Below are 57,671 nucleotides of genomic sequence, written 5' to 3' on the forward strand. Positions count from 1 at the left end.
GCAGTCTGGACAATCGCTTTAGCGGAAAACTTTAAGAGGAATTCAAATGCATCGCTACCAGTTGAGGGGGATATTGTCCTTTATAAGGCAGAAATGGCAGAAAATCAGCCGATAACATTGAAAATAGAGAAATAGAATGGGGTGCACTTTAGTGATAGAGTGCACCTTTTAGCTTCATTTCTCTCTCCCCATATGCTTTTTCCGATAATTCAACGGCGAAATGCCATAAGTCTTTTTAAAAGCACTGGAGAAATAAGGGCCAAAGCTGAAGCCGCATTGTTCTGCGACAGTTTGAATCGGGTTATCTGTTTTTAATAATAGAATACGGGCTTGCTCTAACCGGTACGTGTTTAAATATTCTAGTGCTGTTACCTTGTAGAATTTTTTCATATACTTAGCGATTGTGTTTTCATGAACGTTGAATTCTCTCGCTAGTATCGTGCTTGTTATTGGCTGGTAATAATGATCTCTTATATATTGGGCAACCTTTTCAGAAATGATATAGCCGCTGTCCTTAGCCATGCCTTGCGATTCTAAAAGATTAATAAGAGAAAAGAAGCTTATCTGGATGTCCCAAAAGGATAAATCCTTATTTTCCTTCGTTGTGGCCGCTAACAGCTGGTCTATTTTTTTATAAATTTCATCATAATCAACGAGTCTGCACTGCTTTTGTAGGTGCAGTGTATAGCTGTGATTATGAAAATGCAATGCTGGAATAGGAATTGTCGATTCTAGCTTCCGCGGTTCACTCTCCTCTGTATAATAGCTGTTCGTATAGAAATGCAGCCAATAAAACTCTGTGTCTGTCTCTGTCGGGCTTGTGGAAAAATGATGTTTGAAAGGCAGCAGGATAAACATTTCATTTTTATTGATAATAAACTCCTTATTGTCCTCTGTTAAGCAAAGACGGCCTTTCCGCACAAGAATAATATCGAAGTACTCTAAATCGCTTCGATCTGGATGGCTTGTTCCTTTCTCATATGTAGTGATATTTCCTTCGATAAATATTGGAAAAGGAGGCACTGCTATTGAAACGATTTCCACCATTATCACCTCAGTAATTCAATTAATTCCCATATAAAAGGGAGTGAAATATCTTAAAAATTGATTAGAATCCTTTATGTTCATCTTAAAATTGTTTTGTTATATTTTAAGAGCACTAACAAAAGCAAGCGTTTACAATTAATTATACCTTCAAAATCTTCATTTTGCTTCAGTTAAATTATTAAAAAAGGAGGTATTTCCTTGGAGAATAAAAGATTCACCTTACAAGTTTCACCGAGTGGAAATTTAACAAATTTAATCTTAAAAGAAGATACACATAAAATGAACTGGGTTATTGATGCTAGCTATCTCAAGCAAAGCGGATATGAAGAACAAGATAAGCTATTTGGAAATTTTTCTGTTATCGTTGATGGAAAAAGACTAACTAATGCTGATACAACACCAATGGTAAGGAAAGACGAGGCTATTATTACAGTCACATACACCTTTGAACAAGTAGAAGTGATTATGACATACGATTTAAAGCAGGCTGAGGATAATCTGACTTGGAATATAACGATGAAAAACCATCAAGAGAAGGAAGTGACTATCACAGACTTTGCGATCTGGTCGTCCTTTTCCTATGTTATGTACAAGATGAATGATCTGGATATGCAAACAAATCATTCTGCTGCTGTATATCCCTCTATTTCTACTGATTATACGAAGCTGGCATGTGTGCGCAGAAGCAACGAGGCACCGCATTTAGGGATGTACCAAACGAAAGGGCAAACATTATCTGTCGGAACATATTGCGCATATAATAATCTCTTTTTTGAGAGCGTTTCCCCTTCCTTGGATGGTCTGTTATTCCACCAGCTCATTTTAGCAGGTGGCTATCCAGAGGGCTTTGAAAATGGCGATTGGTTATACAACAAAACTGGATTTACGCTTGCTGGTTTAAGTGAGAAGGAATGGGAATACAAGCTGGAGCCATTTAAAGATCAGCAGGACTTCTACGAAATTGGCAAAACAAAATACGATCATCCTGTCTTTGAATTCCAGCCCCTTGCCATAGCAGGCAAGTATTACGATTTTGCGGTGCAGCTACCAGCAACTAAATATTTAACAGATGCGTTTGTTGAGTATTTGGATAAAAACGGAAACCGAAAAAAGATCAATATTGTCGGTAAAATGAAAAAAACGAAACAGGGGTACAGTGCTAAGCTTCTTTTTTCTGCAGCTGGTGAACATAAAATTACGATTGAAGTAGATGATCAGTATTTGGACAGCATTATCCTGAATGTAATGGAGCCAATCAAAACAATCATCGAAAATCGGTCCCGCTTTATCAGTGACAAGTTATTTAATGGTGCTGACAGTGAAAATCCATACAGCTATTCGCCCATTTCCAATCAAGGTGAGTCTTTAGGCAAATTGAGCTTGGTGCTGAAGAATAACTTGCTTAACAGTTTAAATGCCAAGGAAGTTCAGCAGGTGGAGGAAAGCTGTGTCCATTATATTCGCCAAAAATGGTTTGAAAATGGCGATTTCACAAAGCCGGTTAATTTATATGGCGACTTCTACCGCTGTATGGATTTTGAGTATATTGCCCATGTGTTTTACCTTCTTTCCCAGTTCGATGAGGACATATTGCAGCTGCATAAGCCAGATACGTATTTAGCTTGGGCTGCAGATGTATTTTCGTTACGAGTTAACCCAGAGCTTCACGATACACCAAGAGGAAAAGAAGAGGCCCAAATGCTAGGTGTATTTTTCTTATACATCGACGAATTATTAGAACAGCTTAAAAGTCGCGGGTTAACAATGAAATACGAAGAAATTAATTCTCTTTGGTCGAAAATCGCCCAGACGGTGGCGCAGGACAGTTCGACCTATAAAGCGGCAGTAACGGAGCATTTTTACGATAATGCTGGCTATGGTCCGGCAACAGGCGCTTTAGCAAGCACACATCATCAGGAGGCTGCCAACAGATACGGCGAGCTAGTTCTTGCCAACATAGGCTTTTCCAATGATTTTCGCGCCCAAAGCCCTGATCGCTGGTGGGAGGCATTATCTTATATGATTCATTCCCTTTGGGGTGGGGTAACAGCGGCTGCTTGTCTTAAGGCATACGAGGAGCTGCATGATACGAGATACTTAAAAGCTGCTTATCGGGCGACGATTGGGATTTTGTATTGCTATGACACAAATGCAAAAGCAACAGATACGAAACTGAAGAGCGGGGAAGCTGCTTCTACTTACAGCATCGCTGGTCCACATTTGAACAGGCCAGATTTATCGCGCAACCGCTTTGGTCAATCAACCTTCTTCCGAGACGGCGGTATATTTACCCGTCTATTTACAAAGGAAGAGGAAACAGCTGATTGGGATATGGGCGAAGAGCTTGTTGCTTATTTAGATGGCTTTGGCAAAAAGACGTTTTTATATGAGGAAAATGGCAAAATCGCTGTTGTGAATGGCTCAATCGAAGAAACAGCAGCGGGGCTGTTAATTACTAGCTATGCTCCAATTCCAACAGAATATCATTTTTTTGACAAAGATATACACTTCATTTCAGAAAAAGGGCAACTAGTTCCACAGGTTTTGTTTACAGATGGCAAGTTCAGGCCGAAAGAACAATTACTGACTAGGGAGTGAGAGAAATGGTAGAAAGCAGCACTGCTAAACAGCTACAAGACAACAAGGTAGAGGATAATAACGCAAAATTGCCATTAAAACGAGTTTTGGCATATGCAAGTACGGATACTGCCGGAAATTTGCTATATTGTACACTTACTAGCTTTATCATGTACTTTTATACAGATGTTTTTGGGATTTCAATTGCTGCAACAGGTACTATTTTGCTTGTTGCCCGGATTTTTGATGCCCTTGATGCGCCGATTTGGGGATTAATTATTGACCATACTAACACAAAATGGGGGAAAAACCGCCCATACTGGCTCTGGCTGGCAATCCCATTTGGAGTTGTATTCTTTTTAACATTTTTAGCTCCAGACTTATCAGCAAGTGCAAAAGTCATTTATGCATTAGTCACATACATTTTAATGGGGATTGTTTACACAGGAATTGCCACACCAATTACGGCAATCCTGCCGAATTTAACGAATAACTCTAATGAGCGTGTTCGTTTAAATTCATGGCGCAGCAATGGCGGAATGATTGGGTATTTAATCACCGCATCCTTCACATTGCCGCTTGTAGCATTTTTCGGGAACGGCAACGATAAATTAGGCTTTCAAGTGACTGTTGCCATCTATGCGGTTGTCGGCATTATACTTATGCTGTTTGCCTTCTCTGGAACGAGAGAAATCAATACGAAAAGCATTAAATCAATTCCAATTCGCCAAAGCTTTAGAGCAGTTAAAGGGAATTGGCCGTGGATTACTTTAGTTCTTGCGTTCATCTTTTATTGGTTAGGCAATACTTCAAGAACATCAACGTTAATCTATTATTCGCAATATAATTTAGATCATAAAAACTTGGCGTCTATCTTAAACGGCCTTGTTGTGTTCCAAATGATTTCTATTACGATTATTCCATTTATCGTGAAGAAATTTTTGAAAACGCACACACAAATACTTGGCTTCGCCATCGCTGCAATTGGCCAAATTATCATTGCCTTTGCAGGGGCAAGCACGTCAATGATTATCTTCGGGTGGGTAATTGCTTCACTTGGAACAGGAATTGCTGTCACATTACCATTTGCGATGCTGTCAGACACTGTTGACTATGGTGAGTGGAAAACAGGCATCCGCGCCAGCGGCTTCCTCACAGCGATCGGCAGCTCCTTTTGTATCAAAATCGGAGCGGGACTTGGCAGCTTCATCCCGTCCATCATTATGGATAAAGCAGGCTATGTTGCAAACGCAACACAAACAGCAAGCTCGCTCGCAGCAATCAAATTCTGCTTCACATGGCTGCCAGCAATCTTCTTTATTGTCGGCGCAATTATCATGATGAATTATAAAAAGTATGAAAAGAATGAAGAGAGAGTTCGAAATGAGCTGTTGTTGAAGCGGTAATAAATAAATAAGTAAGAGCTTAGGTGAACTAGCCTAAGCTCTTTTTTGTTTTTTATAATAAATGCTGAAATAACCCAGTTATATAGGATAGTGCCCTCACACTATATGTTTTAATCCAGCTTACCTTGCCTGGTTTTAAGTCAGGATTCTCCTCGTACGATTTGTCTCGTGCTACCTTCAAGCTATGCTTGAAATAGTGGTTCATTTCTGTTTTGAGCTTTTCGGTAAACTCTGGACTGTCAATTATAACCATGGACTCGGTATTTAAGAATGTCGACCGTGAATCCATATTAAAGGCACCAATCGCACTCACTTGATCGTCAAAGATAAATGTTTTGGCATGAATAGAGTCAGTCCCTTGGTATTCATAAACGTTCACATTCTTTGTTACCATTGCGTTAATATGTTTAATATGCCCTGAATAGGCCATAACATTGGCTGTTGATGCTAACGAGTTTGTTAACACTGTTATCTTGTCTGCAGGTACCTGCAAATCATTGAGATAAGGAAGCATCGGTTTTGTCGGAATAACATATGGGCTTTGAATAACTAACGAGTTTTTCGTCTTTTTCATGAGATTTGTTAAATCATACCATACCCAAGGCTCCTTATTAAATCTTTGGATCGGATTATGAATAAAGGTGATTTTTTTTGTAGGCAGAGACATACTCACCCAATCATAATAGTTATTGAATATTTTTTTATCTGTATTACGCAAATCATCGAGCTTCTGTTTTAATTGCTTGTCAGCCTCCTTGGCCTTGGTTTGTTGGCGTGATGACAGCTTGTTATAAGGAGGCTTTACAATAGGATTATTCCAAACCTCATCAAAATAGGATTCCATTTGCTTCAAAACACTGCCTTCGGCTGTTTCTGGCTCCGTATTAATGATTAGCACATCTCGGTCATTCGTCGGGTTTTTCTCACCCTCCTGAACAAAATAACGATTGCCGATATTTCTGCCGCCAATAACCGCATACTTATGATCAATAATCAGTAATTTATCATGAAACCGATTATTCCACGTCCACGGCTTCAACACATTTAATGGTTCGTAAAATTTCAGCTCCACATTTGGATGATTGATAAGCGCATATTGATCATCCTTTAAACTAAAGCGAAGACCATGAGAAAACCCATCCAAAAGAATTCTGACCTTAACCCCGCGGTCTGCCGCATCCAAGATCATCCCTAATATTAAATCGGTAATATAGCCCTTATGAATTGCATAATAAGCAACATCAATAGACTCTTGAGCATTTTCCATTAAATTGACACGGGCATAACCGGCAAAGGTTTTTTCCTCTAATAAAATCACCCGATCCTGTGACTCTTCCTTGCTATAAAATCTTTCTACTTTATGCTGTTCCTTATAGTCGTTACTAACCTGTGGGTGATTAAATTTAAAAATAACAATAGCGAATATAACGCTATACAATAAATAAAAAATAACAATTATCATAACCCATCTACTCACCTTTTTTATCGGAATTCTCTCCCTTCGTACCTGGAAAGCAATAATAATTGTTAATAGTTTGTTCAATACTGTTAAGAATATGAAAGGATGAGGTGAAAAAAGATTTGGGTTTGATTTTGCTAAACAAGCCATTTTATTTTGAAAGATTATCGAATAGTATGGTATGTTTTTGGGAATACAAGGGTTTTGGGATAAGGAGGACTGTTAAAAATGGAGGTTAAAGGAATTCGTAATTTTTCATTTATCCTAGCTATAATCTTCTTATTAATGGATGTAATCGCACTTGCAGCAAAGCTTGAAATTAGTAGAACTACACTTATCATGTCAATTGTATTAGGAATATTACTTTTCATAAATGGAATGCTGTATCGGAAAAAAGGCATACTTAAAAACGGAGACAGCACTTAGCAGGCTATCTTCCATGCGAGTGTGTTTATTTTGGCATTACAAAAAGGGTGATTAATGCAACCACCCAATAATTTGCTCTGCTTACCGAAGTATATTACTCGTTTATCACCTTCATCTGATCAAAAGGAAAAAACCCGAAGTGCTGCTTTACCGACAACATCCTCTTTTGAAATAACCCCGAACAGGCGGCTGTCATTGCTTTTAAGGCGGTTATCTCCCATCACATACAAGTATCCTTCCGGAACAGTTTCTTTTAAATCGGCAGTTAAATGGCTCTCTGCGAGAATCTCTTTATTTGCCTGCAAATACGGCTCATCATATTTTTTCCCGTTTACATATAAGGAATCGTCTTTGACTTCAATATTGTCTCCTGATAATCCAATGACTCTTTTGATATAGTAAGCACTTGAAACAGGAGAATGGAAAACAATCACATCAAAGCGGTCGATGCTGGTTATTTTGTTCACGAGAATGCGGTTATTGTTTTCTAATGTCGGCATCATTGCTTTTCCGTCGACGATGATCGGTGCATAAACAAACTGGCGACAAATGAAAACTAGTAAAAAGCAAAATACGATTGTTTTTGCCCATGAGTAAATCTCTTTTTTTGTTTGTTTGCTCATTTTTAAACCCAACCTTTATATTTATAAACTTTCTGCTAGTTTCGTTTCATTCTTTTTAATCATTAATCCATATGTAGGGCATGATACAGCCTCTTAATAATTTTAAAGCAGTAATAGTAATATAGGATTTCAAAAATGAAACAGACTCTTTCAAATATAAATAATTTACCAATAAATCAAAGGTTATAATAGTTTCAGAAGTATAAACAACGAATATATTTATCTTAACTTTTGCTTGGTTAATTAGGTGTTTCCTTCTATTTTACTAGATTACAAGCAGTTTCCCACTCCAACTTTTCCACTCCCCACATCGCACACCGGAAAAAATAAACAGGCATATTCCAAACCACTGGCACATAGCAATATTATTGGGCTTTCGTCGGGGAGATAAGCTCCATTTTTAAGGATTAGAATGTAAGCGTATTCTATTTTCGGTAGTCTTTAAAAAAGACAAGTATGGCACCAAAACGAACGGTCCAGGAAATAGACAAATGGGAAGGGGTTCAAGGATGAAGAAGCTTTTGTCTGCAATTTTAGCTGCTGTTTTATTATTTGCGTTGGCTGCCTGTTCGGGAGGCGGCGGTAGTGATGAGGATGATAAGGGCTATGTTGGTGTCAGCATGCCTACGAAATCGTCTGAGCGCTGGATTAGTGACGGTAAGTATATGAAGGAAGAGTTTGAGAAAAAGGGTTATAAAGTAGACCTTCAATATGCAGAGGATGTTGTGGAAAACCAGGTTTCTCAAATCGAGAACATGATTACAAAAGGTGTTAACGTCCTTGTTATTGCGGCAATTGACGGTGAGGCACTGACAAACGTGCTTGAAAAGGCAAATAAGCAGGACATTAAAGTAATTGCCTATGACCGTCTTATTAAAAAGAGTGAGTATGTCGATTATTACGCAACATTTGATAACTTCCAGGTTGGAGTGCTGCAAGGCAGCTATATTGAACAGAAGCTTGGCTTGAAGGATGGCGAAGGACCGTTTAATGTCGAGCTGTTCGGCGGATCACCGGATGATAATAATGCGTATTTCTTCTTTGATGGAGCAATGTCGGTGCTTCAGCCTTATATTGATTCAGGCAAATTAGTTGTGCAAAGCGAACAGACGAAGTTTGAGCAAGGCGCAACATTAAGATGGGATGGAGCGACAGCTCAAGCCCGTATGGATAACTTGTTGAGTGCTCATTATACGAAGGAAAATGTTGATGCGGTTCTGTCTCCATATGATGGTATTAGTATTGGGATTATCGCTTCCTTGAAAGGTGTTGGCTATGGAACAGCAGATAAGCCGCTGCCAGTCGTAACTGGACAGGACGCAGAATTAGCATCTGTTAAGTCCATCATTGCCGGCGAGCAAACGCAAACTGTTTTTAAGGATACACGAGAGCTTGCCAAGAAAGCAGTTGATATGTCAGAGGCTGTTTTGAACGGGGAAGAAGCAGAGGTTAATGATACAGAAACATATGACAACGGTGTGAAGGTTGTTCCTGCTTACCTATTACAGCCAGTGTCTGTTGATAAGGAAAACTACCAAGAGATTGTCATCGACAGCGGCTATTATGATGAATCTGAACTAGACAACTAACATAAAACGGCAGTTTCTCTTTTATTAAAGAGGAACTGCTGTAGATAAGAAAGGGGGCTGGCAGCATGGGGAATATTCTCGAAATGAAGAATATCACAAAGGAATTTCCAGGTGTTAAGGCACTCGATGATGTGAACCTGCAAGTCGCAGCAGGCGAAATTCACGCATTATGCGGTGAAAATGGTGCGGGAAAATCAACGCTGATGAAGGTGCTGAGCGGTGTGTATCCACACGGAACCTATTCAGGGGATATTCTCTTTCAGGACGAGGTCTGCATGTTCAAGGATATAAAGGGCAGTGAAAGCTTAGGGATTGTCATTATCCATCAGGAGCTTGCGCTTATACCAGAGCTGTCGATTGCAGAAAATATCTTCCTTGGCAATGAACAGGCTAAAGCTGGTGTTATCAACTGGAACGAAACAGTTGTGAAGGCAAGAGAGCTTTTGCAAAAGGTCGGCTTATCGGAAAATCCGAATACGCTTATATCCAAAATTGGTGTCGGCAAGCAGCAGCTTGTGGAAATCGCCAAAGCACTTTCCAAGGATGTGAAGCTGCTGATTTTGGACGAACCTACAGCAGCATTAAATGAAGAAGAAAGTGAAAACCTGTTAGAGCTGCTTCATTCCTTCAAAAAAGAAGGAATGACAAGCATCATGATTTCCCATAAATTGAACGAAGTCTCAAAAGTTGCCGACAGTATTACGATTATCCGTGATGGCAGAACAATCGAAACGCTGAAATGGGACGAAGTTTCGGAGGATAGAATCATTAAAGGCATGGTCGGCAGGGAGCTGACAAACCGTTATCCAGACAGAATCCCGCAAATCGGTGAAACGATATTGGAAGTGAAGGACTGGGAAGTGCTGCAAGGGGACAGAAAAGTGATCGACAATATCAGCATGCATATAAAAAGAGGCGAAATTGTCGGGATTGCTGGCGTAATGGGCTCAGGAAGAACGGAATTTGCGATGAGCGTGTTCGGACGATCCTATGGAACAAAAATATCTGGTCAGCTTTATAAGGATGGCAAGGAAATTTCGGTAAAGAATGTGCCGGAAGCAATCGAAAATGGACTTGCATACGTAACAGAGGACCGGAAAAACTATGGGCTTATTTTGATTGAGGATATTAAACGAAATATTTCCTTGCCGAACTTACGCAAGCTTTCCAAGTTCAGTGTGCTCAATGAACATGTCGAGGTGAAGGAGGCGGAGAACTATCGTCAGAAGATGAACATCAAAACACCGTCCATCCTGCAGAAGACAGGAAACTTGAGCGGCGGCAATCAGCAAAAGGTTGTGTTAAGCAAGTGGATTTACGCTGAACCGGATATTCTCATGCTTGATGAGCCGACAAGGGGAATCGACGTTGGAGCGAAGTATGAAATATACACCATTATAAATAAGCTCGCAGACGAAGGAAAAGGAATTCTCCTTATATCTTCGGAGATGCCAGAGCTTTTAGGAATGTGTGACCGAATTTACGTTATGAACGAGGGCAGCATCAAGGGAGAGCTGGCTGCGGCAGATGCGACACAGGAAAGCATCATGAAATTCATTACAAGCTAAGTCGTCTGTCTCAAAAAGGAAGGGGGAGTTAAGGTGAATACACCGTTGGAGGATTACCGCAATAAAGGCTCTATATTGTCATTGATTCAGAGCAATTTACGCCAATATGGAATGTTTACTGCATTAGTGCTGATTATGATTCTGTTTCAAGTGTTAACAGAGGGTATTCTTTTACGCCCGCTTAATATTACAAATCTAATTTTGCAGAACAGCTATATTCTCGTCCTTGCAATCGGCATGGTTCTCGTGATTATCACTGGTCATATCGATTTGTCAGTCGGCTCTGTCGCTGCATTTGTCGGCGCCATTTCCGGTATTTTAATCATTAACCATGATATGCCCGTTTTTTTGGCTGTTATTCTTTCCTTATTAGTGGGTGCTGTTATCGGGGCATGGCAAGGATTTTGGGTCGCATACGTCAAGATTCCCGCCTTTATCGTCACACTTGCCGGAATGCTGTTGTTCAGAGGCTTGACGATGCTTGTCTTAAAAGGAAAATCTGTTGCGCCGTATCCACAGTCCTTTCAGGATATTAGCTCAGGCTTTATCCCCGATATTTTTGGGGGCAGTACGCTGCATATGCTGACGATTGTGGCAGGCATTGTTTTTTCGATCATTTACTTGCTGATTGAAGCCCGCAATCGTAAAACCCAGCTTCGTTATGATTTTGAAGTGTCTTCCAAAGGGCTGTTCGTTACGAAGATAGCAGCCATTATCGTGCTGATTAATGTGTTCACATATGTTTTAGCAACATATGAAGGCATTCCAACCATTCTGCTTATCCTTATTGGGTTGATCATTATCTACAGCTTTGTTATGAAGAAAACCGTGATGGGCCGACATGTTTATGCAATCGGCGGCAATGAAAAGGCCGCAAGTCTTTCTGGCATCAAAACGAAAAAAGCAACCTTCTGGGTGTTTGTGAACATGGGCGTGCTTGCAGCGCTGTCAGGTTTGATTTTCGCCGCAAGACTTAATGCCGCAACACCAAAAGCAGGCAATCTGTTCGAGCTTGATGCCATTGCAGCCTGCTTTATCGGCGGCGCATCAGCATATGGCGGCATCGGAACAGTCGGCGGGGCGATTGTCGGCGGTCTCGTTATGGGTGTCATGAACAACGGCATGTCCATCATCGGCCTTGGCATCGACTGGCAGCAGGCTATAAAAGGACTTGTGCTACTGATAGCGGTTGCGTTTGATATTTATAATAAGAATAAATTAGCTTCATAAATCGCAAAAAACCAAGCTCGAGTGGGCTTGGTTTTTTAGTTTATTAGTCTTCAAATCAATTAATCTTCAATGTAACCAAAAAAGAGGGAAGACTACCTTCCCCCTCACTCAGGCAGCACTTCCTCATAAAGAATCCGAGCTGTAATATCCTGCTCATAATTGCCAAAGCTGCGCCCATAAAGGGTCAGTCCGCCGATTGTGCCTTCATCTGTTACCGCAAACTTCAGTTTAATGTCAGGGTGGTCCTGCAGACCAACATCCTCAATCGTAACATCTGATATTCGGCAGCCATCAATGAATGTGCCGTCCTTGTTGATGCGCAGCAGCTTCAGCAAGCCGTACTGGTTCAAGTGGGGCGGCCACCAGCTTGGATTGCAGGCTCCTTTTGTGTCACCGAAGTCTCCGGGTGATGTCCAAAAGCCAAGCTCGACATTGTTTAGGTAAAAGAAAATGTCAGAGGGCCAGTCATTATTGTAGAAGGGAGCCTCTGAGCTGATTTCGAATATAAATTGAATTTCTTTAAAGTGTTGATTTTTCTTTAAGTAATTAGGAATTCTGTATTCAAGGAAGCCTTTTTTCAGCCAAACGATGTCTGCGTGAATATGGTCAGGATCGGCGAAGTAGCGGGGATTGTCAAACTCACCGATAATGCTGTCCTTTGTCGCCAGACCACATGTCGGGTCTGCTGCATAATCGAAATAATGACCGACCTTTATCTCATACTCATAAAAATTCTCGACACCCTTATCCTGAAGCTCGATTGTCAGGACATCCTCATTTAAATAGCAGATTTTTTGAATGCCGTGCTTTCCACCTGCTGTTGAGATATCAATAAGACCGCTTTCCTCCAGTTTTTTAATATGCATAGTGACAGCACCGTTGGAAAGCTGCAGCTTTTGGGCGATATCATTTAAGTTTAGGCTGTTATTTCGTTGCAGCAATGTCAGGATTTCAAGGCGGATTTCTGAGCTAAGTGCTTTATATATATTTAAGCCAGAGCGGAGATCTTTTATATGTATCATGTAAACTACCTTCTTTCTTGACTTGAGAGTTTATGTCAGTTGCTTGGTTCGTTTTTGTTCATATCGAGAAAATGCCTTTAAGCTGGTCCACATCATGAAAAAGGCAGGCACACTTGCGCCAAATAGAATAATGCTTCCTGGAAAGGTAATCAGCACATAAACAATGATTAATAGTCCGCCAACCATTTTAGCGCAGGCAAGGGGCATTGCCAGTGTAAACAGCAGGGCGTTTTTAATGATATGAAGCCCTTTTAGCTCATAGTGAACATACATCGTAAAAAAGGTAAGAACACTGCAGGCATAAAGCAAGGCGATAAAAAGAACAGGAAAGTAGAGATATTGTAAGAAGGTAATTGTTGTATGCTGAAGTGCCAGCAAATCTGCATACAGGACAGCCCCGCCAAAAATGAGCAGCAGGCCGAGAAGATTGCTTTTCACAAATTCCTTTTTATAGACAGATAGAAAGGTAGAGAAAATCGGAAAGCTTGATTCACCAAGCAGCCATTTACGCATAACCGAAAACAGACTGACAGTCGCAGGGAAGAAACCGGCGACAGCGAGTCCCACAACGGAAAATAGCATCCATAATAGATGAACATATAAAAACCGCAAAATCCAATTAGAAACAGAATAAATAGAATCGACGAGCACAGCCTTCATAGGTGGTCCTCCTTTTGTTTTCTTTTAACAAAACCTAAAATAATAGAGGCTTTCTGTTTATGTGTATGTTAGGAACTCGCTAATAATATAAAAAATATCAAAAATCCTCCTTTCCTCCTTTGCAATTAGCGAGAAACTGTCTTTTTTGCTTGACCTAAAGGGAAACTCACAAAATATGTACAAAAAGATAATGACTTTTTACGCTTTAGAAAACCATTATCCTAGACGATTTACTCATTTATGAAAACGCATACATTTTTAAGAAGACAGGTTAATACTATTAACATGTGTAAAACATTTTACGTTTTTTTAAAATAAAGTGTTTTTTCAACAAGCTATAAGGAGGAAGAGGAATGAAAAAGGGTCTTTTAGGTATGCTGGCTATCATTCTAGTAAGCTCCATGTTTTTAGCAGGCTGTAATAAGGGCAGTTCGGATAAAGGCTATTCGAACGGCGGTAAAGGAACAAAGATTGAATTATGGACGTTCAATGAGCTCCATGAACAATATTATGAGCATATGGCAGAGAAGTGGAATGAGGAGAATCCTGATGACCAAATCAGCCTTAAAGCCACTACATATCCTTACGAGGATTTGCATAATAAGCTGCTTGTTGCGCTGCAGTCAGGCAAGGGAGCTCCGGATATTTCTGATGTGGAAATCTCGAAATTCGGCAACTTCTTAAAAGGAGAGCCACAGATTCTGCCGTTAGATGATGTGATTGAGCCGGAAAAGGAAAATATTGTACAATCACGCCTTGATATTTACGCAAAAGATGGCAAGACATATGGAATTGACTTCCACGTTGGTGCTGCAGTTATTTATTACAATAAAGAAATTATGGATAAAGCCGGCGTCAATCCAGATGACATTAAAACATGGGCTGACTATAAGGAAGCAGGCAAAACAGTTCTTGAGAAAACAGGCATTCCAATGACAACACTTGATATTGAAGACCAATGGTCGTTCTGGCCGCAGGTTGCTCAGCTTGAAGGCAAGGATGACCTATTGAAGGAAAATGGCGAGGTGAACCTGACAGATCCACGTATTGTTGAGGTGCTGCAATATGAGCAAGACCTTGTCAAAGAAGGCATTGCGATTCCGTCTCCAGGCAATGACCATCACTCAGAGGAATATTACGGCTTCATGAATAATGGCGGAGCAGCGTCTGTATGGATGCCAATGTGGTATATGGGCAGATTCACTGACTATATGCCTGATTTGAAAGGCAAAATCGTAATTAAACCAATGCCTGCTTGGTCTGAAGGTGCTCCTCGCTCTGCAGGGATGGGCGGAACAGGCACTGTTGTAACAAACCAATCTAAAGATCCAGATGTTGCGAAGAAATTCCTTGCCTATGCGAAGCTATCGAAGGAAGGAAATATTGAAATTTGGAAGCAGCTTGGCTTTGACCCAATTCGCTCTGATGTGTGGGATTTACCGGAAGTGAATGAGGAGAATAAATTCACGGAATATTTCGGTCCGAATATTTTCGAGACATTGCTTGAGGTGAAGGATGAAATCGAAGGTGTCAATATTGGCGAAAGAACGCCAGATGTCTCCAATGCTGTCAAGACGACGATTTTGTTCCAGACATTAGTGGAAATGAAGGATCCGAAGCAGGCGCTCGAGGAGGCAGCAAGTCAGATTAAATAACGATATCTCCAGGAGGCAAATTGCCTTTGCCTCCTGCCTATTAAGGGGGGATTTAATATGGAAGCAAGCAGCAGACAGGGTGTTAGGAAACAGAAGAAAAGAAGTCTTCTCTATTCGCAAAATGCAGCGCCTTACTTTTTTATCTTTCCATTCATCCTGTCTTTCCTGATCTTTTTTGCTTATCCAGTTGCTACAACGGTTATCATGAGCTTTCAGGAGGTACTGCCAGGACAAACGACCTTCATCGGTTTAGACAACTATAAGGAGTTATGGAACCCAACCTTCCTAACAGCGATTCGCAACAGCACTGTTTATACGCTTTTGACCTTAATTATCTTAATTCCAGTGCCGCTTGTGCTTGCTGTTTTCCTGAATTCAAAGCTGATGTTTGCGAAGAACTTCTTCCGCTCTGTAACCTTCATACCCGCACTGACATCTGTCGTTGTTGCCGGGATGATCTTCCGCTTAATCTTCGGCGGACAAGATGGGGCATTGCTGAACTCGATTTTAACGAACTTTGGCATGGAGCCAAAGGCATGGCTGAACCATGGCGGCACAAGCATGTTCGTGCTTGTTGTGCTGGCAACCTGGAAGTGGATGGGGATTAACATCCTGTATTTCCTCGCAGGACTGCAAAATATTCCGCGGGAGCTTTATGAGTCTGCCGAGGTGGACGGTGCCACGACTTCGAGGAAGTTCTACCATATAACACTGCCATTATTAAAACCAATCAGCATTTATGTTTTTACAATCAGCATTTACGGCGGCTTCTCGATGTTTGCTGAGAGCTATATGCTTTATGGCAGCAACAGATCGCCTAATAATATTGGACTGACGATTGTCGGTTATTTGTACCAAAAAGGGATTGAGCAGAATAATCTCGGCTTCGGCTCTGCTGTTGGGATTGCCTTGCTTGTCATCACCCTGATTATCACCTTGATCCAGCTGAAGTTCTTCGGCATGTTCAAAAAGGAGGAACAAGGATGAAACCGAAAAAAAAGTGGAAGCTGTCGTCCATCCTGCTTATCCTGCTGTTTGTAGTAATCGGCATTTTCGCCTTATTCCCGCTCTTTGCGATCACACTTGGCTCCTTGAAGCCATCAACGGAAATTATGAGGTACGGGCTGAATCTTAAGCTGCAGGCAGACCTTTTATCATTGGATAACTATTCTTATTTGTTCAACGGCGAAACAGATTATTTCATTTGGTATAAAAACAGCATCATCATTACGATTGCTTCTACTTTATCCTGCCTGCTTTTGACAAGCATGGTTGGCTATGGCCTTGCTGTTTATGACTTTAAGCTAAAGAATATTGTCTTTGGACTCGTTTTAATTGTGATGATGATTCCAGTCGAAATCATCATGCTTCCATTATATAAGCTGACAATGAGCCTTGGCTTAATGGACACATTAGTTGGCGCGTTTCTGCCGTTTGTCGTTGCGCCGATTCCCATTTTCTTTTTCCGACAGTACGCAAGCGGCCTGCCTCGTGATTTACTCGATGCGGCACGGGTCGATGGCTGTACAGAAATCGGCATTTTCTTCCGTGTGATGATGCCGTTAATGACACCGGCCTTTTCTTCGATGGCAATTCTGCAAGCACTTGGAAGCTGGAATAACTTCCTGTGGCCGTTGATTGTTTTACGGTCAAGCGAAAATTTAACATTGCCGATCGGGCTGTCGACATTGCTGACACCATACGGCAACAACTATGATGTGCTGATTGCTGGGTCTGTTATGGCAATATTCCCAGTGCTGCTTCTGTATATTTTCTTCCAGCGCTACTTTATTGAAGGCATGACTGCCGGCGGTGTGAAGGGATAACAACTAAAAACTAAAATAAAAACCATATGCGAAGGGAAGAAACATTCATGACGAAAAAAGCGAAGATGATTTTAGAAAAGGATTTTAAAATTGCTGAAATAGATAACCGAATTTATGGATCATTCATTGAGCATCTCGGCAGAGCTGTGTATGGCGGCATATATGAGCCAGGTCATCCGGATGCAGATGAACAGGGCTTTCGCAAGGACGTGACAAGCTTGATAAAAGAGCTTCAGGTTCCATTGATCCGCTATCCTGGCGGAAACTTCGTGTCAGGCTACAACTGGGAGGACGGAGTTGGTCCTGTTGAAGACAGACCGCGCCGCCTTGAGCTTGCTTGGCGGACGACAGAGCCGAATGTTGTTGGCACAAATGAGTTCATGGAGTGGGCGAAGCAGGCAGGGGCAGAGGTGAATATGGCAGTTAACCTCGGGACAAGAGGAATTGACGCAGCGCGGAATCTGGTTGAATACTGTAACCATGACAGCGGTTCTTACTATAGTGATTTGCGCATAAGTCACGGTTACCGTGAGCCGCATAAAATCAAAACATGGTGTTTAGGAAATGAGATGGATGGTCCGTGGCAAATCGGTCATAAGACAGCGGCTGAATATGGCCGGATTGCTCAGGAAGCGGCAAAGGCCATGAAATGGGTCGACCCTGATATTGAGCTCGTTGCCTGCGGTAGCTCGAATAGAAGCATGCCGACATTTGCAGAATGGGAAGCAACTGTTTTAGAGCATACGTATGACCATGTCGAGTATATTTCCTTGCATCAATATTACGGTAATCACAGCAATGATATCAGCAACTATTTAGCGCTGTCTTTAGAGATGGATGACTTCATATCGTCCGTTGTGTCGATCGCTGATTATATTAAAGCCAAAAAACGCAGCAAAAAGAAAATTCATTTGTCCTTTGACGAGTGGAATGTGTGGTACCACTCAAGAGAAGCAGATAAGCTGATTGAGCCGTGGACAGTCGCACCACCGCAGCTTGAGGATATTTATAATTTTGAGGATGCGCTGCTTGTCGGCTGTATGCTGATAACAATGCTCAAGCATGCTGACAGGGTGAAGATTGCATGTCTTGCACAGCTTGTGAATGTAATTGCGCCAATTATGACAGAGGAGAACGGTCCAGCCTGGAAGCAGACGATTTTCTATCCATATATGCATGCCTCCGTTTATGGCAGAGGTGTTGCCTTAAATCCGATTATTTCCAGTCCAAAATATGACAGCAAGGATTTCACAGATGTACCGACATTAGAATCAACTGCTGTCTATAATGAAGAAAACGAGGAGCTGACGATTTTTGCAGTCAACAGAGACCTTCAAGACAGCTTGCTGTTGGAGTGTGATATTCGCAACTTTGAAGGCTATAAAGTGATAGAGCATATCGTCCTCGAAAATGACGATATTAAGCAAACAAACTCAGCAAAAGCAGAAGCCGTTAAGCCACATACAAACGGTGACGCAAGTCTAAGGGACGGTGCGCTTTCAGCAATGCTGCCAAAGCTTTCCTGGAATGTTATCCGCCTGGCGAAATAAATTGGGAACAGCCATGCTCGTCCGAGCATGGCTGTTTATGTAGACAAAGACTTTATTAGTTTATTTTTGCAGCATCGGCCCCACCTACGCCAAATGCCAATGATAGCCACGCATGCTATCCACGCTACTTCCATCATAATGGACAAATATGAACAAAATACGTACTTAATGTAAAAACTATATGAATATTATCAGCCATTTCTCTTTGTACGATAGATGATATATTCAGCCTGGGCCAAAAGCGCAAGGAAAAAGATTGGAAAGGCGACAGCAACAAGCCTTCTGTGCCAGTCGAGATTGCGCTTAAGGAGAACACTCGAAAACAGCATTTGCATAAAACTAAACAAAAATTGCACGATCATTCAACTCCTTTTTTCTTAGTGTGCTAAGAAGTGAAGCTATGTATGCAAAAACAGCCCCTTTCATTAAAAAGAGGCTGGTAATAGTTTATTTTAAAGATTGCAGTGCTTGTTTGCATGATTGGAAAAAACGGATATTTAAATCATTGCCATTTGTATAATTGATTGTGTCTTGTGCCATTTTCACTTGGACACCGCTGATGATGAGCTCTGTTCCCATCAATGCGAGAATATCGTTAATCATTTTAAGACCATTATGTACGACCTCATCATATTTTAATAAGCCTTGCAAATCAATGATGAAATAATCTTCTTTAGAATTTCCTACATAAATCGCGATATCTTTAACAAGCTGATCAAACCGGTCCATTGATAGATCACCGATAAGTGGTAAAATGGATGTCTTTTCATTAATGGAAATGATAGGTGTAGAAAGATTGGCTATCTGCTCTAAATACTCGCTGATAAGCTGCTCAGATTCCTTTCTTTCTGTTATGTCCTTTTGTATTCCGACAAAAAACAGCTTATTGTCTTCTCCGATACGAATGGGTGAAAGCTCAAGTTCATTCCAGAACAATTGACCATCCTTACGATAATTGCGCAATTGCACAACAATATGCTTTTCCTCTTTAATAGCATTCCGCAGTGCTGTAACAGCACCTTGATTTCTGTCAGCGCCTTGAAGAAAGCGGCAGTTCTTGCCAAGAATGTCTATTGCTTTATAACCAGTCAATCGTTCGAAACCTTTGTTAACATAAATAATCGGGTTATCAGCGATACTCGGGTCTGTGATAACAATGCCTGTTCCGACCCTTTCCACTGCTTCCCTTATAAAGCTGTCCCTGAACATGTCAGAATAATGTTGTTGGATATCCGTTACCTCCTTCTGTTTTCTTCCCTATTCTATTATCCATTATAACAAAACGAAAAAGACATTGACCATAGTTGGCACTTAAACAAAAAATGGATATATGCAACTAATTTGTTACAATTGATACCATTATATTTAAAAATGATAAATTTTAGTAAAAACCCTTTGCTTTTATAAGGAAAAATGTTACCATAATTGTACGTTATTAAGAACATATTATTAAGCAAAAATTAAAGCTTACATATTATAATTTCTTTAATTAGACCAGACAGGAGAGGGTAAAATGAAACACGTAAGAAAAGCAATTATTCCAGCAGCTGGTTTAGGGACAAGATTCCTGCCTGCAACAAAGGCGATGCCAAAGGAAATGCTGCCGATTGTTGATAAGCCAACAATTCAGTATATCGTGGAGGAAGCAATTGCTTCCGGCATTGAGGACATCATCATCGTAACAGGAAAAGGAAAAAGAGCGATTGAAGATCATTTTGACTATGCTCATGAATTAGAGCAAAACCTGTTAGAGAAGAAGAAGTTTGACCTGTTAGAAAAGGTACAATACTCTTCAAATCTTGCTGATATCCATTATATCCGCCAAAAGGAGCCAAAAGGACTTGGCCATGCTGTTTGGTGTGCGAAAAGCTTTATTGGCAATGAGCCATTTGCTGTATTATTGGGCGACGATATCGTACAAAGTGATACACCTTGCTTGAAGCAGCTTATTGACCAATATGAAGAAACACTTTCACCTGTGATTGGAGTTCAAACGGTGCCTGACAGCGATACAGACCGTTACGGAATCGTTGATCCGATCCAGCAGGAAGGCAGACGCTATCAAGTTAAGAACTTCATTGAAAAGCCAAAGCGTGGAACTGCACCATCTAACCTGGCAATTATGGGCCGCTACGTACTTACACCAGAAATCTTCATGTTCCTTGAGAAGCAGCAAACAGGAGCAGGCGGTGAAATTCAGCTGACAGATGCAATCCAAGAGCTGAACCAAATTCAACGAGTATTTGCTTACGACTTCGCAGGCAGCCGCTACGATGTTGGTGAAAAGCTTGGCTTCGTAAAAACAACATTAGAATTCGCCCTGCAACAGGACGAAATGAAACAAGAACTGATCGATTACATGAAGCAGCTTATGGCAAAGCATGAGAATGCAGAAGTGAAAATCATCTAATCATAAAGAAAGAACAGGGCAGGCAGCTGTCCTGTTCTTTTTTGTTCTATTTTTGTTCACTTTCCACTTTTAAGTTGAAAAGGAAGCAAGTTGTTGTAAAGCAGTTAAACGCTAAAAAGCCAGACGGCAGATTACTCTGTGTCTGGCTTCTTCTGTTATTTAGCCTTCGCAACCTTCTTTTCTGTCACTTTGCTGATGTTACCAGCCTTGTCTGTTGCTGTAACAGCAAGGACTGTTTTTTCCTTTTGTTTTTTGATTGTGATAGAGTAGCTGCCTTTTTTGTCTGCTTTTCCTGTTGCAAGTACTTTATTGTTCACCTTGATTGTCACTGTTGCGTTTGCTTCTGTGCTGCCTGTGACCTTCGTCGTTACTGTTGTCACATTGTTCACTTTAGGAGCACTTGGAGCCGTCTTGTCAGCAACTGTAACTGTTTTTGCTTTGCTGATGTTGCCCGCTTTATCCTTCGCTGTAATGCTCAGCTTTACGCCAGCCTTTTGCTTACCAATCTTGATTGAGTAAGCGCCTTTGCTGTCTGCTTTCCCACTTGCAATCTTCTTTTTGCCATCTTTAATTTCAATGGAAGCATTCGCTTCTGCTTTGCCAGTCACTTTTGTGCTGTTGTCACCAATTGTACCGCTCACAGTTGGCGCGCTAGGAGCGGTTTTGTCTGCGACAGTGACTGCTTTCGCTTTGCTTGTGTTACCTGCTTTATCTGTTGCAGTAATGCTTAGCTTTGTGCCAGCCTTTTGTTTTTTAATCGTGATCGAGTAAGCGCCTTTGCTGTTGGCTTTGCCGCTTGCAACAGCCTTTTTGCCGTCTTTAATGTCGATAGAAGCATTAGCCTCTGCTTTTCCTTCTACTTTTGTGCTCTTGTCACTAATTGTACCTGTAACAGTCGGTGCTGCAGGTGGTGTGCTGTCGCCAACTGTAACAGATGCAGCCTTGCCTGTCAGCTTCGCGCCGTCCGTTGCTGTAACGCTTAGCTTTGTGCCCTGCTTTTGCTTGGCGATTTTGACAGAGAACTTGCCAGCATTATCTGCTTTCGCTGTGCCGATTGTTTTCTTGTTCGCTTTAACCGTAATTGTCGCATATTCCTCTGCTGTACCTGTTACCTTCGTGTCATTATCGCCAACTTTATTGACCTTCGGTGCATTAGGAGGTGTTGTATCCTCCAGCACGCTTGTGCGAATCGTTGCTTTCGCTTTAACACCATTTACTGTTTTCTCAAATGCTACTTCAAGCAGACCTTCTGCCTTTTGTATTGGAATCTCGATTTTGTAATTACCTTTTTTGTCTGCTGTTGCCTTTTTCACTTCCTTGCCAATTTTCACACTGACAGCCGTGCCGCTTTCAGCCGTTCCTTTAATTGCATAGCTGCTGTTATAAATATCCCCAACAGTTGCTTTCAGCAATAATGCGCTGTAGGCGCCATAGGCATCAAGACGACCCCAGCCAGTAACATAATCATAGCCTGGAGGAAGAGAGTCTCCCTCTTCATAAATAACCTCGCCGTCCTCGGTAATTTCAACGAAAGTTTCTTCAAACTTGTACGGGTTGTCCTGCTCCTCAAATGCAACGTCTTTCGCTGTTTCCGTCAGGATTTTTTCTACCTCTGCTGGCTTTAAGTTATTGTTCAAAGATAGAAGCAGTCCTGCTGCTGCTGCAACATGCGGTGTTGCCATCGACGTGCCGCTGAAGTATGTGACATTGCCGTTTGGCACAAGACTTGGGATATTTGTACCTGGTGCGACTAAGTCTGTTCCAATGCCATAGTTTGAATAATCGGATACAAGATCCATATCATTTGTAGCTCCAACAGAAGTCGCATATTTGCTTGATGCTGGATAGCCTAATTCTTCATAGCCGTCATTTCCTGTCGCCGCAACGATTGTGACATTATGCTTGTACGCATATTGCAGCATATATTCCAATGTTCTGCTGTATGTGCCGCCAAGACTTAAGTTGATAACCTTTGCGCCTTTATCAACAGCATATTTAATTCCTTTGGCAATTTGTTCTGTGTCCCCATAGCCGCTTGCGTCAAGAACCTTGACAGGAAGGATCTTCGCATTAGAATGAATGCCGGAAATAGAGTAGCCGTTATCCATGCCTGCTGCGATAATGCCGCTCACATGTGTTCCATGCCCATTATCATCTAACGCATTATTATTGTTGCCAATATAGTTATAGCCTTCAGTTGCCAAAACATTGTTAAGGTCAGCAAGTGTGCTGTCAACACCAGTATCAACAACAGCGATAACTGTTTCACTTGGTTTTGCTGCATGAAGCAGGGAGTGAAGTGGTCCGAATTGGATATCTGCACCGCTCGTACCTTGTGTTTGGCCAGTGTTGGAAAGTGACCATTGGTATGGACTAGAAACATCGCTTGTTGTTCCTAATGCTTTATATGTTTGTATTTGTTCCACATATTCAACCGCCGATGATTTTTTCACAGAGTTGACGATGCTGTTTTTTGCCTGTGCAGAATAGCCATTTGCTTTGACCTCACTGCCGAGATCGATTACATATAAATCGTCTGCGATTTTATCAGAGGTGTTTAAGTTTTCGATTGTTTCACTTTGTGTGGATTGTGCGCTTCTTTTAAAGGTAGACAGGCTTTTGCCTGCTTTCAGCTTAACGATATACTTGTTGGAAGTGTTCTTGTTGGAAATAGCGGTTGTGGAAGCTCCCAATTTAGAAAACACACTTGATAGTGTTTTATCCTCTAAATTGCTGATTTTGATTTTTGATTCTGTCTTTTTCAGTTGCTCCTTCAAAGCATCTGGAGCTGCATCATACGTATATTTGTAGAGACTGTTAATTGCCTTCACATCTGCGCTTGTGAAAGTATACGTCGAGCTTGTGCCGTTTTTAAGTAATTCCGTATAAATTGGTTTCAGCTGGCGCAAATTCTTTAAAACGTCACTGCGAAGCTGGTCGTCAAAGATAATTTTCGCGCTTAAGAAAGGTGCGACCTTGTAATATAAGGATGATAGCTTTTTGCCTTCCTCTGTTTGAGACAAAATCGAATCTCTGATTTCACGAAGGTCCTTTAAGATAGCTAAACCATCCTTTTGCTCGCTTGTGCTTAGCTCAACAGGACATTCCTCTGCTGATTCGATATCTGTTGATGGCGCAAGAGTTGTTCCTTTTGCCTTTAGTGTAAAGGAAGTATCCACTTCAACAGGCTCTACTTCCTCACCCTCTGGCAATTCCTCTTGTCCTAGCTCTTCCTCACCCTCTGGCAATTCCTCTTGTCCTAGCTCTTCCTCTTCATAATAAGGATAATACTCAACCTTCACATAATAAGAGCCGACCCATGCTAATGGAAAGTGAATAACAGCTGGCGATTCTGTATAGCTGTAGCTTCGATATTGATCAAATGTGTCATCTGCATTAGCCTTATCAAGGCTTGAGTAAACAGAAACATTCATTTCCTCTGTAGAATTTAACGTAAATTCATAATGTGTAAAGTTCTTCGTGTCTTCAGCAGAAGGAGTAAACGTAAACCATTTAACATTCTCTCCATCTGCAAAGCTTTCCTCGATTGTCGTGCCACCTGTAAGCGTTTCCCCCGCGTCAGCTGTTTCTGCGGCCGCTGCCGGAAGCGCTGTCCAAGTGCTGACAACTAAAACAAATGCTAGTAAAAAAGTAAAGATAGAACCAAGCTTGCGTTTGCTGTTTCCCATTTCGTACCCCCTAGAAATTTTAATAGATTACTAATCTATTAAAGCACTTTTTTTGGAAAAAAGTTATTAATATCTAGTAAAAATGGAAAAATTATTCATTTGTTCCTAGTTGTGATAAAAGTTCGTAGGTATAAAGCCTATGGAGGGGAAAAGTATCAGGGAAATAGACCTTAGTATCGAAGCAAAGCAGGCTAATAGACAGAGTATGGTCAACCAGAAATGGTAAAATAACATCATTGGTAAAAAAGGGTGGCTGCAGCCAATCCGCATCCTTTTGCTGGAAGAGGTAAACAACTCTTCATGTTTCCATTTTTCAGCGCAAAGGTAATGCCGCAAGCAGAGAATTTTTTCTCACAAGCCTTCCTAAAATTGAGAATTTCTTCTATATATAGGTAAAAGGGGAGTGATAAATATGGCAAGAGGGTTTGATTGTGCGACAAAGCTAAATATAACAACAGCAAGTGCTTTAAAGAAAGCAGGGTTTGCTTATACAGCCCGCTATCTTGGAAACAGCTGGAAGACCTTTGATGCTGCCGAGGCAAGGGCGATAAGGAACGCTGGCTTAAAGCTAGTCAGTATTTTTCAAAAAAGCGCCAACAGGTCATCCTATTTTACAGAGGAGCAAGGAAGACAGGACGGAAGGGATGCAGTGAAAGCAGCACAAAATGTCGGCCAGCCAGCAGGAACAGCCATTTATTTCGCAGTTGACTTCGATGCAGGCAAAAGCGCAATCCCACATATTCTTGCGTATTTCAACGGTGTGCGTAAAACCTTTCATACGTATAAGCTAGGAATCTACGGCTCATATACAGTTATGCTTGCGGTCAAGGGACTGGCCGATTATTATTGGCAGACATATGCATGGTCATATGGGAAGGTTGCTGATTTCATCCATATGCACCAGTATGAAAACAATATTAAAGTCGCAGGGGTCCTTATTGACAGAAATGATATCCGCAAAAATCCAGGCGATTGGGGCTGGACAATCAAGGAATCTGAAGTGCCAATCTTTGAGGTGAAAACCGAGACAGGAGCCTATATGACAGCCGCAGATGCAAAGCAAGGCAAAAATAAAAAAGGCATTATAAAGAAGGGAAGCTACTTCCTCTTTAATCAATCAGCAGGAATGGTAAATGTGACAAAACAAAAGGGTGTACCAGGCTCGTGGATTAATCCTGAGGCAAGTGAGGGAGCAAAATACCATATCGTCATAAAAGGCGAAAGCCTCACTAAAATTGCGCAAAAATACGGCACAAGCCTCAAAGCCCTCCAAAAGCTTAATCCACAAATCAAAAATATCCATCTAATCTATCCAAACCAAAAGATCCAGGTCAAATAGACATGCTGCCCCTTAATAACGAGGGGTATTTTTTTATGAAAGTTTTTCCAAATAAGGCTAACAGCAATACATTTACAGCCAATATTTAGTATGATAGAAGTAAGAAAACCAAAAGGGAGGCGAGTGGGGATGGAGAAGAACAAGGAAGAGCTTGAGGTGAAGCTGGAGGACGCGGGAAAGCATTTTTCCGAGGAAAAGTTTTGGGGTAAGCTTACGAAGTTCGCGAAAAAGGCAGGTGCCTCTGTCGTGTATGCCGTCCTGCTTTTGTATTTCACGTTAAAGAAGCCAGATGTGCCAGTAAGGGCAAAAACAACCATTATTGGAGCATTAGGTTATTTCATTCTTCCCGTTGATTTAATTCCAGATATGGCAGTCGGCATCGGCTTTACAGATGATCTCGGAGCATTAGGAATTGCATTGATCCAAGTAGCCATGTATATAGATGAAGATACGAAACAAAAGGCAAAACAGAAATTAGCAAATTGGTTTGGAGATAATGTGAGTACGCAAGAGATTGATGCGAAAATCGGCGGCTAACTTTTTTATAGGTGAAATGGAAGCTAGGAAAATCCTCCAATAGTAAATTATGGGTATTTAGACTGGTGTAAAATAAATCTTTTGGCATATGAAAACCGCTTTTTTCTTTTTTACAATAAAAGGATATTAGGTAATCTATCGGATAATGATGGATTAATTGTTCGAATCCTTGTGAAAAAGAAAGGAGATACTGTGAAAATATTAGATGCTTCAAGTTTACAAGACGCAATGGAACAGAGGGCGAAGCATTATGATAAGCTTCGCGACCAATTTACATCATTAAAGAGGGCCTTTCAGGAAATGATTGATTTAGACGACTTTGAAGGCAAAGGAGCAGAAGCAATCAAAGGCTTCTATCAAGGCCAAATCGAAGTCGTCGAGGCCTGGCAGCGTTTATTTGACAGACAAATTGCCTTTTTTGAAGGCGTCAGCGGCAAGCTGGAGGACAAGGATTTAGGCAGCAACTCAAGAGTTGAAACTGCCTTTCTTGAAGAGGATCTCGCTCAAAAGGAACGACAGGCAGACGAGATGATAACAGAGCAAAGACGAGCTCTGGAGAATATCTTTCGTGATATTGACGATCTAGTCCCATTACATCCCTTCTCCCGCAGTCAATTCGACGACTTAATGATGGATGCCAGCAAAAAGCGAACAAAAACAATCGATGCAGTAGAAGAAGCCGATCAGGAGCTGAAGGACGAGTATATGTCTTCAGAGGGAGAGGAAGCCTATGCCATTCAGCTGTTTAGCGCCTTACTTGGCGCAACAAAGCAAGGCAGCAGCATTTCACCAATCCAGTTTGACGCAGAAGCCTATCATCAAAGCGATATCTACAAGCTGAAGGGAGAGGCAGAAGAAGCCACCATCAGCTACCTTACATACAAGCAGCAAGAACAAGAAGCAAGAGAAATCGCCGAACGCCCTGCAGTCGAAAAGGTGTGGGATGGAGTAAAAACCTTTGTCGGGGAATTCACCGGCTACTATGACTACAAGCGAGCGGTTGAAGGAGTCGACCCCGTCACAGGCGAAAAGATGTCAACCGCACAGCGCATCGCAGCAGGAGGCATGGCATTAGCCGGCTTCATCCCAATCGTCGGCTGGGCAGGCAGAGCCGTCAAAGGCGGCAAAGGCATCTATTCAGCCGCAAAAGGAATCAACGCAGCCGAAAATGCAATGAGCACCTACAAAAGCGTGCAAGCCTTCAGCACCCTAGAAAAAACCGAAATGGGCATCTACGGCCTCCTATCCGCCAACGGTCTATCCGAATACACAACAGGCAAAGACATGTTCGGCAACGAACTCACAGCCGAACAACGCCAAGCAAGCCTAACCCAAAGCATCTTCGCCGGCCTTCCATTTGTCCCAGGCATGGCTAAAGAAGCAGGCAAACTCGGCCAACAAGCACTGAACTCAACCGTACAGATTGGCAAGCAAGGAGCAGATGTTTCAAGAGCATTTATGGATGATCTTGGACGGAGCCTTAATACTGGTCCTAATGTGGCGTTTGCTGGTGGGGGTGGTGATGTGGGGTCTTACTTGAAGGCTGAGAGTAGGGCTGATGGTGTTGGGAAGGTTAGTGGGGATAAAGAAAGTTATTTGAGTATGTTGAGTGGTGGTAGTGGGGATGTTGTTAAGGGTACGGGTAAAGTATATCCAACTAGACAAATAGATTCAGTAACAGAAGCACATATAATTGATAGATTGAAGGAACTAAGAGGGAATTTATCGAGTAAATATAAGAAGTCTGGTAATTTTGCTCTTGCAGAGGTGGATGTTAATAGTTTAAATAAAAAGGAGTTTTATGCTTCGAGTAAAATAGATGAATTTAAAGGGGATTTAGAAGAAAAAGTTCCTGAAATTTCATTAAAACCAAATGAGCCAATTTTTGAGGCATCTCTAGCACCTGGTAAAGATGGAAAACCTTTTATGCGAGATTCTGACACTGAGTATAAGATTTTGAATGATATTGCTTTAAAACTGGGTGATGATGTAAATGCTACTGGTAAAATTAAGTTATTCACAGAACTAGATACGTGTGACAGTTGTAGCAAAGTAATAGCTGAATTTGCTAATAAATATAAGAATATTGAATTGGAAGTTATTCACAATAACGGTGAAAGACTTAAACCATAAAAGAGGAGTGATATCTTGGAAGACTGGGAATATAATGAAATATTTGAGGCTATTAATGAAGACTACAATGATTATTTAAAATTAAATAGAGGACATGAATATGCAATAGCAAGAACTGTTAATGATTATATAAATCTAGGAAAGATAGAAGACTTTATTGTTGATACTGCTATAGGTGAAATATTGTTATCCAAAAATAAGGTCTTTATTGGATATGTTGAAGGGATAACAAAGAGATTAAGTATGTTTAAAGAATTAGATGCTACAAGTGAACTGACACATGAAGAAAATGCAGACTTGACTAATAGAATAGAGAAAGTACTAGATGGTCTTAGCAAGGTTGAGATAGATTATAACCCTTATTCCGAGTAGTAATTTGCGAAGTTGTGATGATTAAAAATTGTAAAAGTGTTGATACAGTAAGAGTTAAAGAAATATGGCTGCGATATTAAAAGCATGGAACAGCCATTTTAAAGTATCCATAAGAAAGACACCAACGATTTTTTGATCAATGGTATTAAATGGAGACAGAAGGGCTAATGCTTTGAAAGAAACACCACCAAGAAAGGTTTCTGTAAGAATCGAAAATATTTATCTAGAAACGTCGTAGAGACCAAGCTCATTTGAGATAATGTATGAAAAAATAGGGAAAAGAAATGTTTGAAAAAATTATAAACGTAAGTAGGGAGGTTGAAATGGTTGGAACAAAGATTGAATGATTTATATAGAAAGATAGCTGAAACCGTTAATGAAATGATACCAGAACAGTGGGAGAGATTTTACTATTATGCTCAAATTTCAGAAGATGGTGGGGGTACTTACTTCTTTTATCAGCCTTCAACCAATCCAAGATTGAATGTATATAGCCTTGAAATTCCTTTTAAATATCAAGTAGACGAAAAATCATTCAAATTAAATAAAAGAAAGCTATTTTCTTTATCGGAAGAAATGAGAGAAGTTTTTAAAAACGAGGAGCAAGAACTTTGGTACTCTTTTACTCTAAAATTAGAGAGTACAGGCCAATTAAATGTGCATTTTGACTATACAGATTGGTTTGATACAGAATATAGTTTCAGTGACCAAATGATTATTTGGAAAAATAAATACTTAGGTGAAGTACCAGACAATGAAAATAATAAAGCTATAATTGATAAGTATTATTTTGAATTTCCAAATGACCCTATTTAATATAAAGCTATAAAGGTCAACCAGAAAGCACTTGATTGTATTAAGGATCAAGTGTTTTTTTTGTTTGCAGTGTCAAACTAGATGAAGGAGTCAAATTCCCTACAGCCTCCTATCTGCCGACGACCTATCCGAAAACAACGCCAAGCAAGCCTAACCCAAAGCATCTTCGCCGGCCTTCCATTTGTCCCAGGCATGGCAAAAGAAGCAGGCAAACTCGGCCAACAAGCCCTGAACTCAACCGTACAGATCGGCAAGCAAGGAGCGGACGTTTCAAGAGCGTTTATGGATGATCTTGGACGGAGCCTTAATACTGGTCCTAATGTGGCCTTTGCGGGTGGGGTTGGTGATGTGAATTCCTACTTGAAGGCTGAGAGTAGGGCTGATGGTGTTGGGATGGTTAGTGGGGATAAAGAAAGTTATTTGAGTATGTTGAGTGGTGGTAGTGGGGATGTTGTTAAGGGTACGGGTAAAACTGTAAGTGATTATTTTGATGATATAATTGTGAACGGTAAAGTAGATGCCAATAAGATGAATAAGCTTAAAAATGCTATACAGAATAATACTTTTAGTGTAGATGAGCTGACTGAGATTAGAAAAAGGATGTCTGAATTAGGCATTACTAAAGAATATGATGAAGCATTAATTAAAATGGATTTTGGTAAGTATCTCAGAGGACTAATAGGTGACCCACCTTCTGCTATGATAAATCCTCATGCACATCATATTTTATTTAAAAAAGGTCTTGGTCAGAAGCAACAAGAACTGGTTCGAGAAGGTCAGGAAATATTAAGAAGGTATGGAATAGATCCAATTATTGGGGAGGAAAACCTTGTTTGGGCACCAAATGCCGTAGTAGGACAACATAGTCTTGATGCTTTAGAGGAAGTAGTGAATCGGTTAAGGGCTGTTGAATCTGAGGGTGGTGACCTTGACGATATTGTTGAAACTCTTGAAGAATTAGGTGTATTAGCTAGTAGAAGATAATAGAATTAAAGGAGGATATGTTTTGGAACAAAAAAGTATAAACAAAGCAATAAGGAATGCAATTAAAATGGGTGATATCAATGAAGTAAAACAATTAATAGGTGATGATAATGAAATTTTAAATGCCATGACTTCATTTGGTACGTGGTTACATGTAGCTGCCAAGAGAGGACACCTTGAAATAGTTGAGTATCTAATTAGTAAAGGTATAGATATTGATGCTAAAGGTGGTACCTTTGATGCTTCTGCATTAAATTTGGCAGCAGGAGAGGGGCATATGGAGATAGTAAAGTATTTAATTGAGAATGGTGCAGAATTAGATGTAAGCTTAGCAAAAAGAAATCCGTTATTTGGAGCAATTTATGGCGGGCATAAAGAAGTAGCTGAGTTTCTAGTTGAAAAAGGAATAGATATTTCAATTAGATATACTGGAGAGAATATTAAGAATATGGATGCATATGAATACGCTAGACAATTTGGGCAAACAGAAATCGCTGAATATTTAAAGCAGAAGATGGAGGAAAAAGAATAAAAAAGTGTTACAGGCGGGTAGCCTGAAAAGATTAATATGCTTGTCAATATAGAGAAGAGATTAAAAATAGAATCATTAATAAAGCACTTAATTGCCTATTAGGCAACAGGTGCTTTTTATTTTATAAATTTCAATAGAACTTGCGTTTGTTCCAGGAATGGCAAGGTAAGAAACTAAACTTTAATTAACAAGCACTGAACTCAACCGTACAGATCGGCAAGCAAGGAGCGGATGTTTCAAGAGCGTTTATGGATGATTTTTGATGGAGCCTTCATACTGGTCTTAATGTGGCGTTTGCGGTGGGGATGGTGATGTGGGGTCTTATTTAAGGAAGGTTAGCGGGGATAAGAGCGAGTATTTGAGTATGATAGCGAAGAGTGGCAATGAGGGAAAGAATGCCGAGAAATTATATAAAAAAAGAAGTAGCTTGAAAAGGTTCTCGGACAAAAGCAGAAAATTAAGCACCTAAGAATAAATGGTAATATGATTTGTCCTACTTGTGGAAAAGACATTCCAGATAGTATTACCATTAACACTAAAAATGGACCCGTAAAAAGAATTGGATATGACTTAGACCACTATCCAGATACTTGGGCAGAAAGAATTGTAAGTATGAAAGCAGGAGAAATTCAACCAAATAGAAAAGAAGTGTTAGATGAGTACAATAGTCGATTAAGAGTTCAATGTCATGAATGTAATATAAGCCATGCATTCGAAGGAATAGAAGGAACTTATAAAGGAGCAAAAAAAGATGACTAACTATGGAGAACTTTATTACGATCATTACAATAAATATTTAGGCAATTCAGTTGATCGAGAAGTCTTTCGAAATAATGAAGAAATGCCTAGTATACAGGTTTTAAAATACGAAAATGTATTTGAGGAATGTTTAGTTTATAATACACTTGGATTAAGCAAATATGATGAAATAGTAGGTGACAATGTAGAAGTTTCTATAGTAGTTGATGGAGCCTTTAATAGTACAGGTTATATTCTTGCTAATGCACTATTTTACTGTATTGGGCAACAAATAGAGATTGGGAGAGGAGTAGCGATAAGCGGAATAGAAAATATCGATAAAAAGTTTGTTGAAAAATATAGTAAAAGCGCACTTTACTTTACTGACCCATTTGCTTTTCCTGAGGAATATAACACGGTTCGCACTGAGAACAATGACAGAGATGGTAGAATGCTGTTAGCATTTTTTATTTCTCAATCGGAATATGAATATTTCGTAGAGCATGGAACAGAGAAGTTTGAGGATATGTTGGAAGAAAGGGACTAATTTTGACGAAGAGTTATGGTTTGCGTCATATAGTGATGAAGTTTTAGATAATCCTAAGGACGAGAATGGAAAACCTTTTACAGGCTTAGCTTATGAATTATATGATAATGGTAATTTAATATACTATACCTATTATGTTAGGGGTTTTATTGAAGGCGAGTTAGTGGAATTTTATAAGAATGGGAATTTAAAGTCAGTGAAAGTTTTAATTCATGGACAAAGTAATGGTACAGAAAGAGTCTGGTACGAAAGTGGAGATATAAAATTTGAAGGAGAATACAAATTTGGTTTAGCGCTTCAGTATACAGAATGGGATACAAAAGGTTGTATAATAAAGCAAAAACTTTCTCCAATAGAAACAGATTTAAAATTGATTCAATCTTTTACTAAAAATGATTAACACTCAATATGGAAAAAGATAATCCAATGAATGAAAGTTGGTGTAAATATGAGTGAAAACAAAAACCTTATGAATAGTATATGGTTTGGCGAAAAATCTACCTTACCACTACCAGAAATAAAGGCAAATATTTTATATGCTGATACAGAAAGGGACGTTTTATTAAACTTAATAGAGTTATATAAACTTGGTGATTTCACGCAAAAACCTTTGTTGATTCAATTAATGAATCGAACTAAAGATGAAGCTGTTTTAAATTTATGTATTAGAGTTTTCTTAGCTGTTGCAACTCATGGAGATTTAAGAGATTCTAATAATCTCCATTTCTTATCTGATGGTAGTGAAGAAACTATTAACACTTTTGCGTCAGCTGCTGTGACATCCCTTTCTCTTGAAGTAATCCCTTATCTATTAGCCTTACTTGAAGAGTGGGAGGATGTTACTGATACAGCTATTATAATAAAAGACTCTATTGATTTCTTCCTTAATTTTGAAGAGGAATTAGGTGAAGAGGCAGGTGTTCAAGAGATAGGAGATTTTTATTTTAAGTATTGTGATGAGAATGATAAGGAAAACTATTATTTTTATCAGAATTTGGCTTTTCCCGGAGATATGGCAAAAAAATTAATGCGAAGGGTCATGGTTGCAGTAAATTAAGAGGAGCCATTAAGAATGGCATTGATTCTATCATTATTATCTGTTTTTACTGGTGAGAAAGTACCTTCAGATTATAATACAATAATTAATGCAAGTAATTATAAGAATTTCATTAATTATATTAATGCACTTTCTAGTAAGACCTGGGAAAAGGGGCATAAATACTTTTACGGTTTCAAGATATAACTTATACAAGTGTAGTTCTTGTAGGGAGTACTATCTTATCTAGTAGTTAAGAAAATTGTATTGTTGATATATTACTGTAAGTTCCCACAAAACAATAGTAACCAACCCTAATCTATTGTTTTGATGTCAGAGTTTCTTTTCTAACCTTAAAAGCCCGCTGTCTAATGGTGCTTTTAAGGTTTTTATTTTTTGAACACACGATGAACTACTAACTAGTTCTTATTATAAAGTTAACAATACTGTAATCTCTTGTTAATGGTAATAATATCTTCATAGTGTTAATATATCCATATTATCTTTCCAATCCAGACAAAGGCAAACCATATTGAAAAAATGGGACGCAAAGTCACAGGTCTAAGGAATTCTATGATGGCTGGACTACCTCGATTGAATAATCATCAAGGGGAGTGTCAACATGTTTTTCAAAGCGATAATTTGTCTATGTAAACGTAGACATAAATTCAGTTATTATACTGATAAGTGTGTTCGATGTGGAAAGAAGAGAAAGATCTCATAATAAGTTTAATGCCCATCTACTTTAAGAGAAGGGCTTTTTTTATTTCTTCGAAAGACTGGGTTATATTACCACTATGCCTTAAGTGAAAATGGCAATATAATACCATTTATAGGTCTTAGTTCCTATCCAAGGTATCTATTGTCACACTCACACACCGACAGATACCTTGGTGTTATATTTCAAGAGGTATCCTCCTGAAAAAGTCTCCTTAATGATTCCTTCTTAAAATGAGAAACTGCAGGCTTTGCCTCTGTGTACAGCAGTAGTTCTGTATAAACAGCAAAAGGATTTTCATCAAGCTGATCGATTAACTCATTTAGGTCTTCCCTCACAATAACGGAAAAGGTAACAGCAGTCTGCTCCTTGAATTCTACTAAGCTGACACTGATATGCTCTAAAACCTTTATGTCTTTCTTAGTCATTGGTTCTGTGATTATTACCTGTAACTTTATTATATTTTCAGATGCATCAAACTCTTCAGGAGTGTCTTTGTAAACCTCTTCTAAAAAAGGATAATCCGATATCCTGCTTTTTCTGTTGCAGTCTTCTACAAGTAGAAATCCAATAACATAGTTCCAGCCATCTTCCTTCGTATGCATAAGACGAAAGATTTCAAAGTTTTTCATCCTCAGCTCGCCAATTAGGTATACCTCTGGCATTTTCAAAGTATTACACCTTCTTTTTTCTTAATCAACAATTCGCAAAATGCTCCTATGAACTGAAATGACATCTTCACCATTATAAATAATATAAGCTTTATCCATTTCATTGTCGTAGTTGCTTGAATACTCCCCTAAAGCAGTCACATATCCTGTTTTGAAATGATAGATGAGCTGTTTATCATTTTCTTCACTTTCATATGCTAGTAGATCATTGTGTAAAAATACCTTTTTAGGTTTGTCATAAAAGAGCACAGCCACATTCCTCCTATAGGTTTATCTATAGAGTATAATAACAAATTCACGTCCTAAAATTAGTTAACACACCAAAAACAATCTACAATAGAAGGTAACTAAAGTATATAAAAACATAACTAAAGAGAGAGGTTTTAAAGATGAAAATACAAGTATTTGTCGTAAACGCCTTTACAAAAAACAAAGCAGGAGGCAATCCTGCCGGAGTTGTAGTAGAGGGAGACGGATTGAGTGCAGAAGACATGCAGTACATCGCTACAGAAATGGGACTGTCTGAAACAGCCTTTCTTCAAAGCTCCGCAGCTGCCGATTATAGAATAAGATACTTTACACCAGCAGCAGAAGTGGATTTATGCGGTCATGCCACAATCGCAAGCTTTGCCCTTTTGGTACAAAAAAATATCATAAACAAAGGCAGCTTCACAATTGAAACAAAAGCTGGCATTCTACCAGTAAGAGTGGAAGGGGAAAAGGTGTTTCTCACACAGAATAATCCTGAATTCAGCCAACAGTTGGACAAAAAGGATATTGCCCTGTCACTTAACATTTCAGAGACAGATATTATGGATGACCTGCCAATTGAAGTTGTCTCAACAGGCCTAAAGGATATCCTGATTCCAGTCAAAAATAATAAAGTGCTGCAAAGCCTGCAGCCAGATTTTAATAAAATCGAAGAAATAAGTGCCAAGCATCAAGTCGTGGGCTACCATGTCTTTACATTAGATACTGATACAAAGTCAAATGCCTTTTGCCGTAATTTCGCACCACTCTATGATATTAACGAAGAAAGTGCAACAGGCACAGCTAGTGGAGCATTGTCAGGCTATCTACATAAACACAGATTAATAGATCCAGCCAGCACAGGACTAATATTTGAACAAGGTCATGCGATGAAAGCTACATCTGAAATTATCTCCCGTTTTAAAGTGGATAGTCATAATGAAATACAAGCTTTGGAGGTTGGGGGAGAGGGAATCTACTTATCTTCTAAGTGGATAGAAGTTCAATATTAACACTAAATGCCTGTCCTTTGCATTCTATTAACGTTAAAAAACTTGTGTACTTTGAATTTGAAAGTGGTTAAACCAATGAAAATAAATTATTCAATTTAAGTCCTAGCTGTCCTATTTGTTTTGGCAATATAACGTATAATTACTCGCTTAAAATTTGACAACTAAGCATAAGTAATGCCATTTTTTTATACGGTGTATTAGAAATCAGCCCTAGTTCTTGATCGACGGAGAGAACTATCCTTTTTTAGAAAAAAGAACAAATTTTTCTCTCTAAAAATTAGATGGTTGTTTTTTTTATTATATTTAAAATTGGTTGTACCGATTTTCAAATATTATGGGGAAATTTGTAGATAGATGAATTAAAAATACATATAAAATGATATGCTAGAAACTTATTTTCCTAATGAGTAGCTACCACTTTAGATGAAAATTATCCACTGAGGAGTAGTACTAAAAGGCTGTGAATATCGTATTAGTAAAAAAGTGCTATGCATTTATCTTATCCATGTGTTAATATCTCCAAGATAAGAAAGAATAAAGGAGAGTCATTGGGGAAATGAAAGTAAATAAAACTTTATGGATACTAGTATTATTCATCGCTTTAGTATTTGTAATTTACTTTGGAATTAATTTTCAAGCGTTTAAAAGCAAAGAGATAACAGCAATGAGTATAAAAATTGAAGAAATTAATAATGAAAGAACTTACAAAGATAGATTGGTAGATGAAAAGATTAAGTGGATAAATGAATATTTGAAAAAAGGAAATATTGAACAACCCGAAAAGGAAATGACAGAGGCAGAATTTTTTGTTTTACTTTCAAAGATTTATGGGGTTTCACCAATATTGACAGATAGTTCTGAATATTGGGCGGCAGGATACTATCAGATGGCGGTAGAAAAATATGAATATAATACTTTAGATGTAAAACAAAGCAATGAAAAAATAAGTTATTTACGCGCTGCAGAAATAGTAAATATGATTTTAGGGGAAAAGAACAAAGGGATTCTTAGCTTTAATTTCCTTATCCAAAATGGATATAAAGAATTATTCGGCGAAAAAAATTCTAAACTTGCAGTATCTAGAAAAGAAGGTATAAGTATTATACTAAGAACAAAAGAGTTAGGTTTCTATACTTTCCAGAAGGTTAATAAAAATAGTAAAAAATCATTCGTTTTCTTAGGTGACTCAATCTCATTGGGGTGGAATGCTGATAACAACACTACCAAAAATAAGCCAACTAACTATGGTTTTCCTTATTTGATTGGTAACCAGAATGAAGATTACCACATTACAAATTTGGCATCCAGTGGCGCATATACAAAAACTTTATTAACTAAATTGAATAATCCTATTTACCAAACTAAAATCAAAAAAGCTGACTTAATTTGTATTGATATTGGTAGTGTTGACTTATTAGAGTCAGCAAGAGAGTATTTGGAAAAAGTAAAAAATGGTGGAGCTTTACCAACTGCAAAACAAGTTATCAATATAAAAGATGCTGCAAAACTAGCAATGAACAATATAGATAGCATAATCAAAGAAATTAGAATCTATACTGATTCACCAATATATTTAATAGGTTTATATAATCCAATACCTTCCGGCACAGTAGGAGCTGATTTTGGTGATTCAATTATTAAAGAAATGAACAAGTATTCTGTGAGAATAACAAAGGATTATTCTTCAGTCATTTATGTTGATAGCTTCAGTACATTTAAAGGCAAAGAAACTAAATATGTAATAGATGGAGAGATTCATCCAACATATGAAGGGCAAAAAGTAATAGCCTATTTATTGTCTCAAAAATTACCTAAACAATAAACCTTCTAAAAACAGATATCAAAGAGGGATTTATGTTTCGATTTTTTTTAAAAAAACTTAGATAAAAAAGTGCAGCATTTTGTAATATAAGCCCTAAGGTAAATGTTGTTCTTTGACTAATTTTATTTGGCTAATTAGTCGATAGTTATAGTACAGAATATTCGGGAGAACAATATTACTGTCGTTAATCATGTGCTTTTTTGTATAATATATTAGGGTTAGTTATAATAATTCATAAAATTATTATAACTAACCCACTTCTGGGATTACAAAGAAATATTTATTGGATAGATGTTTTCACCACTCAATAATCATTAGAAGATATTAGGATAGGTAAGTAATTTCAAATGGAAATTCGTGATAAAAGTCCTCTCGACTTTTATAATGTGTATAAATAATATATTATTAAATAAAGTATTATAGAGTTATTGTGATTTACTATTATTACAGTTGCATACTGAATGCTGTTCCTCTCCTGTAAGGGAAATAACCTGTTATTGAGGGAGATTAGTGTTTTTTGAGTATAAAGTAAAAAAATAGAAAGGGGTACCAAGTGGAAAGAAATTATACAATTGATTTAATTAAGTTTTTTGCAATATTTTTAGTAGTTTGTATCCATACAAATCCATTTAATAATACTGTGATTTTTGGAGTGCGTGGTGACTACGTTAGTAATATAATTGTTGCTGTCGCAAAAATAGGAGTACCTTTATTTTTTGCTATTTCCGGTTATTTATTTTATACTAAGTTCGAAATTACAGAGTTTAAACATGAGTATTTTAAAAAATATATGAGAAAGATATTTAATCTTTTTGTATGCTGGTATATTTTTTATGTTATTTATGATTTGTTTGTTATATTATTCACAAATTATTCAAAAGGATTCCAAATAGTGATGCAACAATTTCAAGAATACTTTTCATCACTATTTAATCTTGGTTTTATTTTTTATGGAACATTGAGTAATAGTTCTTATCATTTATGGTACTTAATAGCTTTATTGTGGGCAGTTTTAATCCTTTATATAGCCTTAAAGATGAAAAAACTAAATACGTTATTAATTATTAGTTTAGTCTTGCATTTTATTGGCCAGTTTGGACAAAGTTATTCTGGGTTAGTCCACATTCCACTTAATACAAGAGATGCTTTTTTCTTTGGCTTGTTTTATGTTAGCTTAGGAAGCTTTTTTGCTAAGAATAAAACAACAATTTTAAAAACAACTAAAATAATCAAAATTACCCCGTTGATTTCAATGACAATATTTTTTACCTTCTTTCAAGTTATTGAGAGATTATTAACTTATTCTTTATGGAATCCAACTAACATAAATTATTTTATAACAACAATTCCGGCAATAATTTGTTTATTACTTATCATGGTTAAGTACACTAGCATTGCTAGAGGAAGTTTCGTTTCTAAAATTGGAGCAAATGCAGTAGGTATTTATGTTACACATGTATTCTTTCTTGAACTAATTACTACTATAATTGATACATCTACACTAAGAAATGTATTAGCTCAGTTTATACTAACACCATTTATTTTCTTTTTATCATATATATTTTATAACAACCTACAGTTAATTAAGAAGAAAATGAAAAAAAGGACTAATAGATTTCAAAAACAGATAAATATAAATTAATTGAAGCTTGATATTACTGCTTTATTTAGTTTATAGTAAGAAATCAAATGAGATAAATTAAAATGGGGAAATTATTTACTTGTACTTATATTCAAATGTCTCCAATTAAGAATGTGAAAATAAGAGACGGTATATAAATGTAAGTTTCACCCTTAACAATTATAAAGTGAGACTTTTTAAACCCTTAAAAGCAGATGTCAAACGGAGCTTTTAAGGGTTTTTGTTTGTTTATAAACTAAGGGCCAATTTATTTTATGAATTAGGTATAAACAATGTCGTAATCTAAAAAATATTTCTCTAAAGTGTTAATAAATTTTCCAATCTTGATCCAAGTATATAATAATTGTGAGAGGATTTGGAGTAAAGCTTTTAGACGAAGAATACGAAGTAACATTTACCATGTTGAAATTTAAAAAACTAAATTAGATATAGACAAAATACGAAGAGTGGAATGGAGTGAATTAGGCTCCATAACTAACAAGGAGATTGGATTTGAGTCAATAATTTGGACACAAAAAAGTTAAGTATTAAGCGGTTCTTCTAATCTGATCCTCCATAGCTTGAGGTGTTTGATAGCCGATGCTGCTGTGAATTCTGTTTCTGTTGTACCAGTCCTCTATAAACTGAAACATGGCCAGCTTCGCTGCCCGGTAGTCTGTGTACTGGGTATGATAGACTTCTTCTTTCTTTAATATGGCGTGAAATGACTCTATACAGGCATTGTCATAAGGACAGCCTTTCTGACTGAAAGACTGCCTGATTCCGTATTTTTGGACATGCTGAGTAAACTCACTGCTGGTATATTGTGAGCCAAGATCGGTATGAAGAATTAAGCCCTTTCGGGGCTTTTGAGAAAAACAGGCGTTTTGAAGTGCTTCGATCACTAATTCCGAAGTCATAAAACGAGAAAAAGAATAGCCAACAATTTTTTTCGAATGCAGATCCAATACTGAGGCCAGATAGCACCAACCGTCTTTTACCGTAGGAATATACGTAATATCCGCCACCATTTCTCATTGATCGTGCAGGTAGAGAAGTCTCTTTTTAAAAGATTACCCAGCTGCACAACCTTTTCTTTTGAGGGGAAAGGACGGTATTTTTTCCTGGTAATCTAACGGATGCCTGCCTTTCTCATTAAGCGCTGGACACGCTTCAGGCTTAAACAAACCCCGTTGTTCGATAGGGTCTTATGGATTTTCGGTGCGCCATAACGCGACTTACTTTCCAGGTGAATCCGTTGGATTTCCTGCGTGAGTTCCTGGTTTTCTACACATTTTCTGGACGGGATAATGATCCTTGTGTTCCTCGATAAAATCGATGAGCTCTGATTCGGTTACTTTTTCGCGAATATGGCCATAGCCTTTTTTAGGATTTCTACCTCCTGTTTTAACCGAAGGTTTTCTTTCTGAATCTCGGCTAACTCTTTTGGTGTCAGCGCCTCTTTTTCTGAACCAATAGGGGTAAAGTCTTTCACCCATTTATAAATTGTTACTTCTGATACGCCATATTCGCTGCTTAATTCTTTACCCGGGCTGCCGGAATGATACAAATCCACAATCGTTTTCTTAAAATCATCGTTAAATTTTTTGCCTGCAGGTTTACGTTCCAATTTGGACACATCCTCTCAAAATAATTGTAAGGACTTAATTAAATTGTGTCCATGAAACTATACTAACTCCAAGATTGATAAAATAGCTAAGAATTAAAGGCTGCATATGATACTAAAACTTCACAAAAGAGTTTAATAAAAATTTAAAACTTAATATAAGCAGCTAAGTCGTTCGTCTTTCATCCGGACAAATTAACAGAGTATTAGATAAAGATAAATAACCGTAAGTGTGATAAATAGTTCTTCCATTGTCCATTAATTAAGTTCCATTTCTAATTTAAGCGACTTTAATCTCTAATTGTGTCTTATTATTAGGGTTTAAACTTCAATAATAAAGCACAACTTATTCCTATATAGTGGTATAGTCTAAATTGTTTTTTTCGTAAATTTTTAGAAGTATGCCTAGCTAAATGTAATACCCGTCAGCACTCTAATGTAACGAAGATGTGGACAGTAATAAAAAATCTAAAGCTTTTTTAGATTTTGCACCACTCTATGTTATTAATGAGAGAAGTGAAACAGTTATAGCAGATATATTCTCCTTTTTTAATTAATAAAGTCTTTAGGATACATAGTCTGAAAATGATTTAGTAAAGAAGGCAAATGCTTTTGGAATGCTAGACATATTTGCTGTCCAACAGGGTAAGGATAAATTGTTTTATTGCAAAGAATACAAACATCTTTTTCCTTGAAGATATGCATAACGTTTAAAGGGAAGGGTGTCTTTTTGTCTCCTACTAGAAATTGATACAAGTGATTATTGATGTGGAAATTTATTTGATAACCATCAAATGTGCTAAGTTTACTAATTTTTATATTTTGATATGTTAACTCTTTTACATCTAACATAGATTGAGATCTCCATTCTATTACTTCAATTAATTTGCCTATGAAATTAAGGTCTCATACTCAATGGTAATTATAAGTGAATATGTCTCCATTTTATTATATTAATGAAAAATCAAATAGTTTTTAAAAATTAACTATAATTAAAAAATACAATAATATATAATGTTAAGGACTAATTTTGAAAGTAGGTAATTTTTTTGAAGGTAAAGGAAAAGGCTCAAATAAATACTAAATTTTTGGATGGCTTAAGAGTTATCTTTGCTTTATGGGTACTATTGGATCATTTCTATGCATACATCGGCGGAGAGAACTTTGTACATATACCCTTTGGTGAACAACTACTTAATGGTTCAATCCCTGTAAGTGGTTTTATGATAATTACTGGGTTCTTAATGATGTATCACTATCTTTTAAAGCAGGATATAGAACTGCCTAACCAATCAAAAACACTTTATCGGTTTTGGCTAAAAAGACTATTTAGATTATATCCAATTTATTTTATTGCTATTATTACAGCATTTTTGACTGTTCCAGTCAGAGATAAATTAAATGTAAATATCTTGAATTATTTTACTAAAAGTAATATCAATGGTTACGGAGAGGAGTTAATCTATTCATCAAATTACCCTAGTATAGTTGATCTTTTTTCCCACCTTACTTTCTTACATGGTCTAATTCCACAAAACGCTGTTAGTATACTAGGCCCAGCATGGAGTTTATCATTAGAGATGCAATTTTATTTAGTATTCCCTTTTCTTTTTCTTATCTTCTTTTATAAGAAAAAAAGTATGAATTTAAGTGTATTATCATTATTATTTATCTCAACAGTAATAGCAATAATAATGCCTATCCTGTTTGGAATTTATAGCAAAGTTGGAATATTAACCACATTCCCACAACCTTCTGTTATTTTATATCAATTACCGCTTTTTGTGTATGGTATGCTTTTAGCAACTGTAGCGTTGAAAAAAATTAAATGGGAGTTTTTAATCTTGGGTATGGTCTCTATTGCTTTAACTCAAGGTAAAATGACTATTTTGGTTGTATTAATTATAACTGTGCTAATGTTCTTGGAGAAAATTAATGGGAGATTTACTGCTACCAAATTACTATACAATGTATTTAAAAAAGCAAATGATTTTCTCTCATCAAGAGGAGCAAATCTAGGGGCGAATTTATCTTATTCAGTATATCTACTACATCTCATACTACTTCCGTTTGTAGTTCAAATATCAATCAATTTCTTTTCTGTAATCACTACGAATAAATTGATTATAGCTAGTTTATCACTAATTTTCTTTTTAACTATAAATATCTTAGTTTCATATTTTTTATATTATAAAATTGAAATCCTTTTTATTAAAATGGGAAAGAATCTTTTAAGAATCCAAAATTCAAATAGAAATGAAGGTATAAAACAAAGTAGTTAGAGTTAGTTTTAAGTTTTGTTTTTCTTTAGGTGATTTGTGAAAATAGTAATAGAATATAAAAAATACTGAACATAAAGGATATTATGTTCAGTATTTTTTATATTCTTTGTTATGATATTATCTTAGAAGTATAAATCAATACTATAACCTGAATTTTTCCATCGTATCATTAAGCTCTTTTGACATTTCATTAAGTTCATTAATTAATCTGCCTACTTGCTCATTAGTTGCAGTTTGGCTTTCAGAAGCAGAAGCGACAGCATTAACATGGTCCACATTTTCACTTGCGATTGCAGCTAATTCCTCAGAAGAGGCTGTTATTTCCTCAACACTTGCGGACAGCTCCTCAGAAGTAGTGGATATTTCTTGAATTTGAGCAACAATATTTTCAATGGAAGCAAGAATGTTTTTAAAGGCTAGTCCAGCATTATTAGCAGAGAACAAGCTGCTTTCCATTTCACTTTTACTTTTAATAGTCGAAGTGACCGCCGTTTCTGTATCATGTTTAACTGCTTGAATCAAATCAGCAATTTCCTTTGCAGATTCCTTCGAGTTCTCCGCTAGCTTTCTAACCTCTGTCGCAACAACAGCAAACCCTTTACCGTGCTCACCAGCTCTTGCTGCTTCAATTGTTGCATTAAGAGCGAGCAAGTTTGTTTGCTCAGCGATATTAGTGATAACCTCCGAAATCGCGCCGATTCTGTTTGTTCTTTCTCCCAGGTTTTCCATAACAGATACTGTTTCATTGACAGTTGTGTTAAGACCTTTTAACTCGTCTAAAGTATCTTGAATAACTTTATTGCCTTCATTAGCAGCGTCATTCACACGTACAGAATAATCAGCGACAGATGACGAAGAGTTTGCAATAAGTTCAATGCCTTTTGCCCCTTCAGCCATCGTAGCTGCCATATCATTAGCTGTATCCTTTTGCAGTAAAGAACCAGTGGTTACTTGTTCAAATGATTCTAAAATTCCGCTTGACTGCGCCTCCAAATCCTGTCTTGCTGTGAGCAATTGACTCGAAGTGTCTAATAATCTGCCTTCTGTCGTTTTAATGCGGTCAATCATGCCAACTAAGCTTGCGACCATTGTATTAACAGCATTAGCCAGCTGCTGGAACTCATCTCTGCTATTGAAATGAAGTGGTTCACCAGATAAATCATTATCACTGATTTGTGTAAGTCTTCTCTCAATCACTTTAATTGGTTTTACAACAGTGTAGATTAACCAAGCTGCTACAGCAAGCGCTATAATAGCCGTCAAAACTGCCATAACCATAAACACATTCTTTTGAGCATGATTTTCAGAAATGATGTTATCTCCTGTATTTATTAGTTGCTGATCTACAGAATTCTTAATCTTGTCCCAAGCATCCATTGCATCTGTCGACCAAACTTGGCAGTATTGTTCCATTAACGGAATTGCCGCATCGAAACCGCCCTCTTCATATGCAGGAATTACTTGGTCGGTAATAAGATTATTCCATTTTTCCGTTTTAGCCACAGCATCTGCATAATCTGCGTTATCTCCTAATAACTTTTCCATTTCATCCATTAATACAGCAGACTCTTCTGCATTCTCAGTAAACTGCTCTATATATTTTTCATCCCCATATAACACATAACCACGTGCCATAATGACACGTTGCGATAAATTTTCCTCAAGAGTATTTGCTAAAGAAACAAGCCTATAATCTTTATCAATCAATTTGGTCATCTGATTATCAGCACGATCATTCCCCCAGTAACCGACTACCGCAAACCCTATAATAAACAATAATATTGCACCAAACCCAATAAACACTTTTCTTCTAATTCCCATTTTTGCCCCTCGCGATAACTTTATTTGTATTTTTTGATATTAAGAATTTTTAAACTGAGATATATCGTATAAAAACGTCCTTATCGATTACGATTTAAAGGACATTAAAGAAAGGTTATTTTTATAATTAAAGTCCTACATATCACCTCGTTGTTACATAAAAAATAAATTTTGAATCACTATAACAGTGACTAAATACCCAAGTATTTTAGACTATAAACCTAAATTTGAGTTTTTATAAAAACATTATTAATGAATTAAAATTTCATGTGTGAGTATAACGGTAAAGTGAGGATATAATTATATTTGTGTAACACGGCACCGCTATGCAAAAGACAGTGATATGTTTATATAAACATCATTTAAATAGTTGTATATATAATAGAAGAAACTAGGAAGCGTTTACATTAAATAGAAGAAAAACAGAGGGTAAATTTACAAAAATTCTATTTACGAAAGGTTTTTATGATGTTATTATAAAATACAACGTGCGTTATATAGAACAAAAAAGCCGGTAAAAATAGCGAGCTTTAAGCTCGCTATTTAGAAATAAGATACTCAGAGAGATAATCGCTCCAAAGCTTAAATCCAGAGTCATTAGGTCGTGCATCAGCATTCAAATAATCGTTTACTGTAATATCATTACCTGCTGGCCAAACTTCCCAATGATTTAAATATGTAAGGTTTTGATCAGCTGCATATTCTTGCAATGCAGCGACTTGCATAGGATATAGATTTGCATCATATATTTGATTTGGCGGTTGTAGAATAAACGTAACCTCAGGTAGAGCCACAGTCGTTTCCTCTATAATGGAGGAAATGTTTGATATAGTGTCAGGGATTGCGACGACATTATTATCATTTAACAGAAACGGTTCAAAAATAACCATATCAGGTTTTAAATCAACTAGTTTTTCACTTTCATGATCAAGTACATAATCAGTTGTTGTGTTTTCATAAACAATACTTTCTAATTCTATATGTTTTTCGTATTTCTCAGAGAGAGCTTCTTTTAACTTATCATTCAGACCTAAATTATCACTGCCGATTGAATTAGAGCCAAGCAGGACAATTTTAAATGTTTTATGGCTGTTTAATTTGTCTTTTAATTGCTCCTTAGCATTCTCAGGCCATTTTTCAGCAAGCTCCAAATAAAAATCCTTGTCTATTTCAGGCTCATGGTCTGTATTAGTTCCTGAATTGGTGACAGCTGGAGTAGAAGCTTGTTCAAGACTTTTGGTATTCCAATGAATATTACCAATTACAAGAACAGCTGCAAGTATTAAAGCAAGAACGGTGACTATTAAAGTTTTCATTATAACCTCCAAGGGAAATTAGGATATTTTAATTATGTAAATAAGAAAATGAAAGAGAAATCTCTATATTTTCAGGGAAAAATTTCCCAAGTTTAAATTAATACTATTAAAATAACAAAATCCTTGATAAAGTAAAAGAGCAAAATGTAAGCAATCTAGTAAAAGAATGTCAAGAATCGACAATTTTAGCAAATGATTATGGTATAATAATTCATGTTTTTATAATTTTTTTAGGAGGAAGCCATGGAAGAAACACTCAGTCTTAAAGAACTATTTCAAACATTAAAGAAAAGGATACTGTTAATAATTTCAATTACTTTGATCGCAATGATAATAAGTGGTATTGTAAGTTATTTCCTTTTGACTCCGGAATATAAATCGTCTACACAAATATTAGTTAATCAGTCAAAAACTGATGAATCCACTTTTTATAACACCAATGAAGTACAGACAAATATACAGTTGATAAGTACATATAGTGTAATTTTAAAAAGTGCTGCTATCTTAAATACTGTTAAAAATGAGTTAAATCTTGATATGAGTGTATCACAGTTAAATGGCAAAATTACTGTAGATAGTGCTCAAAATTCGCAAATTATGACTGTTTCTGTCACGGACCCTAGTCCAGCTGTTGCGCTAAATATTGCAAATAAAACAGCAGAAGTTTTCGAAAAAGAAATCAAAGAAATAATGAGTGTGGATAATGTTACGATTTTACCGCTTGCTGATGATCAGGAGAATCAGTCACCAGTGAGTCCGAATCCAACACTCAATATTATTGTTGCTGCAGTTGTCGGGCTTATTATAGGGATTTGTATAGCATTTTTCCTTGAATACTTAGATAATACAGTCAAAACAGAGCAAGACATTGAGAAGTTATTGGAAATCCCCGTTTTAGGTGCTATAACTACAATAGATGAAAACTTTGAAGCTAAGTTGCGAGGATCTACTAATGGAAGAACGCGAGGTGCAAGTTAATTGTCTGGAAGTAAAAATAGCAAAAAAAGATTGTTAGATAGTAAAAGGAAATTAGTAGCTAAATATGATCCTAAATCTCCAATTTCTGAACAATACAGAACTATTAGAACCAATATACTATATTCAAGCATTGATGAAGAAATACGTTCAATAATGGTTACATCGTCAGGACCTGGAGAGGGGAAATCAACTACAACAGCAAATCTTGCAGTAGTATTTGCACAACAAGGGAAAACAGTGCTATTAGTAGATGCTGATTTAAGAAAACCTACAGTCCATTATACTTTTAAACTAACTAACCAAAATGGTTTAACAACAGTTTTAACTAACCAAGTAGATTTAATGGAAGCTGTTAATAAAACAGACGAAAATAATTTATATGTACTTTCAAGTGGACCGATACCACCTAATCCCTCTGAATTATTGGGATCTAAAGCTATGCAACATTTTATGAGCAAAGCATTAGAAGAATTTGATTTCATTATCTTTGATACGCCGCCTGTACTTGCTGTAACAGATGCACAGATTCTTAGTAATTTATGTCAAGGTAGTGTGTTGGTTGTAAGTAGTGGTAAAACTGAAAAAGACTCGCTTTTAAAAACGAAGGATCTTCTAAATGCAACTAATGGTCGACTATTAGGAGTAGTGCTTAATAATAAAAAAGTTGACAAAAAAGGAAGCTATTATTATTACGGAACAAACTAAAAATTAGTTTGTTCTGTAATAATATAATATACCAGAAAAAGAAGGGTGTACTTTATGATTGATATTCATTGTCATATATTACCAGGTATAGATGATGGGCCATCCTCAGTAGAAGAGAGTTTATTGATGGCAAGAGAGGCAGTAAAAGAAGGGATACATACAATTATAGCCACTCCACATCATCGTAATAATAGATATGAAAATATAAAAGAAGAAGTACTGAAAAATGTTATAAAATTAAATAGTGAATTAACAAATGAAAATATTCCACTTACCATTCTTCCAGGACAGGAAAATAGGATTTTCGGAGAGTTATTAGAAGATTACCAAAAGGGAGAGATTCTAACACTTAACGATACTGATTACCTGTTTATTGAATTTCCCACTTCGTCAGTCCCAAGATATTCGGAAAGATTACTTTATGATATACAAGTCAAAGGTTTAACTCCTATCATAGTCCATCCGGAAAGAAATAAGGAATTACTTAATAATCCCAAAATCCTCTATGATATTGTGAAAAATGGCGCATTAACACAAGTTACTGCTGCCAGTATTGCTGGATATTTTGGAAAACCAGTTCAAAAGTTTTCAAAGCAGTTAATTGAGAATAATTTGACTCACTTTATTGCATCCGATGCTCATAATACTAACAATCGCAGTTTTAAACTGAATGAAGCATTTAAAATTATAGATAAGGATTTCGGTGTAGATTTTGTTTACCTCTTCATAGAAAATTCTGAAGCCTTGATAGAGAACAAAATAGTACATAAAGAAATTCCAGAACTCATTAAGAGAAAGAAATTCTTGGGAGTTTTTTAATTTATTTTTGTATATTTATTGAAATTTAATTACTTGTAAATAAATTTGGAGGAATCTGATGAAAAAGGTTAGAAAAGCAATTATTCCAGCTGCAGGTTTAGGAACTAGGTTCTTACCGGCTACTAAAGCAATGCCAAAAGAAATGCTTCCAATTGTAGATAAGCCAACTATTCAATATATTGTCGAAGAAGCAGTTGCGTCAGGAATTGAAGATATAATAATTGTAACTGGAAAAGGAAAGCGTGCTATCGAAGATCATTTTGATATTGCGCATGAATTAGAAGAAAACCTTCAATCAAAAGGAAAATATGAATTATTAAAAAAGGTGCAGTATGCCACGAATTTAGCAGATATTCACTATATTCGCCAAAAAGAACCTAAAGGGTTAGGGCATGCAGTCTGGTGTGCTCGAAAGTTTATCGGTGATGAACCATTTGCTGTATTACTGGGTGATGATATTGTCCAGAGCAAGACACCATGTTTACGTCAGTTAATTGATCAGTATGAGGAGACACAAGCATCAGTAATCGGAGTACAAACTGTTGGTGACAGTGATACAAGCAGATATGGAATAATAGATCCTGGCTGGAGAGAAGGAAGAAGATATCAAGTAAACAACTTTGTTGAAAAACCTAAAAGAGGAACTGCGCCTTCAAATTTAGCTATTATGGGACGGTATGTTTTTACTCCTGAAATTTTTATGTATTTGGATAAACAAGAAGAGGGAGCAGGAGGAGAAATCCAACTTACTGATGCTATTCAGTATTGGAAAAGATACAGCGAGTATTTGCCTATGATTTTGAGGGCAAGAGGTTCGATGTTGGAGAGAAAGTAGGCTTTATTCTAACTCAAATAGAGTTTGCGTTAAAAGATAAGGATATAAAGGATGAAGTCATACAAGGTATTACTGATATTGTAAAGGACTTTAAAACAATAGAATATTAAGGGGGATGAAACCTTTGTCGTTATCGAATAATCCAAAGGAAGATGAAAAGTATGTGTATCTACGTTTTCCAAACTCTAGATTGGAAACCAACAGTAAAGGTTATACATATGCAAAAAGAAGTATTGACATTTTATGCTCATTACTAGGGATTATAGTATTATTACCATTATTTATCTTAGTAGGGATTTTGATTAAGGTGGAAGATAATAAAGGGTCAGTATTCTTTTCTCAAACAAGAGTTGGAAAAAATGAGAAACTATTCACTATGTATAAATTTCGTTCAATGGTAAGTAATGCGGAGGAAATGTTAGAAGAATTGAGAGAGCAAAACGAAGCATCAGGAGCAATGTTTAAAATAAAACATGATCCTAGAGTTACTAAAATAGGGAGATTCATTCGGAAAACAAGTATTGATGAATTACCACAATTATTCAATGTATTAAAAGGTGACATGAGTTTGGTTGGGCCAAGACCACCATTGCCAGAAGAGGTACAAGAATATACAGCTTACCATAAGCAAAGATTACTGGTAGTACCAGGTTGTACAGGTTTATGGCAGGTAAGTGGCAGAAGTAATGTGGGGTTTGAGGAGATGGTTGAAATGGATTTGACTTATATAAATATGCGTTCTGTAAGAAATGATTTTAAAATAATTATGAGAACATTTTATACGGTTTTTGCAAAAAATGATGCATATTAATAATTCATTATTTCCGGGTGCAGATTTATATGATGGCATCGAAAGCAAAGCTGGCAAGTTAAGATTGAATATTTACGAACGTATATTTGTATTTATTTATTTACTAATCCCTCTTGTTGATAGTGTGAATGGTTACTTTTTACTTAATAATATTAGTACGCCTATATCAATAGGACAATTATACAGATTTTTAATAACATTTCTATTTTTGTTAGTGATATTTAAGTTTGCTAAAAAAATAGATTTTTACAAATTTCTGTTTTTTAGTATGGTTCTGGTAATGCTACAGTTTGTATACTTTTTTAAACACGCAAACTTAAGTGGAATGTTTTTTGATATTTCTAATATTATAAAATTGTTATTTATTATTATTACCATTGAAGGCTACAGGGCATTATATAAAAGTGGAAAAATAAGAGGTATTATTATTGTTCGTATTTTAAAAATTAGTATCTTTACATTTCCTATTAGTATATTAATACCTAAGTTGTTAGGTGTTGGTTTTACAGCATATTCTAATGGTGGTGGATATTCAGCATTTTACAATGCTAATAATGATTTAAATATTGTATTAATAATATTATTAATTTTTTCTTTAGAATTAGTATTTCAAGGGATAAGGAATAAAGATAAAAAAAATGTTCTCTATATTATTGGGCTTTTACTTATAATAACAGTAACCTTACTTGTTGGTTCAAAATCTAGTATGGCATTTTCTGTTATTTCAATCTTAATTTATTCATTTAGAAGTATAAAAAGTAATTCTGTTCTTAAAAATTTCAACTTGTTTTTATTAATAAGTTTAGTTGCGTTTGTTCTAATTAGATTAAGTTATTTATTTCAAAATGAAATAAATGGGATCATTGAACGAAACAAATACTTTTTTAATAAGTCAGAAAATATTCTAGGCTTCTTACTAAGTGGAAGAGAGATTTTTTTAGAAAATGCTTATTACTCTTTTATTAATTCTGAGCACATAATAACTAGGTTAATTATAGGTGTAGGTTCATATGCTAAGAATTTAGAGCTGGGTCAGCTCTTGAATACAGGCACAAAGGTTATAGAAATGGATATATTCGATATATTTTTTGCTTATGGATTAATTGGAACAATACTAATATATTCCTATTTCATAATCATTTTCATTAAAGCTTGTAAGATTGAATTTGTTTACAAATATTTGTATCTTTCAGTTTTTGTATTTAGTACTATCGTTGGCCATGTCTTGTTTTCTGCACTATCAGGCAGCTTTTTGGCTATTATCTGTTGTATGTTTATAAGTAGTTCAGGGAATAAAAAGTTTGAGAGAGATACATAAAGGAGTAAAAATGGATATATTAATGATATCAAACATGTACCCTAATAAGGAAAATCCATCATATGGAATATTTGTGGAAAAATCAGTAGAAATGTTAGAATCTGAGGGTATTAATATCCAAAAGATAGTAATGTATAAAACAACTGGTAAAATAAAAAAAATTCTAAGTTACATTTTATTTTATTTTAAAATTATTTATGGATTAATCTTTGGTACATACGATATTCTGTATGTACATTACGCTTCGCATAGTGCTATTCCAATTATTCTTGGTAAAATTTTAAAAAGGAATATAGTTATTTATACTAATGTACATGGAAGTGATGTGATTCCAGAAAAGTTTGTACACAGAGTATTACAAATTCCTACAAGAAAACTAATAGGGATTTCTGATGTGGTCATTGTACCATCAAATTACTTTAAAGACATAGTGAAGAATAAATATAAGGCAAGAACAGTGTATATCTCACCTTCTGGTGGAGTCGATAGACACGTATTTAAACCTCAAGAAAGAAAATTTAAAGAGTATGGTCTTAAGGAAGAAAAAAAATATATTGGCTTTATAGGAAGAATTGATTATGAAAAGGGCTGGGATGATTTAATAAATGCATTTGCTTTGTTAGATAGTAGTCTAGTCGAAAACTGGGAATTAATTATTGTTGGAAGTGGTAAGCAAAACAATGACTTATCCACACTGATTAGTGAGAAAAAGTTAAATGAAAAAGTAAAAAGATTTGATTTGTTACCACATAATAAATTAAGTGAAGTTTATAATTTATTAGATGTTTTTGTTTTTCCGACAAGAAGAGCAGGAGAAAGTCTTGGTTTAGTTGGATTAGAGTCTTTAAGCTGCGGCATACCGGTTATAGGAAGTAAAATTGGTGGATTAAGAGAATATATAATTGATAAGGAAAATGGTTTGCTATATGAAGCAGGAAATGTAAAAGAACTAGCACAAACTTTAGAAGAATATATGCATTACTCCCATGATGTAATAAGCGAAATGAAAAAAAAATCAATAGAGTCATCTAATGATTACGATAAAGATAATGTAAAGAAACATTTTGTAAAGATATTTAAGCAAGTTGGTGGAATAATATGAAAACGAAGAAAAAAGTGTGTTTAATAAGTTCATCTGGTGGTCATCTTTCACAATTGAAACAATTAATTCCTATAGTAGATGAAGAAGAATTCTTTTTGATTACAGAAAAAAATGAATCTACTATAGATTTAATAGAAAAATATCCAACATTTTATCTTAAACAACAAGATAGAAGAAATAAACTAATAATTTTCATATTACTATTTAACATACTAAAGTCTCTGTTAATATTAATCAAAAATAGACCTAAATATATTATTACTACAGGTGCAGGTGTAGTAATTCCATTTTGTTTGTTAGGAAAAGTAATGGGAGCAAAAGTCCTATTTATAGAAAGCTTTGCAAAAGTTAACACTCCGACAATTACTGGTAGAGTAGTATATAAATTCGCAGATGAATTCTTTATACAATGGCCAAATCTTAAAAAATATTATCCTAAGGCAAAGTATAGGGGGACTATCTATTGATCTTCGTAACAGTTGGTACTCAAAAATTTCAATTCAATAGATTATTTAAAGAACTTGATAAACTTAAGGAAGAATATGAAATTAAAGAAGAAATTATAGCTCAGATTGGAGTTTCAGATTATGTACCGGCAAATTATAACTATGTTAAATTTGTTGATGGAGATACGATTAATAGGTATATGGAAACCTGTTCTTTATTAATTACTCATTCTGGTACTAGTTCTATAATACAAGGATTGCGTTTAAATAAAAAAGTTTTGGTAGTTCCAAGACTTGCTGAGTTTGGTGAACATGTTGATAATCATCAGGTTGAGATAGCTAAAACATTTGAGGATGCGGGATATGTTGAAGTTGTTAATGACATATCTAATTTAGGTGATAAGCTTCAGATTTTAGAAGAAAAAGAATATGAAGAGTTTTCTTCTGATAATACTGAATTGCTATCGTCTGTTAGGGAATTTATAGGGATTTTTTAAGAGGTGTAAGATGGAAAAATTCATAAAAAAATTAGTGGGATTCTCTTTAGGGCCAGTAATCGCAGCTTTTATTGCGTTTATTACTATACCAATTACTACATACTTTATTGATCCCAGTGAATATGGAAAAGCCAGTATGTTTTCTTTGTTCCAAACTATGTTAGGCACTTTTTTGTATTTAGGTATAGATCAGTCGTATGCGCGAGAGTATCATTCGGCAAATAATAAACTTAATTTGTTTCAAAATGCTGTTTTAATACCAATTATTATATCTATAGTAGGACTCATAATAATTCTGCTATTCCCAACTCAAACATCTTTAATTTTATTTGATAGTAGCCAATATATACTACCATCAATTTTATTCGGGATTATGGTTGTTGCAATGGTAGTTGAAAGATTCATTTTACTATCCTTAAGAATGCAAGAAAAAGCACTTGAATATTCTATGTTGAATATTTTATCAAAGTTCTCCATTTTGGTATTTACAATTATCTTTGTCTTGTTTATTCGCAGGGATTTTTTGGCAGTTGTGTTTTCAACTGTGTTAGGTCAAATTTTAGCAGATATATATTTATTAGTTAGATATAGGAAATTATTTTCCTTTAAGGGATTTTCAATAGATAAATCTTTAATTAAAAAAATGATACACTTTGGCTTTCCTATATTAATAGCCACTTCTTTATCAAGTGTACTTAATTCCTTTGATCGTATAGCACTGAGAACTTGGAGTGATTTCTTTCAAATTGGTATCTTTACAGCTACTCAAAAAATTGCAGGTGTAATTACGGTTGTACAGCTAAGTTTTACCAGTTTCTGGGTACCGACTGCTTATCGTTGGTATGAAGAAGGTAAAGAAATAAGGTATTTCAAAATAGTAAGTGATTCCATATTGTTTTGTATGTCAATTTTATTTGTTTTTGTATTAATTTTTAAAGATATTATTATTTATGTCTTGTCATCAGGTTATTCGGAAGCAGCTTTGATAATAGCATTTTTATGTCTCCCACCAATCATTTTTACAGTAAGTGAGACAACTTGTTTAGGGATTGTATTCTCTCGTAAAAGTTATTTAAGTATTTGGGTAGGAGTAGTAGCTATTATTCCTAATCTAATCATTAATTTCCTTCTTGTTCCTAAGTACGGAGCTTTAGGAGCGGCTATAGCAACTGCTGTATCATATGTATTCTTCTTTATAACCCGTACCTATTTTTCCAATAAAAACGGTATGAGATTTTCAACAACCAAACACAATTTTGTCTTTTTTGTTTTATTAATTATATCTTTTATTAATATATTTGAAGATACTTGGGTAACTTTTTTTAATGTTGGTGCATTGTTAATAGTAATACTTACACAATACAGCACTATTAAGGAATTTATTAAATTAAATAAAAAAAGAAAGATAAGCAAAGTTGAGAATTTAGATGTGTGAGTTAGTAACTTAGGAAGGCGGATTATATGAAGATAGCTATCTTGTGTAATGAAGCAAAGCCAGTACCAGCTGTTGAGGGAGGAGCAGTAGAAACGTTAGTGGATTTACTAATTCAAAATAATGAAGATAGTAAAATTTTAGATATAGATGTAATTACTGTGCATAATGAAAAGGCTATTATTAAAAGTGAAAATTATTTAAATACTTCCTTTAAATTTATTAAATATAATAAGGGTTTAGAGGAAAAACTAATCTTTATGAATAAATTTACTAAAAAGTTTAAAGTTAAGTTTTGGTTTCATGAGTATTTAAAGGAAGCAGTAAAAGTATTAAATCAAAATGATTATGACTGGATAATAGTTGAAAATAGACCGATTTATATTAAGTATTTAAAAAATAAACTTCCTAATAAAAAGTTCGCATTACATTTGCATAATGACACACTGAGTGTTGATAATTATTATTCAAAGTTTTGTCTTGATAAATACGATAAAATTCTGACAGTAAGTGAATATATTACAAGGAGAGTAGTAGAGGTTAATCCTAAACTAAAGGAAAAGGTGGTAACTCTATTAAATAGAATCGATACTAATAAATTTGGTGGGACAATATTCAATAAAGATTCCATTAGAGAAAAATATAATATTACTGATGAAGAAAAGATCATACTATATCATGGCAGAATTATAAAAGAAAAAGGAGTTTTGGAATTAATCAAAGCTTTTAATTTAGCTAATGCAAAACAAAAAAAATTAAAATTAATTGTCATAGGAGAAGTATCTGGGAGTAAATATTTTGAAAGAAGAATAGCAGAAGAAATTAATAAAGGGCAGGAAAATAGAATAATAATGACGGGATACGTAGACCACGAATTATTGCCCCAATATCTTAATTCTTCAGATATCGTTGTGTTACCTTCGTTGTGGAATGAACCATTTGGATTGACTATAGTGGAATCAATGGCTATGGAAAAACCAGTGATTTCAGTGAATGTTGGTGCTATTCCAGAAATAATATTAGAGGATTGTGGGATATTAGTAAACAAAGATGAGGATTTGGTAACTAACTTGGCTCAGGCCATATATAATCTTAGTGAAAACTCTGAACTAATGCGGAAATTTGGGGAGAATAGTAAAAAAAGAGCCATATCGAACTATAATTCAGTGGATTATTTAAAGGATTTGGTGATGTTGTTAGATTGAGAGTAATAAAACTAATAAGGAAATTGAAAAAGATAATCCAAATTAAGTAGGTGTATTACTTGAATAAACCTAAAAAAATTTTACTATTATTCCTTATAATAATTCTTGCTCTAATAAGTATTATTATTATTGGCAAAAGTAATAAAGATGCAAAAGAAAATATTTCATTAAGAAGTCTAGCAGATAATCAGAATTTCTATGTGGGTGCAGCTGTTAACTCATTATATTTAGATAAAGACGAAAAGTATAAAGAGTTAATTAATGATGAAGTAAATCTTGTTACTACGGAAAATGAAATGAAGTTTGATATTATTCATCCTGAAGAATACAGATATGATTTTTCAGCTGCAGATAAGATAGTTAATTTTGCCAAAGAAAACAATCAAAAAATAAGAGGTCATACTCTTGTTTGGCATCATCGTATCCCTAAATGGCTAGAAGAAGGACAGTTTACTAAAAATGAAGTGAAAGAAATTCTTAAGCAACACATTCAGACTGTTGTTGGTCGCTACAAAGGTCAAATTTATGCTTGGGATGTTGTTAATGAAGCATTTAATGATGATGGTTCATTAAGAGAAAATTTTTGGCTTAAAACATTAGGGCCACAATATA

The 57,671-nt window shown here is 36.4% G+C and carries 50 protein-coding genes, 3 pseudogenes and 1 riboswitch (2 of these 54 only partly in view); of the genes and pseudogenes, 39 read left to right on the forward strand and 14 right to left on the reverse strand.

Annotation, left to right across the window (positions count from 1 at the left end):
• Positions 1 to 135, forward strand: partial view of a hypothetical protein gene (locus CEQ21_RS14810; protein ID WP_185765181.1) — the 3' portion only. 183 nt of this gene lie to the left of the window's left edge; 135 of the gene's 318 nt are visible here — the last part of the coding sequence; its start codon lies off the left edge, out of view; it ends in the stop codon at positions 133 to 135.
• A 39-nt stretch (positions 136 to 174) separates the two neighbouring features.
• Here the strand turns inward: CEQ21_RS14810 and CEQ21_RS14815 are convergent, their stop codons facing one another.
• Positions 175 to 1,047, reverse strand: a complete 873-nt coding sequence (locus CEQ21_RS14815) for an AraC family transcriptional regulator (protein ID WP_185765182.1) — start codon at positions 1,045 to 1,047, stop codon at positions 175 to 177.
• 198 nt (positions 1,048 to 1,245) lie between these two features.
• Between CEQ21_RS14815 and CEQ21_RS14820 the strand changes: the two genes are divergently transcribed.
• Complete coding sequence (locus CEQ21_RS14820) at positions 1,246 to 3,645, forward strand: hypothetical protein (RefSeq protein WP_185765183.1); 2,400 nt, start codon at positions 1,246 to 1,248, stop codon at positions 3,643 to 3,645.
• A 5-nt stretch (positions 3,646 to 3,650) separates the two neighbouring features.
• The gene (locus CEQ21_RS14825; RefSeq protein ID WP_185765184.1) at positions 3,651 to 5,030 is read left to right on the forward strand and encodes a glycoside-pentoside-hexuronide (GPH):cation symporter; all 1,380 of its coding nucleotides are present in this window, start codon (positions 3,651 to 3,653) and stop codon (positions 5,028 to 5,030) included.
• 52 nt (positions 5,031 to 5,082) lie between these two features.
• On the opposite strand, the gene CEQ21_RS14830 is transcribed toward CEQ21_RS14825, so the two are convergent.
• Positions 5,083 to 6,492: a phospholipase D-like domain-containing protein gene (locus tag CEQ21_RS14830; protein ID WP_185765185.1), complete on the reverse strand. Its 1,410-nt coding sequence runs from the start codon at positions 6,490 to 6,492 to the stop codon at positions 5,083 to 5,085.
• 225 nt (positions 6,493 to 6,717) lie between these two features.
• Here CEQ21_RS14830 and CEQ21_RS14835 point away from each other — a divergent pair, with 225 nt between their 5' ends.
• On the forward strand, positions 6,718 to 6,915 hold the full coding sequence (locus CEQ21_RS14835; protein ID WP_185765186.1) for a hypothetical protein: 198 nt from the start codon (positions 6,718 to 6,720) through the stop codon (positions 6,913 to 6,915).
• Positions 6,916 to 7,034: 119 nt separating this feature from the next.
• Here CEQ21_RS14835 and lepB read toward each other — a convergent pair whose 3' ends face one another.
• Positions 7,035 to 7,538 (reverse strand): signal peptidase I, encoded by a 504-nt coding sequence (gene lepB, locus CEQ21_RS14840; protein WP_185765187.1) that lies wholly within the window; start codon positions 7,536 to 7,538, stop codon positions 7,035 to 7,037.
• A gap of 509 nt (positions 7,539 to 8,047) precedes the next feature.
• Here lepB and chvE point away from each other — a divergent pair.
• From chvE to mmsB, 3 genes are all read left to right on the forward strand, one after another.
• Complete coding sequence (chvE, locus tag CEQ21_RS14845) at positions 8,048 to 9,127, forward strand: multiple monosaccharide ABC transporter substrate-binding protein (protein ID WP_185765188.1); 1,080 nt, start codon at positions 8,048 to 8,050, stop codon at positions 9,125 to 9,127.
• 65 nt (positions 9,128 to 9,192) lie between these two features.
• The gene (gene mmsA / locus CEQ21_RS14850) at positions 9,193 to 10,695 is read left to right on the forward strand and encodes a multiple monosaccharide ABC transporter ATP-binding protein (RefSeq protein WP_185765189.1); all 1,503 of its coding nucleotides are present in this window, start codon (positions 9,193 to 9,195) and stop codon (positions 10,693 to 10,695) included.
• Between the two features lie 33 nt (positions 10,696 to 10,728).
• Complete coding sequence (mmsB, locus tag CEQ21_RS14855; RefSeq protein WP_268878989.1) at positions 10,729 to 11,925, forward strand: multiple monosaccharide ABC transporter permease; 1,197 nt, start codon at positions 10,729 to 10,731, stop codon at positions 11,923 to 11,925.
• Between the two features lie 104 nt (positions 11,926 to 12,029).
• Here the strand turns inward: mmsB and CEQ21_RS14860 are convergent, their stop codons facing one another.
• Complete coding sequence (locus CEQ21_RS14860) at positions 12,030 to 12,947, reverse strand: ArsR/SmtB family transcription factor (protein ID WP_185765190.1); 918 nt, start codon at positions 12,945 to 12,947, stop codon at positions 12,030 to 12,032.
• Positions 12,948 to 12,977: 30 nt separating this feature from the next.
• A complete protein-coding gene (locus CEQ21_RS14865) occupies positions 12,978 to 13,607 on the reverse strand; it encodes a YesL family protein (RefSeq protein WP_185765191.1) in 630 nt (209 codons plus the stop codon).
• Positions 13,608 to 13,960: 353 nt separating this feature from the next.
• Between CEQ21_RS14865 and CEQ21_RS14870 the strand changes: the two genes are divergently transcribed.
• The 4 genes from CEQ21_RS14870 to CEQ21_RS14885 are packed head-to-tail and all read left to right on the forward strand — an operon-like array spanning position 13,961 to position 18,638.
• Positions 13,961 to 15,262, forward strand: coding sequence for an ABC transporter substrate-binding protein (locus CEQ21_RS14870; protein ID WP_185765192.1), 1,302 nt, complete (start codon positions 13,961 to 13,963; stop codon positions 15,260 to 15,262).
• A gap of 57 nt (positions 15,263 to 15,319) precedes the next feature.
• Positions 15,320 to 16,249: a carbohydrate ABC transporter permease gene (locus tag CEQ21_RS14875; RefSeq protein WP_185765193.1), complete on the forward strand. Its 930-nt coding sequence runs from the start codon at positions 15,320 to 15,322 to the stop codon at positions 16,247 to 16,249.
• Entirely contained in the window at positions 16,246 to 17,088 is an 843-nt protein-coding gene (locus CEQ21_RS14880) for a carbohydrate ABC transporter permease (protein WP_185765194.1), read from the forward strand. Before CEQ21_RS14875 ends, CEQ21_RS14880 begins: the two co-directional genes overlap by 4 nt.
• Before the next feature lie 47 nt (positions 17,089 to 17,135).
• A complete protein-coding gene (locus tag CEQ21_RS14885) occupies positions 17,136 to 18,638 on the forward strand; it encodes an arabinosylfuranosidase ArfA (protein ID WP_185765195.1) in 1,503 nt (500 codons plus the stop codon).
• 191 nt (positions 18,639 to 18,829) lie between these two features.
• On the opposite strand, the gene CEQ21_RS14890 is transcribed toward CEQ21_RS14885, so the two are convergent.
• A complete protein-coding gene (locus tag CEQ21_RS14890) occupies positions 18,830 to 18,994 on the reverse strand; it encodes a hypothetical protein (protein WP_185765196.1) in 165 nt (54 codons plus the stop codon).
• Between the two features lie 91 nt (positions 18,995 to 19,085).
• Positions 19,086 to 19,847 (reverse strand): YtvA family blue-light photoreceptor, encoded by a 762-nt coding sequence (locus CEQ21_RS14895; RefSeq protein WP_268878990.1) that lies wholly within the window; start codon positions 19,845 to 19,847, stop codon positions 19,086 to 19,088.
• A gap of 304 nt (positions 19,848 to 20,151) precedes the next feature.
• On the opposite strand from CEQ21_RS14895, the gene galU (CEQ21_RS14900) reads away from it, so the two are divergent.
• Positions 20,152 to 21,048 carry a UTP--glucose-1-phosphate uridylyltransferase GalU gene (gene galU, locus CEQ21_RS14900; protein ID WP_185765197.1) on the forward strand — a complete coding sequence of 299 codons (897 nt, stop codon included), beginning with the start codon at positions 20,152 to 20,154 and terminating at the stop codon, positions 21,046 to 21,048.
• 155 nt (positions 21,049 to 21,203) lie between these two features.
• Here galU (CEQ21_RS14900) and CEQ21_RS14905 read toward each other — a convergent pair whose 3' ends face one another.
• Positions 21,204 to 24,737 carry an Ig-like domain-containing protein gene (locus CEQ21_RS14905; protein WP_185765198.1) on the reverse strand — a complete coding sequence of 1,178 codons (3,534 nt, stop codon included), beginning with the start codon at positions 24,735 to 24,737 and terminating at the stop codon, positions 21,204 to 21,206.
• 412 nt (positions 24,738 to 25,149) lie between these two features.
• On the opposite strand from CEQ21_RS14905, the gene CEQ21_RS14910 reads away from it, so the two are divergent.
• The 11 genes and pseudogenes from CEQ21_RS14910 to imm47 all read left to right on the forward strand — a co-directional run bounded on the left by CEQ21_RS14910 (position 25,150) and on the right by imm47 (position 33,978).
• The gene (locus tag CEQ21_RS14910) at positions 25,150 to 26,076 is read left to right on the forward strand and encodes a glycoside hydrolase domain-containing protein (protein WP_185765199.1); all 927 of its coding nucleotides are present in this window, start codon (positions 25,150 to 25,152) and stop codon (positions 26,074 to 26,076) included.
• Positions 26,077 to 26,205: 129 nt separating this feature from the next.
• Positions 26,206 to 26,613, forward strand: a complete 408-nt coding sequence (locus CEQ21_RS14915) for a YkvA family protein (RefSeq protein ID WP_185765200.1) — start codon at positions 26,206 to 26,208, stop codon at positions 26,611 to 26,613.
• Positions 26,614 to 26,805: 192 nt separating this feature from the next.
• Entirely contained in the window at positions 26,806 to 28,746 is a 1,941-nt protein-coding gene (locus CEQ21_RS14920; RefSeq protein WP_185765201.1) for a deaminase domain-containing protein, read from the forward strand.
• A 15-nt stretch (positions 28,747 to 28,761) separates the two neighbouring features.
• The gene (locus CEQ21_RS14925; protein ID WP_185765202.1) at positions 28,762 to 29,118 is read left to right on the forward strand and encodes an Imm3 family immunity protein; all 357 of its coding nucleotides are present in this window, start codon (positions 28,762 to 28,764) and stop codon (positions 29,116 to 29,118) included.
• A 327-nt stretch (positions 29,119 to 29,445) separates the two neighbouring features.
• Positions 29,446 to 29,934 carry an antitoxin YezG family protein gene (locus CEQ21_RS14930; RefSeq protein WP_185765203.1) on the forward strand — a complete coding sequence of 163 codons (489 nt, stop codon included), beginning with the start codon at positions 29,446 to 29,448 and terminating at the stop codon, positions 29,932 to 29,934.
• Between the two features lie 192 nt (positions 29,935 to 30,126).
• Positions 30,127 to 30,918, forward strand: a complete 792-nt coding sequence (locus CEQ21_RS27170; RefSeq protein ID WP_235907261.1) for an AHH domain-containing protein — start codon at positions 30,127 to 30,129, stop codon at positions 30,916 to 30,918.
• A gap of 22 nt (positions 30,919 to 30,940) precedes the next feature.
• Positions 30,941 to 31,450: an ankyrin repeat domain-containing protein gene (locus CEQ21_RS14940; protein ID WP_185765204.1), complete on the forward strand. Its 510-nt coding sequence runs from the start codon at positions 30,941 to 30,943 to the stop codon at positions 31,448 to 31,450.
• A gap of 483 nt (positions 31,451 to 31,933) precedes the next feature.
• Complete coding sequence (locus CEQ21_RS14945; protein WP_185765205.1) at positions 31,934 to 32,209, forward strand: GH-E family nuclease; 276 nt, start codon at positions 31,934 to 31,936, stop codon at positions 32,207 to 32,209.
• Entirely contained in the window at positions 32,202 to 32,735 is a 534-nt protein-coding gene (locus CEQ21_RS14950; protein ID WP_185765206.1) for a suppressor of fused domain protein, read from the forward strand. The genes CEQ21_RS14945 and CEQ21_RS14950 overlap by 8 nt, the downstream gene beginning before the upstream one ends.
• The gene (locus CEQ21_RS14955; RefSeq protein WP_185765207.1) at positions 32,692 to 33,135 is read left to right on the forward strand and encodes a toxin-antitoxin system YwqK family antitoxin; all 444 of its coding nucleotides are present in this window, start codon (positions 32,692 to 32,694) and stop codon (positions 33,133 to 33,135) included. Before CEQ21_RS14950 ends, CEQ21_RS14955 begins: the two co-directional genes overlap by 44 nt.
• Positions 33,136 to 33,183: 48 nt before the next feature.
• A pseudogene (imm47, locus tag CEQ21_RS14960) lies at positions 33,184 to 33,978 on the forward strand (Imm47 family immunity protein).
• Between the two features lie 304 nt (positions 33,979 to 34,282).
• Positions 34,283 to 34,364: riboswitch (cyclic di-GMP riboswitch) on the forward strand.
• A 310-nt stretch (positions 34,365 to 34,674) separates the two neighbouring features.
• On the opposite strand, the gene CEQ21_RS14965 reads toward imm47, so the two are convergent.
• On the reverse strand, positions 34,675 to 35,154 hold the full coding sequence (locus CEQ21_RS14965) for a hypothetical protein (protein ID WP_185765208.1): 480 nt from the start codon (positions 35,152 to 35,154) through the stop codon (positions 34,675 to 34,677).
• Between the two features lie 27 nt (positions 35,155 to 35,181).
• A complete protein-coding gene (locus CEQ21_RS14970; protein WP_185765209.1) occupies positions 35,182 to 35,409 on the reverse strand; it encodes a hypothetical protein in 228 nt (75 codons plus the stop codon).
• A gap of 140 nt (positions 35,410 to 35,549) precedes the next feature.
• On the opposite strand from CEQ21_RS14970, the gene CEQ21_RS14975 reads away from it, so the two are divergent.
• From CEQ21_RS14975 to CEQ21_RS14985, 3 genes are all read left to right on the forward strand, one after another.
• Positions 35,550 to 36,422 carry a PhzF family phenazine biosynthesis protein gene (locus CEQ21_RS14975; RefSeq protein ID WP_185765210.1) on the forward strand — a complete coding sequence of 291 codons (873 nt, stop codon included), beginning with the start codon at positions 35,550 to 35,552 and terminating at the stop codon, positions 36,420 to 36,422.
• 556 nt (positions 36,423 to 36,978) lie between these two features.
• The gene (locus CEQ21_RS14980) at positions 36,979 to 38,244 is read left to right on the forward strand and encodes a GDSL-type esterase/lipase family protein (RefSeq protein WP_185765211.1); all 1,266 of its coding nucleotides are present in this window, start codon (positions 36,979 to 36,981) and stop codon (positions 38,242 to 38,244) included.
• A gap of 553 nt (positions 38,245 to 38,797) precedes the next feature.
• Entirely contained in the window at positions 38,798 to 39,886 is a 1,089-nt protein-coding gene (locus CEQ21_RS14985; RefSeq protein WP_185765212.1) for an acyltransferase, read from the forward strand.
• A gap of 527 nt (positions 39,887 to 40,413) precedes the next feature.
• Here the strand turns inward: CEQ21_RS14985 and CEQ21_RS14990 are convergent.
• Together CEQ21_RS14990 and CEQ21_RS14995 are read right to left on the reverse strand one after the other, a co-directional pair.
• Positions 40,414 to 41,495 (reverse strand): annotated as a pseudogene (locus tag CEQ21_RS14990) (IS3 family transposase).
• A 546-nt stretch (positions 41,496 to 42,041) separates the two neighbouring features.
• Positions 42,042 to 42,344, reverse strand: coding sequence for a hypothetical protein (locus CEQ21_RS14995; protein ID WP_185765213.1), 303 nt, complete (start codon positions 42,342 to 42,344; stop codon positions 42,042 to 42,044).
• Between the two features lie 197 nt (positions 42,345 to 42,541).
• Between CEQ21_RS14995 and CEQ21_RS15000 the strand changes: the two genes are divergently transcribed.
• Positions 42,542 to 43,774, forward strand: coding sequence for an acyltransferase family protein (locus CEQ21_RS15000; protein ID WP_185765214.1), 1,233 nt, complete (start codon positions 42,542 to 42,544; stop codon positions 43,772 to 43,774).
• A 141-nt stretch (positions 43,775 to 43,915) separates the two neighbouring features.
• On the opposite strand, the gene CEQ21_RS15005 is transcribed toward CEQ21_RS15000, so the two are convergent.
• On the reverse strand, positions 43,916 to 45,595 hold the full coding sequence (locus CEQ21_RS15005) for a methyl-accepting chemotaxis protein (RefSeq protein ID WP_185765215.1): 1,680 nt from the start codon (positions 45,593 to 45,595) through the stop codon (positions 43,916 to 43,918).
• A 539-nt stretch (positions 45,596 to 46,134) separates the two neighbouring features.
• Positions 46,135 to 46,911 carry an SGNH/GDSL hydrolase family protein gene (locus CEQ21_RS15010; RefSeq protein ID WP_185765216.1) on the reverse strand — a complete coding sequence of 259 codons (777 nt, stop codon included), beginning with the start codon at positions 46,909 to 46,911 and terminating at the stop codon, positions 46,135 to 46,137.
• Between the two features lie 243 nt (positions 46,912 to 47,154).
• Between CEQ21_RS15010 and CEQ21_RS15015 the strand changes: the two genes are divergently transcribed.
• The 12 genes and pseudogenes from CEQ21_RS15015 to CEQ21_RS15070 form a co-directional block, all read left to right on the forward strand.
• A complete protein-coding gene (locus CEQ21_RS15015; RefSeq protein ID WP_185765217.1) occupies positions 47,155 to 47,889 on the forward strand; it encodes a YveK family protein in 735 nt (244 codons plus the stop codon).
• Complete coding sequence (locus tag CEQ21_RS15020) at positions 47,890 to 48,594, forward strand: CpsD/CapB family tyrosine-protein kinase (protein WP_185765218.1); 705 nt, start codon at positions 47,890 to 47,892, stop codon at positions 48,592 to 48,594.
• A 54-nt stretch (positions 48,595 to 48,648) separates the two neighbouring features.
• Entirely contained in the window at positions 48,649 to 49,413 is a 765-nt protein-coding gene (locus CEQ21_RS15025; RefSeq protein WP_185765219.1) for a tyrosine-protein phosphatase, read from the forward strand.
• A 58-nt stretch (positions 49,414 to 49,471) separates the two neighbouring features.
• Positions 49,472 to 50,358 (forward strand): annotated as a pseudogene (gene galU / locus CEQ21_RS15030) (UTP--glucose-1-phosphate uridylyltransferase GalU).
• Positions 50,359 to 50,372: 14 nt separating this feature from the next.
• Positions 50,373 to 51,059 (forward strand): sugar transferase, encoded by a 687-nt coding sequence (locus CEQ21_RS15035; RefSeq protein WP_419181595.1) that lies wholly within the window; start codon positions 50,373 to 50,375, stop codon positions 51,057 to 51,059.
• Complete coding sequence (locus CEQ21_RS15040; RefSeq protein WP_185765221.1) at positions 51,046 to 52,377, forward strand: O-antigen ligase family protein; 1,332 nt, start codon at positions 51,046 to 51,048, stop codon at positions 52,375 to 52,377. Before CEQ21_RS15035 ends, CEQ21_RS15040 begins: the two co-directional genes overlap by 14 nt.
• Before the next feature lie 10 nt (positions 52,378 to 52,387).
• Positions 52,388 to 53,479, forward strand: coding sequence for a glycosyltransferase (locus CEQ21_RS15045; RefSeq protein ID WP_185765222.1), 1,092 nt, complete (start codon positions 52,388 to 52,390; stop codon positions 53,477 to 53,479).
• Entirely contained in the window at positions 53,476 to 53,946 is a 471-nt protein-coding gene (pssD, locus tag CEQ21_RS15050; protein ID WP_185765223.1) for a PssD/Cps14F family polysaccharide biosynthesis glycosyltransferase, read from the forward strand. The genes CEQ21_RS15045 and pssD overlap by 4 nt, the downstream gene beginning before the upstream one ends.
• Complete coding sequence (gene pssE, locus CEQ21_RS15055; protein WP_185765224.1) at positions 53,943 to 54,422, forward strand: PssE/Cps14G family polysaccharide biosynthesis glycosyltransferase; 480 nt, start codon at positions 53,943 to 53,945, stop codon at positions 54,420 to 54,422. The genes pssD and pssE overlap by 4 nt, the downstream gene beginning before the upstream one ends.
• A gap of 10 nt (positions 54,423 to 54,432) precedes the next feature.
• Positions 54,433 to 55,857, forward strand: coding sequence for an oligosaccharide flippase family protein (locus CEQ21_RS15060; protein WP_185765225.1), 1,425 nt, complete (start codon positions 54,433 to 54,435; stop codon positions 55,855 to 55,857).
• 26 nt (positions 55,858 to 55,883) lie between these two features.
• A complete protein-coding gene (locus CEQ21_RS15065) occupies positions 55,884 to 57,059 on the forward strand; it encodes a glycosyltransferase family 4 protein (protein ID WP_185765226.1) in 1,176 nt (391 codons plus the stop codon).
• A gap of 59 nt (positions 57,060 to 57,118) precedes the next feature.
• A protein-coding gene (locus CEQ21_RS15070; RefSeq protein WP_185765227.1) for an endo-1,4-beta-xylanase crosses the window boundary here: on the forward strand, positions 57,119 to 57,671 show its 5' portion. Its footprint extends 524 nt past the window's final position; only the first 553 of its 1,077 coding nucleotides appear in the window; its start codon is at positions 57,119 to 57,121; its stop codon lies beyond the right edge, outside the window.

The sequence above is a fragment of the Niallia circulans genome, from assembly GCF_007273535.1.
In the GTDB taxonomy this organism is placed as follows: domain Bacteria; phylum Bacillota; class Bacilli; order Bacillales; family Cytobacillaceae; genus Niallia; species Niallia circulans_B.

Coding starts and splice junctions, on each gene's coding strand:
- CEQ21_RS14825 (WP_185765184.1), top strand. CDS start 3,651: ATGGTAGAAAGCAGCACTGCTAAACAGCTACAAGACAACAAGGTAGAG.
- CEQ21_RS15025 (WP_185765219.1), top strand. CDS start 48,649: ATGATTGATATTCATTGTCATATATTACCAGGTATAGATGATGGGCCA.
- CEQ21_RS15045 (WP_185765222.1), top strand. CDS start 52,388: ATGGATATATTAATGATATCAAACATGTACCCTAATAAGGAAAATCCA.
- CEQ21_RS14815 (WP_185765182.1), bottom strand. CDS start 1,047: ATGGTGGAAATCGTTTCAATAGCAGTGCCTCCTTTTCCAATATTTATC.
- galU (WP_185765197.1), top strand. CDS start 20,152: ATGAAACACGTAAGAAAAGCAATTATTCCAGCAGCTGGTTTAGGGACA.
- CEQ21_RS15065 (WP_185765226.1), top strand. CDS start 55,884: ATGAAGATAGCTATCTTGTGTAATGAAGCAAAGCCAGTACCAGCTGTT.
- CEQ21_RS14860 (WP_185765190.1), bottom strand. CDS start 12,947: ATGATACATATAAAAGATCTCCGCTCTGGCTTAAATATATATAAAGCA.
- CEQ21_RS27170 (WP_235907261.1), top strand. CDS start 30,127: ATGGCAAAAGAAGCAGGCAAACTCGGCCAACAAGCCCTGAACTCAACC.
- CEQ21_RS14835 (WP_185765186.1), top strand. CDS start 6,718: ATGGAGGTTAAAGGAATTCGTAATTTTTCATTTATCCTAGCTATAATC.
- CEQ21_RS15015 (WP_185765217.1), top strand. CDS start 47,155: ATGGAAGAAACACTCAGTCTTAAAGAACTATTTCAAACATTAAAGAAA.
- CEQ21_RS14980 (WP_185765211.1), top strand. CDS start 36,979: ATGAAAGTAAATAAAACTTTATGGATACTAGTATTATTCATCGCTTTA.
- CEQ21_RS14885 (WP_185765195.1), top strand. CDS start 17,136: ATGACGAAAAAAGCGAAGATGATTTTAGAAAAGGATTTTAAAATTGCT.
- CEQ21_RS14905 (WP_185765198.1), bottom strand. CDS start 24,737: ATGGGAAACAGCAAACGCAAGCTTGGTTCTATCTTTACTTTTTTACTA.
- CEQ21_RS14945 (WP_185765205.1), top strand. CDS start 31,934: ATGATTTGTCCTACTTGTGGAAAAGACATTCCAGATAGTATTACCATT.
- CEQ21_RS15040 (WP_185765221.1), top strand. CDS start 51,046: ATGATGCATATTAATAATTCATTATTTCCGGGTGCAGATTTATATGAT.
- CEQ21_RS15060 (WP_185765225.1), top strand. CDS start 54,433: ATGGAAAAATTCATAAAAAAATTAGTGGGATTCTCTTTAGGGCCAGTA.
- CEQ21_RS14975 (WP_185765210.1), top strand. CDS start 35,550: ATGAAAATACAAGTATTTGTCGTAAACGCCTTTACAAAAAACAAAGCA.
- CEQ21_RS14830 (WP_185765185.1), bottom strand. CDS start 6,492: ATGATAATTGTTATTTTTTATTTATTGTATAGCGTTATATTCGCTATT.
- chvE (WP_185765188.1), top strand. CDS start 8,048: ATGAAGAAGCTTTTGTCTGCAATTTTAGCTGCTGTTTTATTATTTGCG.
- CEQ21_RS14950 (WP_185765206.1), top strand. CDS start 32,202: ATGACTAACTATGGAGAACTTTATTACGATCATTACAATAAATATTTA.
- CEQ21_RS14915 (WP_185765200.1), top strand. CDS start 26,206: ATGGAGAAGAACAAGGAAGAGCTTGAGGTGAAGCTGGAGGACGCGGGA.
- CEQ21_RS14965 (WP_185765208.1), bottom strand. CDS start 35,154: ATGCCAGAGGTATACCTAATTGGCGAGCTGAGGATGAAAAACTTTGAA.
- CEQ21_RS14865 (WP_185765191.1), bottom strand. CDS start 13,607: ATGAAGGCTGTGCTCGTCGATTCTATTTATTCTGTTTCTAATTGGATT.
- CEQ21_RS14880 (WP_185765194.1), top strand. CDS start 16,246: ATGAAACCGAAAAAAAAGTGGAAGCTGTCGTCCATCCTGCTTATCCTG.
- CEQ21_RS14955 (WP_185765207.1), top strand. CDS start 32,692: ATGGAACAGAGAAGTTTGAGGATATGTTGGAAGAAAGGGACTAATTTT.
- CEQ21_RS14895 (WP_268878990.1), bottom strand. CDS start 19,847: ATGTTCAGGGACAGCTTTATAAGGGAAGCAGTGGAAAGGGTCGGAACA.
- lepB (WP_185765187.1), bottom strand. CDS start 7,538: ATGAGCAAACAAACAAAAAAAGAGATTTACTCATGGGCAAAAACAATC.
- CEQ21_RS14870 (WP_185765192.1), top strand. CDS start 13,961: ATGAAAAAGGGTCTTTTAGGTATGCTGGCTATCATTCTAGTAAGCTCC.
- CEQ21_RS15005 (WP_185765215.1), bottom strand. CDS start 45,595: ATGGGAATTAGAAGAAAAGTGTTTATTGGGTTTGGTGCAATATTATTG.
- mmsA (WP_185765189.1), top strand. CDS start 9,193: ATGGGGAATATTCTCGAAATGAAGAATATCACAAAGGAATTTCCAGGT.
- CEQ21_RS14875 (WP_185765193.1), top strand. CDS start 15,320: ATGGAAGCAAGCAGCAGACAGGGTGTTAGGAAACAGAAGAAAAGAAGT.
- CEQ21_RS14910 (WP_185765199.1), top strand. CDS start 25,150: ATGGCAAGAGGGTTTGATTGTGCGACAAAGCTAAATATAACAACAGCA.
- CEQ21_RS14995 (WP_185765213.1), bottom strand. CDS start 42,344: ATGTTAGATGTAAAAGAGTTAACATATCAAAATATAAAAATTAGTAAA.
- CEQ21_RS15010 (WP_185765216.1), bottom strand. CDS start 46,911: ATGAAAACTTTAATAGTCACCGTTCTTGCTTTAATACTTGCAGCTGTT.
- pssD (WP_185765223.1), top strand. CDS start 53,476: ATGAAAACGAAGAAAAAAGTGTGTTTAATAAGTTCATCTGGTGGTCAT.